Genomic DNA, 55,800 nt, shown 5'->3' on the forward strand with positions numbered 1-55,800 from the left:
ATGACCGCGCCGAGACCGTCGATGGTCAGGATCTTGCCGATGCCCTGGATGCGGCCGTCGGAGTCGGTCATGCCCGCCTCCTCGCCGACGCCCAGGATGGTGCCCATCGCGTCGAAGAAGCCCGAGAGGACGAGCGTGAACAGCACCACGGTCGCGGTGAGGAACCCGGCGGAGGCGAACCCGCCGAACAGGTCCACGCCGAACAGCAGCCCGAAGTCGGGTGTCGCGATGATCTGGGAGGGCATCTCGGGCGTCACGACGCCCCACTTCAGCCCGGGGACCACCGCGTTGATCACGACGGCCAGGACGGTCGCCGCGACGATGCCGATGAGCAGCGCCCCCGGCACCTTCCTGACGAACAGCGCGAAGGTGAGCAGCAGGCCGGCGCAGAAGACCACGATCGGCCAGCCCGCCAGGTGCCCGCCGACGCCGAGGGTCACGGGGGTGCCCGCCCCCTTGCCGACGAACCCGGCGTCCACCAGGCCGATCAGCGCGATGAACATGCCGATCCCGACCCCGATGGCGTGTTTGATGGGGGCCGGGATGGCGTCCATGATGAGCTGCCTGATCCCGGTCAGCGCGAAGATCACGATGACCACGCCCTCCAGCACGACCAGGCCCATGGCCTGCGCCCAGGTCATGTAGGGGGCGGCCTGGAAGGCCACGACGGGCGCGACCCCGAGGCCCGAGGCGAGGGCGAAGGGCGCGTTGCCCACCAGGCCCATGAGGATCGTGGTCAGCGCCGCCGACAGCGTCACGGCGGTGGTGAGCTGCGGGATGCTCATCTGGGCGCCCGTCACGTCCTTGGCGCCGCTCAGGATGATCGGGATGAGCAGGATGATGTAGGCGACCGCAACGAACGTCGTGATGCCGCCGCGCACCTCCCTGCCCACCGTGCTTCCCCTGCCCGCCAGGTCGAAGAAGTCTCCGGCGGTGGGTCTGGGCTTCAGCTGGGTCATGGTCGGGCCCTCCTCAGGGCGTGGTCGACCTACGGCGGGGCATGACGACCCGTCGCGGGGGGTGTGTACGTGTCCCTTACTCGCCGGTGATGTGCTCCGGCCGTACCGGCACCCTGGTCAGTGCCAGGCCCGTGGCGTCGCGGATGGCCGCGACGATCGCGGGCGTGGAGGAGAGCGTGGGTGGCTCTCCCGCCCCGCGCAGCCCGTACGGCGCGCGCGGGTCGGCGTTCTCGAGGATCTCCAGCCGCATCGGCGGCATGTCCTGGATGGTGGGGATGAGGTAGTCGGTGAACGACGGGTTGCGCACCACGCCGTCACGCACCACGATCTCCTCCATCACGGCCAGGCCGAGCCCCTGCGCGCTGCCGCCGTGGATCTGGCCCTCCAGCGAGAGCCTGTTGATGATCCGCCCGACGTCCTGCACCGCCGCGAGCTCGACGACCTTCACCAGGCCGAGCTCGACGTCGACGTCCACGACCGCGCGGTGGACGCACAGCGCGAGCTGGGTGTGCGAGTCACCCTGCCCGGTCACCTTGTCCATGCCGGTGGTCGGCTCGTGGTGGTATTCGCGCGTCTCCTCGATGACGTCGTCGCCGAGGACCTCCTCGATCGAGGCGATCACCCCCGCCGAGGCGGAGACGATCTTCCCGCCGACGAGCGACAGGTCGTCGTGGTCGAGGCGCTCGAACAGCTGCTCCCTGACGGCCTCGCAGGCCGCCTTGACCGCGCCGCCCGTCATGTAGGTCTGACGGGAGGCCGAGCTCGACCCCGCGTCTCCCACCTGGTTGTCGGCGGGGTGGATGACCACGCGCTCGATGCCCAGCTCGGTGCGAGCGATCTGGGCCTCGACGGTGACCAGTCCCTGGCCGACCTCGGCCGCCGCGGTGTGGACCAGCGCGGTGGCCTCTCCCCCGATGACCTCCAGGCGGACCCTGGCGGTGGAGTAGTCGTCGTACCCCTCGGAGAAGCAGATGTTCTTGAGGCCGACGCCGTAGCCGACGCCGCGCCGTACGCCCTCGCCGTGGGTGGTCTGCGACGCGCCACCGGGCAGGTTCCTGATGTCGGAGGCGTCCAGCGGGGCGGGCAGGGGCAGCGTGCGGGCCTGCTCCAGCATCTCGGCCATCGGCAGCGGCGCCCACAGCACCTGTCCCGTGGCGAGCTTGGTGCCCTGGGAGGCGGCGTTGATCTGGCGGACCGTCACGGGGTCGAGCCCGCATGCGGCGGCCACCTTGTCCATCATCGACTCGTAGGCGAAGCACGCCTGCACCGCGCCGAAACCGCGCATCGCCCCGCACGGCGGGTTGTTGGTGTAGACGCCGTAGGCGTCGATGCTGATGTTCGGGATCGCGTAGGGGCCGACGCCGAGCGAGGCGGCGTTGCCGACCACGTTGAGCGTCGCCGAGGTGTAGGCCCCGCCGTCGAGCAGGATCTCGACGTCGGCGTAGAGGATCTCGCCGGTCTTCAGCGCGCCGTACTCGTAGCGCATCTCGGCCGGATGCCGGTGCACGTGCCCGAAGAACGACTCGTGCCGGTCGTAGACCATCTTCACCGGCCGGCCGGTGCGCATGGCCAGCATCGCCGCGTGGATCTGCATCGACAGGTCCTCGCGCCCGCCGAAGGCGCCGCCGACGCCCGAGAGCGTCATCCTGATCTTCTCCTCGGGCAGGCCGAGGCATGGACCGATCTGCTTGAGGTCGTTGTGCATCCACTGGGTGGCCACGTAGAGGTCCACGCCGCCGTCCTCGGCGGGTACGGCCAGCCCCGACTCGGGCCCGAGGAAGGCCTGGTCCTGGATGCCGACCTCGAAGGTGCCGCTGACCACGACCTCGGCCAGCCGCTTGGCCTCCTCCACGTCGCCCATGCGGACGGGCTGGTGCCTGGCCGGGTTCGGCCGCTCCTGCACCTGCGGGTAGGACCGGTCGAAGGCGGCGCGGCGGGCGTCGGTCAGCGGCTCCAGCACCTCCCACTCGATCGCGATCTTCTTCAGCGCCCTGCGGGCCGTCTCGGGGTGGTCGGCGGCGACCAGCGCGATCGGCTCGCCCTGGTGGCGAACCTCGCCGATGGCCAGCACCGGCTGGTCCCACGTGTGGTCGAGCCCGTAGTGCTTGCGCCCTGGCACGTCCTCGTGGGTGAGGACGGCGTGCACGCCCGGCTGGGCGAGCGCCTCCCCGATGTCGATGGCGAGGATGCGCGCCCTGGGATGCGGGCTGCGCAGCGTGGCGCCCCACAGCATCCCGTCGATCCAGAGGTCGGAGGCGTAGGCGAACTCTCCTGTCACCTTCAGGGTGCCGTCGGGGCGCAACGGGCTCTCGCCGACACCTCCCGCCCCGCGCACCGTGATGAGCTCGGGTGTTCCCCTCATGAATGAACCTCCTTCGCGGCGCTGAATCCCAGCTCCTCCGCCGTGCGCAGCAGGCGGTCGCGGGCGTCGGCGCCCGCCCTGCCCACGGCGTCCTGCGAGACCGTGCGCAGTTCGTCGTCCTCGACGACCGTCTCGCCGCCGACCAGGAGCCTGGCCAGCGGCGGCTGGCTGGTCCCGAACACCAGCTGGCACACGGGATCGGCGACGGCCGAGCCGAAGGCCCCGTCCACCCGCCACAGCGCGAGATCGGCGAGCTTGCCCACCTCGATCGAGCCGAGCTCGTCCTGCCTGCCCAGGTTGCGCGCCCCGCCGAGCGTGGCGATCTCCAGCGCCTGCCTGGCGGTGAGGGCGGTGGGGCCGTAGCGGGCGCGCTGGAACAGCAGCGCCTGCCGCATCTCCCCCGCCATCGTGGTGAGCTCGGAGGAGGCGTTGCCGTCGACGCCGAGGCCGACGTTCGCGCCGCGCGCCAGCATCTCCGACACCCTGGCGATGCCCGCGCCCAGCCGCCCGTTGGAGGACGGGCAGTGCGCCGAGCCGGTGCCCGTGGCCGCGAACTTGTCGATGTCGCCGTCGCTCAGGTGGACGGCGTGCGCGAACCACACGTCGGGCCCGAGCCAGCCGAGCTTCTCCATGTAGTCGACGGGCCGCATGCCGAACTGCTCCACGCAGTGCTCGTCCTCGTCCAGCGTCTCGGCCAGGTGCGTGTGCAGGCGCACGCCGGCGGCCCTGGCCTGCGAGGCGGACTCGGTCATCAGCTCGGCGCTGACGGAGAACGGCGAGCAGGGCGCCACCGCGACGCGCAGCTTCGAGGAGAAGGAAGGATCGTGGTAGGTGTCGATCGCCTCCTGCGTGGCGGTGAGGATGTCGTCGAGCTTCTCGACCACGACGTCCGGCGGCAGGCCGCCCTGCGACTTGCCCCTGTCCATCGAGCCGCGCGCGGGGTGGAACCTGAGGCCGATCTCGCGGGCCGCCTCCACCTCGGCGGCGAACAGGTCGCCGCGGCCCGTCGGGAAGACGTAGTGGTGGTCGGAGGAGGTCGTGCAGCCCGACAGCGCCAGCCAGCCGAGGCCGGCCGAGGCCGCGCCGTGCACCACCTCGGCGTCCATCGCGGCCCACACCTGGTAGAGCGCCACCAGCCACTCGAACAGCGTCGCGTCCTGGGCGAGGCCCTGGGAGGCCCACTGGTAGAGGTGGTGGTGAGTGTTGACCAGGCCGGGCGTGGCCAGGCAGCCGGTGCCGTCGATCCGGTCGCCGTCGCCCTCGGGCGCGGGCCCGGCGCCCAGCGAGACGATCCGGTCCCCCTCGATCCGGATGTGTCCGGACTCGATCTCGGGGCCCACGACCGGCGCGATGTGAACGTTCTCGATGATCACTTCACGGCCGCCTTGCGGGCGGCTGCCAGCCGTACGGCGTCGAGGATCTTCTCGTAGCCGGTGCACCGGCACAGGTTGCCCGCCAGCGCCTCACGGATCTCCACGTCGGAGGGGTGGTCGTTGCGCTGGATGAGGTCGTGCGCCTGCACGATCAGCCCCGGCGTGCAGAACCCGCACTGGACGGCGCCCGCCTCGACGAACGCCTCCTGCACGGGGTCGAGCCGCTCGCCGTCGGCCAGTCCCTCGACCGTGCGGACCTCGCGTCCCTCGACCTGACCGGCCGCCACCAGACATGAGCAGACCGGCGTGCCGTCCAGGTAGACCGTGCAGGAGCCGCACTCGCCCTGCTCGCAGGCGTTCTTGGAGCCGGGCAGGCCCACGCGCTCGCGCAGCACGTAGAGCAGGCTCTCGCCCTCCCATACGTCGTCGACGGCCTCGGTCCTGCCGTTGACGGTGAAGTTGACCCGCATCACGCGGCCCTCGCCTTCCTGTAGTCGTTCCAGGCCCAGGTCAGGGTCCTGCGGGCCATGACCGCGAGCGCGTGCCTGCGGTAGTCGGCCGTGCCGCGCACGTCGTCGATCGGCGAGGCCGCCGCCGCGCACAGCTCCCCGAACCGCTTCAGCACGGCGGGGTCGAGCCTGGCGTCCCAGTCGAGCTCGGCGGCCAGGAACTCCTCGGCCTCCAGCGCCCTGCGCGGCGTCGGGGCGGCCGAACCGATCCCGGTGCCGACCCTGCGCTCGCCCGGGTGCAGCGCGACCGCGAACGAGCACACCGCGATCACCATCGCGTTGCGCGTGCCGACCTTGGAGAAGTACTGCGGTCCCTCGGCCGGCTTCATCCTGAAGGCCCTGATCAGTTCGTCGGGCTCCAGCGCGCTGCGCTTCACGCCCAGGTAGAACTCGGTCGCCGGGATCAGCCGCACACCCCTGTCGCGGGACTCCACCTCGATCACCGCGTCGCCGGCCAGCAGCGGCGGGTGGCTGTCGCCCGCGGGCGAGGCCGCGCCGAGGTTGCCGCCCACCGAGCCGCGGTTGCGGATCTGCGGGGAGCCGACCGTCCTGGACGCCTGCGCGAGGCCGGGCAGCGCGCCGCCCAGCTCCTCGATGATCCGCACGTACGGCACGCCCGCGCCGACCCGCTGCACCCCGTCGACCAGCTCGACGTCATGCAGCTCCCGCACCTGGTTGAGGTCGAGCAGCGCGACGGGCCTGCGCACGTCGAAGTTGATCTCGACCATCACGTCGGTGCCGCCCTGGATGGGCACCGCCTCCGGCTGGTCCGCCTTGGCGGCCAGCGCCTCCTCCCACGTGGTGGGCCGAAGAAAGTCCATCGTCACTTGACCGTCACTCCCATGCGAACGCCGCGTCGGGCGCGTCCTCGCGCAGCACACTGCCTTCGATCAGGCCGTAGGGCCGGTCGGCCGCGTAGAAGACCTCGTTGTCGTTGTCCAGGCCGAACGGCTCCAGGTCCACCAGGAAGTGGTGCTTGTTCGGCATCCGCATGCGAACCTCGCACACCTCCGGCCTGCTCTCCAGCACCCGGGTGCCCATCGCGTAGAGCGTCTGCTGCAGCGACAGGCTGTAGGTCTCGGCGAAGCCGTCGAGCAGGCTCCGCCGTACCTCGGCGTAGGACTTGCCGAAGTCCGCCTCCGGCGAGGCGTGCCGCCACTGGGCGGTCACGGCCGTGGCGAGGATGCGGTCGGTGGTGGGCCGCAGCGTCGTGTACTCGTCGACGATGTAGCCGTGGAACTCCGAGTCGGTCGAGTTGAGCACGACCAGGTCCTTCAGGCCGGAGACCACGCTGGTCCGCCCGTCGCGGTCGTAGTGGACCACGCAGGTGCGCACCTCCGCGCCGTTCCGCACGAAGGAGTGCCCGCCGCTGATGCGCTCCCAGCCGTACTCCTCGATCTCCACTCTCGCGTGGTGGATCGTGGGCTGGGAGTCCACGAAGTGCCTGGCCAGCAGGAGCGCGAAGTCCTCGATCTGGTCGACGCCGTGCTTCCTGGCGAAGGCGTAGGCGGTGTTCTTCTGCGTGTCGGTCGGCAGCACGGCGGCGTTGCTCCCGGTGAGGTGGACCGCCTCCATCTCGCCCGACAGGGAGCTGCTGACGTTGATGTCCTTGAGATGGTGGACCCCGCCATCCCGCACGACGCGGACGAGTCTCGTCTCCGCCTTGCCGTAGCGGTTGGGTCCGAGGATGACTGACATCTAGCTCCCTCTGTAGGTGGAGTAGGCGAACGGGCTGAGCAACAGGGGAACGTGGTAGTGCTCGGCCGGGTCGGCGACGGTGAACGTGATGACGACCTCGGGGTAGAAGGTGTCGGCGAGGTAGGCGCCGGTGTCGAAGACCACCCGGTGCACGCCCGCGCCCGGGTTCCAGCCCTTGATCCTGCCGTCGTCGTCGGTACGGCCCTGCGCCACGACCTGTCCCTCGTGCTCCAGCCGTACCGCCACTCCCGCGGCGGGCCTGCCGGTGACCGCGTCGAGCACGTGCGTCGAGAAGCTCATATCCTCGCCAGCCTCAGCTTGGTGATCTTGGCCAGTTCGTCGCGCACCACCGCGCGCTCGGTGTCCTCGTCGTTGTCGAGGCGCTCCTTCAGGCGGGCGAGCATCTCCTCGCCGGACAGCCCGGTGGCGCAGATCAGGTAGACGTGACCGAAGCGCCGCTCGTAGGCGCGGTTGCCCTCGGCCAGCTCCGTGCGCACGCGGTCGTCACCGTCCGCGACGCCCGACTGCTCCTGCCTGCTCCATTCCGACTCGCGTGCGCTGCCCGCCGGCCGCTCCCCGATCCTCGGGTGGGCGGCGAGCGCCTCCTCGACGTCGGGCCAGGCCAGGGCGCGCACCGCGGCCTCGGCCGCCGAGGTCAGCTCGGCGAGCCCCGCGTACGGCCGGCCCGCCACCACCTCGCGGGCGAAGGCGCGGGAGGCGCAGCAGGTCAGCAGCTCCTTCTCCGCCTCTTCGGCGCTGAGGGCGTTGAGGTTCACCATGTCATGAGTACACACAGCGCTGATGTCCCCGGTCCAGCAGCAAGAACTCCGAAGTGGGAGGGGGGTTGGCCGGTTCTTTTCGTGTCATGCTCCAATGCGCGTCCTGTTCACACTTCGGTTACCCTCCGAGTGCATGCGACTCAACGCGTTGGCGAGCATGCCCGAACTGGGGCTGTCGGTCGTCACCGGGCACGACGAGCTCGACCGGCCGATCCGGTGGGTCGTCACCACCGACCTGCTCGATCCCGGCCGCTACCTCACCGGCGGCGAGCTCGTCCTGACCGGGCTGATCTGGCGGCGCTCCCCCGACGACAGCGAGACCTTCGTCAGGGCGCTGGCCAGGGCCGGGGTGTCGGGGCTCGGCGCGTGCGAGGCGCGCAGCGGCGACCTGCCACCCGACCTGGTCGAGGCCTGCCGCAGGCACCGGGTGCCGCTCTTCCACGTGCCGCAGGCGCTGTCGTTCGCCGAGGTCACGGAGCACATCGTGCGGCACCTGTCGACGGCGCGCGCCTCCGACGTGGCCGCCGTCCTCGACCGGCACCGCCAGCTCGTCGCGGGCGCGGGGCTCGATCCCGTCCTGGAGATGATCGGGCGCGACCTCGGCATGCGCTGCTGGGTCCTCACCCCGTCGGGCCGCCTGGTGTCGGGCTCCAGCCCGCTGGACCCCGACACGGCCACCGTCCTGGCCAACACCTTCCTGACGGCCAGGCGGCTGCCCTGCACGCGTGGCGGCTACTCGGTCTTCCCCGTGGACGAGCAGACCACCTCGAGGGTGGCCGACTGGTTCGTCGCCTTCGAGGGGCGCTACTCCGACTGGCCGGAGGAGCGGCGCGCGCTGGCCGGCGAGCTCGCGGCCGTGGCCGCCGTGGAGCGGGTACGGCTCGACGACAGGCTCAGCCCCGAGGGGCGGATCGGCCAGGAGCTCGTCCGCCTGGTGCTCACCGAGGGCAAGGCGAGCGACATCCTGCCCAGGCTGGAGGTCACGGGACTGGCGGGGGCGCCGGGCTACGTGGCGCTCGCCGCCACCGCTCAGGGCGCGCTGCGCCCCGCCGAACTGCGCAGCGTCGTCAAGGAGCTCCTGCAGGGCCCGGCCAACCCGGTCGTAGGGGTCGTCGACGAGGAGGCGATCGCCCTTGTCCCCGCCGACGACACCGATCTGACCGCCCGCGTCCGCGCCGCCGTCCAGCACCTGTCGCCCGCGCTCACCGACATCCGCCTGACCGTCGGCGTCAGCGGCGCGGCCCCCGTCGAGGGCCTGCGCGGCGCGGTCGAGGAGGCCAGGTTCGCCCGCCGCCTGGCCGAGGGCAGGCCGGGTCAGGGCGCGGTGGTCGGCCACGAGGAGCTGGCCACCCACGTGCTGCTGCTGGCCTCGGTGCCCGACGACGTGCGACACGTCTTCAGGGTGCGGCTGCTCGACCCGCTGCGCTCCTACGATCAGGTGCACAAGGCCGACCTGGTCCGCACGCTGGAGGCCTTCCTGCAGTGCTCGGGGTCGTGGACCAGGTGCTCGGAGCTGCTCCACGTCCACGTCAACACCCTGCGCTACCGCATCCAGCGCATCCAGGACCTCACCGGAAGGGATCTGTCGCGGCTGGAGGACAGGGTCGACTTCTTCCTCGCCCTGCGCCTCGGCTGAGCGGCCTGTGATATATGTAAAGAAACCTTACAAATGGGGAGCGTCCGTTGCCGAACCGCCGCCTTGCCGCGCTCATGACGGCCTCCGCGCTCGCCGCGTCGTGCGCTCCCTCCGCCCCTGAGCTCGCCGGCCCCGCGGGGCCCGCCCTGGTGCCGGTGCCCGCCTCGCTGCGGGTGACCGAGGGCGCCTTCACCCTGGCCGCCGACGCCAGGATCGGCGTGCGCTCGGCGGAGGGCGCGCCGGTGGCCGAGCAACTGGCCAGGCTGCTGCGCCGGTCCACCGGCTACGCGCTGCCCGTCGTGCGCGAGCCCGCCGAGATCACCCTCGAGGTCTCGGGCGGGCAGGAGCTCGGCCGCGAGGGTTACACCCTCGACGTCACCCCCGCCGGCGTACGGCTGGCGGCGGCCACCGCCGAGGGCGTCTTCCGCGGCGTGCAGACCCTTCGCCAGCTCCTGCCCGCCGCGATCGAGAGCTCCACGCCGCAGCCGGGCCCCTGGACGATCGGCGGGGTGCGCATCGAGGACCGGCCGCGCTTCCCCTACCGCGGGGTGATGCTCGACGTGGCGCGCCACTTCTTCACCGTCGAGCAGGTCAAGCGCTACATCGACCTGGCCGTCGCCTACAAGGTGAACGTGCTGCACCTGCACCTGACCGACGACCAGGGCTGGCGCATCGAGATCAGGAGCTGGCCCGAGCTGGCGGGCGACGACTCCTACAGCCAGGACGACTACCGCGAGATCGTCCGCTACGCCGCGGAGCGGTTCGTCACCGTGGTGCCCGAGATCGACACGCCCGGCCACACCAACGCCGCCCTCGCCGCCTACGCCGAGCTGAACTGCGACGGGGTGGCGCGCGAGCCGTACGAGGGGACGGAGGTGGGCTTCAGCTCGCTGTGCGTGGACAAGGAGATCACCTACCGCTTCCTCGACGACGTCGTGCGGGAGGTGGCGGCGCTGACGCCGGGGCCGTACCTCAACCTGGGCGGCGACGAGGCGCACAGCACCAGCCCCGAGGACTACGAGAAGTTCGTCGCCCGCGCCCAGGAGATCGTCGACGTCCACGGCAAGCAGCTCATGGGCTGGGCGGAGATCACGTCGGGCGCGGTCGCGCAGCACTGGCAGCCGCGCGAGCCCGACCGCGCCCGCGCCGCCGTGGCCAGGGGTGCGAAGCTCGTCATGTCGCCCGCCGACCGGGCCTACCTCGACATGAAGTACACCGATTCGACCGAGTACGGCCTAGACTGGGCGGGCCTGGTCGAGGTCAGCGACAGCTACGACTGGGACCCGGCCACCGTCGTCGAGGGCATCCACGAGCAGGACATCCTCGGCGTCGAGGCCCCGCTGTGGACCGAGACGCTGGCCACTCCCGACGCGCTGGAGTTCATGGCCTACCCACGCCTGCCCGGCATCGCCGAGATCGGCTGGTCGCCGGCCACCGTGCGCTCGTGGGAGGACTACCGGGCCAGGCTGGCCGCCCACGGCCCTCGCTGGAGCGCCCGCTCGGTGACCTTCTACCGCTCGCCCGAGATCCCCTGGAGCTGAGGCCGCCTGATCCGGCCTGTCATGCGCAGGCCGTCACGGAGGTTGAGTCCGACCAGGACCAGGTTGACCGCGCCTCCGGCGAACTCCACCGCCTGGATCGCGTAGAACGCCGTACCGAAAGCCCCCTCGGCGGACAACCGCCACAGCGTCACCGCGCACGGCACCAGCACGAGCAGGCCGATGCCTGCGACGACCGCCATCCGCCGGCGTTTGACCTCGATCAGCCGCGCCCTGAGCCCTCTGGCGTCCTTGCCCGCCAGTGACGTTCCGGTGCCACCCGTGGCGATCATGCTGAACACCAGGGCGCACGCGCCAAGAGCGATCGCCGCCTTCACCCCCGCGACGGCCTTCTCGTCGCCCACCGCCTCGACCACGAGCGAGGCCACCATGAACGCGCTGATCAGGACCAGCGCCACCACCCCGAACACCGCGTGCGCCCGTCGTTTCACAACGCCTCCATGTTCCGATCCATCTGCTCCAGAACCCGCTTCAGCCGCTCGATGTCGTCCTCGGCCACCCCGGCGAGCGCCCGGTCCAGCACGGCCATCGCCAGCGGCACCAACTCGTCCCTCAGGCGCAGCCCCTCCTCCGTGGCGTGGATCCGGTAGGTGCGCCTGTCGCCCTCGTCCTGCCGCCGCTCGATCAGCCCGTCGCGCTCGAGCACCTCGACCATGCGGGTGACGTTCGGCTTGTCCTTGAAGGTGAGCTCGGCCAGCCGTACCTGCGACAGCCCCTCCTGCTCCCACACCCGGTTCAGCAGCGCCCACTGCTCGGCCGTCACCGTCTGCCCGTTGGCGCGGAACTCCCTGGTGAGCGCCCGCTTCAGGTGGACGGCGGTGCGGTTGATCAGGAATCCGACCGAATCGTCCAGCGCGAAATCCATGACCCGCCCTCATGTAGTGGTTGTAACAACAGTGGCTATAACAACTATCTGACCATAACCCGGCGCGAGCCGCCGGTCAACCCGCCTACACTGGCGGCATCATGACCTCAACATCTCTCATCGGCGGACACGTCTCCGTCACCGGCGGCCTGGCGACGGGCGGCCTGAAGTACATGGCCGAGATCGGCGCCGAGATGGTGCAGGTCTTCGTCACCAACCCGCGTGGCTGGGCGCTGACGGCGGGCAAGCCCGAGGAGGACACCAAGCTCGCCGAGTCGGGCGTCGTGTCCTTCATCCACACGCCCTACCTGGTGAACTTCGGCTCGCCCAACCCCGAGACGCTCGCCGGCTCCACCGCCATCACCCGCCACACGCTGCTGCGCGGGGTGGCCACGGGCAGCAAGGGCGTGGTCGTGCACACCGGCTCGGCGGTCAGCCAGTCCCGCGACGAGGCGTTCCGCCAGCTGCGCGAGCACCTGCTCCCGCTGCTGGAGGAGATCCCCGACGACGGCCCCGACCTGCTGCTCGAGCCGATGGCGGGCCAGGGCGCGATGCTGTGCGCCACCGTCCAGGATCTCGAGCCCTACCTGGCCGCGCTCGACTGGCACCCCAAGGCCGGCGTCTGCCTCGACACCTGCCACGCCTTCGCCGCGGGCCACGACCTGGCGGCGGAGGGCGGAGTGCGCGAGACCTTCGACGCCCTGCACGCGATCGCCCCCGGACGGCTGAAGCTCGTGCACGCCAACGACTCCAAGGACGTGTGCGGGTCGAAGAAGGACCGGCACGAGAACATCGGCGCGGGGCACATCGGGGCGCAGCCATTCGCGGAGATGATGCGCCATCCGGCGGTGGCCGGCGTGCCGATCTGCATCGAGACACCCGGCAAGGTGGAGAAGAACAGGGAAGACATCGAGCTGCTGAAGAAGCTGCGCGACAGCTGATCCCCCGTCCACGCGGGTAGTAGCGCCCTCAGGCTCCAGGTCTTCCCGTGACGAAGGACGCAAAGGGGCGCCGCCCGCGCGATCCGGCCGCCCCCGTATGGCCGGATCGCGGTCCAGCTCGCGGCCACAGCGAGCGCCCCTTCACGTCGTCGGCGTGCGGGCCCTACCCCCCGGTAAAGGGCCCGACCACCGTTTCGGCGACCAGCAGGTCACCGGAGGATCCGCGCATCAGGCCTGTGTGAGCCTCGCGGCTCGTCCCCCCCGATGCGGCGGAGTGGCTCTCCGATGCGGAAACACTACGGTTGCGATCTTGTGCGTGAAACCCCGTTCACGGACAGCTCGCTGAACGGTCTGTAGTCATCGCTATACGGAGCGTGTCAGGACGACGAGCGGCCATCTCCGAGCGACGAGCGGTCTTCTGAGGGGCCCGCAAGATCCTCGGGGAGGTGCATCACGGCCATCATCCGATCCACCCCCAAGGGCACCCGACCCGGCGTGACCAGCGAAATCAACATCATAACCGCGAAGGAGAGCGGTACGGCGAAGGGGGCGGGATACCGCGACACAACCCCCAGGTACACGCCCACCAGATCCCCCGCCACGAGGACGACCGTCAGGCCGCCGCCCACGGCGAACCCGGCCGCGACACCCGGCGCGGTGAGCCGCCGCCACCAGATGCCGAGCAGCAGCAGCGGGCAGAAGGTGGCCGCCGAGAGGCTGAAGCCGAGGATCACCAGCAGCACGGAGCTGCCGGGTGTGGTGAGCGAGGTGAGGGTCAGCGCCGCCCCCATGATCATCGCCACGGCGACCCTGAACGCGCCCACGCTCGGCCGGGTCACGCAGGCCGACACGGCGCCGCCGACGGCCGCGAGCACCCCGCAGGAGGTGGCGAGGAAGGCCGCGAAGGCCCCCGCCGCCAGCAGTCCAGTCAGCACGTCGCCCGCGAGGCCCGGCAGCATCTTCCCCGGCAGCATCAGCACGATCTCGTCCTCGTGCGCGCCGGGCACGTGGACCCGTCCGAGAATCCCGTACAGGGGCAGCAGCAGGAAGAACAGGCCGAGGAGCACCTGGGTGGCCACGATCGAGCGGCGCGCGCTGCGCCCGTCGGGGTTGGTGTAGACACGAACGATGATGTGCGGCAGCCCCATGGTGCCCAGCGCGCAGGCCAGCAGCACGGTCAGCACACCCGGCAGGGAGGTATCGCCCGCTCCGGCGATACTCTCCGCCGCCGCGGGCACGGCGAACCCCGCCACCTCCGGCGGCCCCGTGACGCCACCGCACCGCCACGCGCACCACAGGACGACCCCGACGCCGGTGAAGACGATGAGCTTGAGCCAGTACTGCACCGCCTGCACGCTGGTCACGCTGCCCATGCCGCCGGCGAGCGCGACCACGACGGACACGAGCGCCACCATCAGCCAGCCCGCCCCGTGCGGTAGCCCGGTGAGCAGGTGGATCACGAGCCCCGCCGCGTGCAGCTGCGCGACGAGGTAGAGCAGGCCGATCACCAGCACGTGACAGGTGGCGAAGCGCCGGAGGGCGGTCGAGCCGAGACGCCACTGCGCGAAGTCGGGCAGCGTGTAGGTGCCCGAGCGGCGCAGCGGCGCCACCACCAGCGCGAGGATCACGACGTATCCGGCGGCTGCCCCCGCCGGGTACCACAGCATCGACGCGCCGTGCGTGGCGATCAGCCCCGCCAGGCCCAGGCAGACGGCGGCCGAGGTGAACTCCGAGCTGATCGCCGCCCCGTTCCACCACGGCCGCACCACCCGCGCGGCCACGTAGAACTCGGCCACCGTGGCGTACCGGCGCGGCCTGACCGTGCCGACCAGCACGGCGAGGATGATCACGAAGGCGATGCCCGCGGCCGACGCGCCGACGGCGGCGTTCACGGCTCGCGTTCCGCGCGTTCCGCCCGTCTCAGCTGGAGTACGGCCAGCACCACCCACACAGGCTGCAGCGCCAGCGTCACCCACAGCCAGTCGTCCTGCGCGGTCGCCAGCGGCAGCCCCACGAGCAGGGCCACCACCACCGCGACCGTGGACAGCGCGATCCTGGCCTGCCTGCCCATGAGCCTGCGCGTCTCGGCGACGCCGTCGGCGTCGCCGAGCCCTAACGGCCCATCGGTCCTGTGCACGGCGACGGGCCTCCTGGTCACGACCACCCGCCTGCCGTTCACATGAGTGCCTTTCACGTGAGTGCCTTGAACTGCCGCACCAGCTGTTCCCTGACCTGCCTGGTGTGGCGGCGGCTGACCGGCAGCGTCTCGGTGCCGACCGTGAGCAGCACCCTGCCGCCCTCGAAGCGCAGCTCGCTGACGTGCCGCGCGGACACCAGCGTGCTGCGGTGCACGCGGATGAAGCCCGCGCTCGACCATCGCCGCTCCAGCGCGGCCAGGGACATGCGGACCAGGTAGCTGCCGTCGATCGTGTGCAGGCGGACGTAGTCGCCCTTGGCCTCGGCGAACAAGACCGCCTGCTGCGGCACGAACCTGGTGACCCCGCCCAGCTCCACGGGGATGACGTCGTCCACGCCGTGCTCGGCCACCGGCGTGGCCGCGGCGCTGAGCCTGCGCACCGACTCGGCCAGCCGTTCGGCGCGCACCGGTTTGAGCAGGTAGTCGACCGCCTCCAGATCGAAGGCCTGCACCGCGCAGTCGTCGTGCGCGGTCACGAAGACCAGCCGCGGCGGGCTGGGGAATCCGCCGATCAGCCTGGCCAGATCGAGCCCGTCGAGGCCCGGCATGCGAATGTCGAGGAAGACGCCGTCGAGGCGCTCACCCGCGCCGATCATCTGGACCATGTCCTGCAGAGCCGAGACGCCGTCGGAGGCGGTGGCCACGTGCTCGACCCTGGTGTCCTGACGGAGCAGGTAGGCCAGCTCCTCCAGGGCGGGCACCTCGTCGTCGACAGCCAGAACGCGTAGCATGCCACCACGCTGCCCTATGGAGGCCCTGGTCACAAGCGACACGCCAGCGGAAGGTAAATAATTGACTACAAAGAGCTATGACGCGACTTGGGAACCCTGAGACGCACCTTCGTGCCGGCGCCCACCGCGGTCTCCACCACCAGGCCGTAAGCCTCGCCGTAGATCTGGCGCATCCGCACGTCAACGTTGGCCAGCCCGATGCCGTTGCCCTGGTTGCGCGGGTCGTCGTCGAGCACCTGGCGGGCCCGCTCGGGCTCCATGCCCATGCCGTCGTCCTCGACCGTGATGTGCGCCTCGGGCCCCGCGTCGCGGACCACCACCCTGACCTCGCCCTTGCCGTCGGTGCCGCGTATGCCGTGCTTGATGGCGTTCTCCACCAGCGGCTGCAGACACAGGAACGGCACGGGCACCGGCAGCACCTCGGGCGCGACCTGCACGCTGAAGCGCAGCCTGTCGCCGAAGCGGGCCCGTTCGAGCAGCAGGTAGCGGTCCACGCAGGTCAGCTCGTCGGCCAGGGTGGTGAAGTCGCGGGCCTTGCGCAGCGCGTAGCGGGAGAAGTCGGCGAAGTCGAGGATCAGCTCGCGCGCCCTGTCGGGGTCTGTTCGCACGAACGAGGCGATCGTGGTGAGCGCGTTGTAGACGAAGTGCGGCGAGATCTGCGCGCGCAGCGCCCGCATCTCGGCCTCCATCGCGCGCCTCCTTGAGGAGTCGAGCTCGGCCAGCTCCAGCTGCCCCGACACCCATCTGGCCACCTCGGTGACCGTGCGCACCAGCGCCGCGCTCAACTCCTCGTCGTAGGCGGCCAGCGCGCCGATCACGGTGCCCTCGACGGTCAGCGGCACCACCACGGCGCCGTGCGGCTCCCCCGCGAACACGTGCGGACGGCCCGAGGCCAGCGCGGCGCGCGCGTGCGTCAGCACCTCGTCGGGGCAGGCGCCGTCCCAGGCCAGCACCGCGTCGCTGGAGGTGATCGCCAGCGCCGACGTGCCGAGCAGGGCCCGCAGATGCCGTACGGCCCGGCGCGCCGAGTCCCTCGTCAGCCCCGTGCGCAGCGAAGGCGCCGCCATCGCCGCGATGTGCAGGGTCGTGAAGGTGGCCTCGTCCTTCCAGCCACCTTCGGGTAGCACGGGACGCCGTCTGGCCAGAACGCACCCCGCGGCGAACGCCAAAGCGGCCAGCACCACGCAGGCGGTGGTCGACATGCGCGCAACGGTAGCCAATGACGCCCCGTGTCCGGGCGAGAACGCTAAGGTGGCCCCTCGCCTGGCTCCTCCTGGTAGGAGTAGCGCTGTTCCTTCCACGGATCGGCCACGTTGTGGTAGCCGCGCTCCTCCCAGAAGCCCCGCCTGTCCTCCACCAGGTACTCCACCGCGCGCACCCATTTCACGCTCTTCCACGCGTACAGGTGCGGGACCACGATGCGCAGCGGGTAACCGCGCTCGGGCGAGAGGGGCTTCTCGTCCAGGTCCGTGGCGAACAAAGTACCGGTGGCCTCGAAGTCGGACATCCTGAGGTTGGCGCTGTAGCCGTACTCGGCCCAGATCATCACGTGGCCGACCCCGCCCGCGGGCGGGGCGACGGCCATGAGATCCGCCGCGCTCACCCCCGCCCACTCGTTCCCCATCAGGGAGAACTTGGTCACACAGTGGAAGTCGGCGATGACCGACGTCCGCGGCAGGCCGCCGAAGTCCGCCCAGGTGAAGCGGTGCTCCTCGCCCGAGGCCGTCGCGCCGAAGACTCGGAAGTCCCAGGTGTCCGGCTTGAACTGCGGCACCCTGCCGTAGTGGATGACGGGTCGGCCGCGTGGAACGTACTGGCCTGGGGGCAGGCGCGACTCCTCCACGATCACTCCCTCGCCGACGGTGTTCGTGACCATACTCCCATCACCTCGCCCGAAGCACCGACCCGGTGCCCGGTTGCCGCACCTCGGGCATGCGCTATTATTGGCGCACTATGCACATCACCTTCCTGTTTTGGTATGGCGACGGACCCGATCGGACCGTTCGCCATCTGGTGATGCGCTAGCACACAGGCGAACGAAGGCCCCGGGTCCGCATGGATCCGGGGCCTTCGTCATTTTCAAGGGAGAGAACATGGTCATCGTCATGGGCCCCGAGGCGACGCAGGGCGACATCGAGGCCGTCGTCGGCCTCGTGCAGGCGGCAGGCGTGGAGGCGTTCGTCAGCCGTGGCGTGCAGCGCACGATCGTCGGACTGGTGGGCGACGTCGCCCAGCTCAGCGCCGTCAACCTGCGCGGGATGAGCGGGGTGCGCGAAGTCATGCGGGTGTCCACCCCTTACAAGCTTGTGAGCAGGGAGAACCACCCCGACCGTTCGACGGTGCACGTCGGAGGGGTGCCCATCGGTCCCGACACTGTGACGCTGATCGCGGGACCGTGCGCGGTGGAGACCCCGCAGCAGACGCTGGAGGCCGCCCAGATGGCCAAGGCGGCCGGCGCCACGTTGCTGCGCGGCGGCGCCTACAAGCCGCGCACCTCGCCGTACGCGTTCCAGGGGCTGGGCGAGGCGGGCCTGCGCATCCTGGCCGACGTGCGCGCGGAGACCGGACTGCCGATCGTGACCGAGGTCGTGGACGCCCACGACGTGGACCTGGTCGCCTCCTACGCCGACATGCTGCAGGTCGGCACCCGCAACGCGCAGAACTTCGCGCTGCTGCAGGCGGTCGGCGCGGCGGGCAAGCCGGTCATGCTCAAGCGCGGCATGAACGCCACCATCGAGGAGTGGCTGATGGCGGCCGAGTACATCGCCCAGCGCGGCAACCTCGACATCGTCCTGTGCGAGCGCGGCATCCGCACCTTCGAGACCGCCACGCGCAACACGCTCGACGTGTCGGCCGTCCCCGTCGCCCAGCGCCTGTCGCACCTGCCGGTCATCATCGACCCGTCCCACTCGGGCGGGCGGCGCGACCTGGTGCTGCCGCTGACCCGCGCCGCCATCGCGGTCGGCGCCGACGGCGTGATCATCGACGTCCACCCGCACCCTGAGCAGGCGCTCTGCGACGGGCCCCAGGCGCTGGTGAACGGTGACCTGCGCGAACTGGCCAAGATCATGCGAACCTTCCCCCAGCTGATGGGCAAGGGCGTGGTCGGCGACGCGCTGACCGTCTGATCCCGTGGGGTTCGGGCTGGTACGGCGGGCGCGTCACGAACCGCCTGCCGTACTCACGGGTAACTAAGTATTTCTCCGCATGTGTCGGACTTCATGGCGATCCATCATCGAGCCATGAACAAACCGATCCAGCCCACCCAGACAGCCGCTTTCTACATCCAGTCGATCCTGTCCTTCGGCCTGTCCCTGTCCGCCGTGGCCATCGGCGTGGCCTACCTGCCGGTCTCCGGCTGGATCAGGGCCTTCCTCACCGTCGGCATCCTGTACGTGATCACCTCGGCGTTCACGCTGGCCAAGGTGGTGCGCGACCGCCAGGAACTCAGCGCGGTCACCACCCGCGTCGACCAAGCCCGTCTCGACAAACTCCTCGCCGAACACGACCCCTTCAAGGTCGACGCGTGACCTTATCCGGGGATATCGGGGACGGCAGGTGCTCGAGACATCCGGCAGCAGGTTCTCGGGATGTCCGAGACGGCAGGCGGCGGGGCCGCACCACCGTGGGCACGTGGCTGGGCTCTGTCCAGGGATACGCATCACCGAGTGCCCATGGCCGGCCACCCAACGGAAGGCCACAACCGCTGAACACCCGCCCGCCCGCCGACGCCCTCGGAAGAGAACCCGCATCCTCCGTCGCGGCCCCCAGAGAACCTGCACCACCCCTGGCGTCGGTGTGTTGCTCTGGGGATGACGCGCGCGACTCGGCGGCTCGCACGCCGGGATCACCCGCGCCACCGCCTGGCCGCACGCGGCATCCCAAGAGCAGCGCACGCAGTGCGCACGCCTGGATCACGCCGCCCATAGATGCGGGGGCCTACAGGGTGTACTCCTGGATCGAGTCGGCCAGTTGGACCGCCAGTTCCTCGGCGTCGAGGCGCTTCTCGATCAGCTTGAGGTCCTCGATCTTGGCCCGGGTCTCCGCCCGCTTGGGCGCCAGCAGCGTGCAGCAGTCCTCGTCGGGCAGTTCGGAGATCTCCAGCGTGCCGATGCGCCGCGCCTCGGCCATGATCTCCGTCTTGTCCCAGCCGATCAACGGACGCAGGATCGGCAGGTCGACGGCGTTGTCCTGGGCGGTGATGTTCTGCAGCGTCTGCGACGACACCTGGCCCAGCGCGTCGCCGGTGATGAGCGCGCCCGCCCTGATGCGGTGGGCGACCTCCTCGGCCGTCTTCAGCATCAGCCGCCGCTGGGCGATCACAGCGAGCCGATCCTGGCCCGAGGTCCTGATCGACTGCTGGGCCTTGCCGAACGGCACCACCCACAGCCGCGACCTGCCCTGGAAGCGGTCGAGCTTGCGCACCAGCGCGTAGGCCTTGTAGATCGACTCCGATGTCGTGAACGGGATGCCGGAGAAGTGCAGGAAGTCGACGTGGAGACCGCGGCGCATCATGCGGTAGGCGGCCACGGGCGAGTCGATGCCGCCCGACATCAGCACCAGCGCCCTGCCGCTGCTGCCCACAGGTAGTCCGCCCTGGCCCCGCAGGCCGTCGGTGAAGACGAACACCTCGTCGCGGTCCACCTCGACGAAGACGGTGAGCTCGGGATGCTTCAGGTTGACGGACAGGCCGTAGACGTCGTTGATGTGCCCGCCCACCAGGCGGTCGAGCTCGTTGGAGCGCAGCGGGAACCGCTTGTCACGACGGCGGGAGCGCACCGCGAACGTGGCGCCGCGCTTCACCTCGTCACGGTCCTTGATCAGCTCGATGGCGGCCTTGACCACGGTGTCCGGGTCCTTGGCCACCCGCCATGCGCGGTGGATCCACACCAGACCGGGCACGTCGGTGACCCGCTCGGCGACCTGGTCGGCCACCTCGACGCTGGTGCCCTGAGGGAAGAAGATCGCGATGACGCCGTGGCGCTGCCGTACGTCGGTCTTGAGATCGAAGTCCTTCAGCGCGGCGCGGATGTTGCCGACAAGCCTGCGCTCGAACAGCTCGCGGTTCTTGCCTTTCAGCACGATCTCGCCCAGCTTGAGCAGAACGCACGGCTCGCCCAGGGCGGACATCGTCATGGCGGGAACCTCCGGAGGAGTGCGGGAACGCGGCGCTGTCTGCAACGCCGCGACCCACCGAGTTTAGTCCGGTCCCGCCCCGGAAAACCCCGCCCGCCGTGTGAACGGCTCCACAGCGGAAGAGCACCCAACCCCCAAGACCCAGATGACCCCCAAGACCCAGACAACCCTGAGCCCCAGGCAACCCTCAAGACGCAGGCAACCCCAGGGCGGTCGACTCCCAGCAGCCGGGATGCCAAGGAACCGGGGCGCCCCAGGAGCGGCGCCCCACAAGGAGCCGAAGCGCCTGGGTGCCCCAGGAGCCGGGCGACCCCAAGAAACCGAACCGCCAGGAAGCCCCAGGGAGCCGAGCGACCGGGCGACCCCAAGAAACCGAAGCGCCAGGATGCCCCAGGGAGCAAGCGACCCCCCCAAGAATGAGGGGCCGAGGTAGCACCTCGATCCGGCGTGACCGTAGACGCAGGTCGTGTGGGAGAGGTTCAGGTGGTGTGGGGTGGGTCGTCGTCGAGGCCCTGTTCGATGGCGTAGCGGACGAGTTCGACCCGGTTGTGCAGTTGCAGCTTGTTCAGCGTGTTCTGCACATGGTTCTGCACTGTCCGATGGCTGAGCACGAGCCGGTCGGCGATCTGCCGGTACGACAGCCCCTTCGCCACCAGCCGCAGCACCTCGGTCTCCCTGTCGGTCAGTCGCGGCCCGTCGGGCTGCGCCGCAGGTCGGGCCGCCAGCCTGCGGTACTCCCCCAGCACCAGCCCCGCCAGCCCCGGCGTGAAGACCGCGTCGCCCGCGGCGGTGCGCGCCACCGCGTCCAGGAACTCCTCCCTGCTGGCCGACTTCACCAGGTAGCCCGACGCCCCCGCCTTCACCGCCTCCAGGACGTCCTCCTGCTCGGCGCTGGCCGACAGCACGAGGATCTTCGCCCCCTGCAGTCCCCTGGCCACCTCGGCCCCCGACAGGTCGGGCAGCTGCAGGTCGAGGACGACCACATCCGGCCTGACCGCCTCGGCCACCCGCAGGGCCTGACGTCCCTCGCCGACGGCGGCGACCACCTCGTAACCCGCCTCGGCGAGATCCCTCGCCACCCCGTCGCGCCACATCGGGTGGTCGTCGACCACCATCACCCGCACCATGCCGCAACTCTAAGCACAGTCATCCGCAAGTACGGCAGTGCAGACTCGTCCCGTGTCCGACCTCCTCGACGCCTTCCAGCCCTCCCCCCGCGGCGCGACGCCCGGCAGGGTCGGCAAGGTCATCCTCATCCTGCTCTGGTTCGGACTGTGCGCCGGGATGGTCGCCGCCGCCGTGACCGACCTTCGCCTCGCCACCGGCGCGATCGGCACCCCCGGCACGCTCACCGTCGTGTCCTGCGCCGACCTCGGCAGCGGACGCTACGACTGCAGGGGCTTCTTCACACCCGACTCGGGCGATCCCGCGCTTCCGGTGGCCGCCTCGCCCGACTCGAGGGCGGGTCAGACCTTCCGCGCCCAGCTCGTTCCCGGGGGTGGGCGCGCGGTCGAGACGGGCAGGGACGGGCTTCTGGTGGCGCTGCTCCTCCCCGCGACGGGGCTGACCGGCATCGCGTTCCTGCCGTACGTGATCGTCTACTGGCTGGGATGGCGGCGCCGGTGGATCGCGGTGGCGGTGGGCTGCGTCATCACGCCGGCAGGTCTCATCCTGATGGCCCTGGGCTTCGCGGCCCTCTGACAACCCTCCGAAAACCCGGACCAACCCCACTGCCAGGACGCAGGGGATTGCGTGGAGCCGGCGGCTTGTGGGGGCTGGGGTCTTTGGAGATCCGCGGCGATGCCAGCCACGGACGTGGTCACCGCTCAGGCGGCACGGCATGATGAGGTCGTGCTTGTCGAGGTTTCGGAGCGGGAGGCCGAGGTGCTCGCGGCCGTCGGCGCTCACCTGTCGAACGTGCAGATCGCCCGCAGGCTGCACATTTCGGTGCGGACGGTTGAGAGCCACGTCTCCTCGTTGTTGCGTAAGTACGGCGTCCGGGGCCGCCGTGAGCTGGCGGCCCTCGCCGGCCGGCCGGCCGAGGCGGCCGCGCCGGAGAGGCTGGCCGGCCTGCCGGTGGCGCGGACGTCGTTCGTCGGGCGGGGCGCGGAGCGCGAGGCCGTGCTGGCGGCGTTCGGCGGGTCCAGGCTGGTGACCCTGCTCGGGCCCGGCGGGGTGGGCAAGACCAGGCTGGCCGCGACGGTGGCGCCGGACCTCCCGTACGGCGGGGCCTTCGTCGACCTGGTGCCGGTACGTGACGGGTTCGTGGCCCAGGCGGTGGCCGCCGCGCTCGGCGTGGAGGAGCGTCCCCAGCGGTCGTTGACGGAGGCGCTGGCCGAGCGGCTGGGCCGGGGGCGCTCCCTGCTGGTGCTGGACAACTGCGAGCATCTGCTCGACGAGGTGGCCAGGCTTGCCGACCGGCTGCTGTCCACGTGCCCCGGCTGCCGGATCCTGGTCACCAGCCGGGAGCGGCTCGGCCTGCCCGGCGAGCGGATCCTGCAGGTGGAGCCGCTGCCGCCGGTCTCCGACGCGCGCGCGTTGTTCACCGACCGGGCCGGGGCCGCCGATCCGGGGTTCGCCGCCGGGCCGGAGGTGATCGAGGAGATCTGCGCCAAGCTGGACGGCATGCCGCTGGCGATCGAACTGGCCGCGGCACGCGCCGCGGCCCTGGGCCCGGATGGGTTGCTGACGGCTCTGGAGGACCGGCTGCGGCTGCTGGCGGGCGGGCGCGGCGTGGACGACCGGCATCGTTCGCTGCGCGCGGTGGTCGGCTGGAGCCACGATCTGCTCGATGAGGAGGAGCGGGGGCTGCTGCACCGCCTGGCGATCTTCGTTGGCGGCTTCGACCTGGCCGCCGTGCTGGCCGTCAATGCCGCGGTTTCCGCGGGCGCCACGGCGGACCTGCTGGGGAGGCTGGTGGACAAGAGCCTGGTCGTCAGGGCCGGGCGCGGGCGGTGGCGGTTGCTGCAGACCGTACGTGACTTCGCCGCCGAGCAGTTGCTCGGCTCCGGAGAGCTGCCGGAGATCCGCGAACGCCACCTGCGGTGGGCGGTCGGCGCCGCCGCCGCACTCGAGCCGGGGGACTTCGACTTGGTCGCCGACGACCTGCGCGCCGCGCTGGCCGGCGCCCCCGAGCCGGGTGAGGCGCAGCATCGGCTGGCCCGGTCGCTGGCCGGGTTGTGCTACGCGCGGCGATTCCTCACCGAGTCCCAGCGGACCTACGAAGAGGCCGCGAAGCGCGCGCCCACTCCGATCGAGGCGTGGCACGATCTGCACAGCGCCGCCGCGTGCACATATCTGGTGGGTTCCGGCGGCGAACGCGTCATGGGGCTGCTGACCTCCGCGGCGGAGCGGGCGCGGGCCGCCGGGGACGGCGACCGGGCGGCGATCTCGCTGGCCACCGCCGTGGTGACCTCGGCCAGGAACCCGGGCCGGCACGGCGTGGAGATGCCCTACGACCGCCTGCGCCTACTGCTGGAGCAGGCCAGGGCGGCGGGGGACCCGCGGGATCCGGTGGTCGCCGCCTGGCTCGCCGCCGCCGCGACCTGGACCGCGTCGGCGGAGCCGTACAGTGCGGACCTGCCTCTGGCGGAGCGGGCGGTGACGGCCGCGCGGGACAGCGGCGACCCTGTGCTGGTCAGCTCCGCCCTGGACACGTTGATCTGCGCGCTGCTGGGGGCGGGACGGCTGCGTGACGCCCAGCGGGTCAGCCGGGAACGGCTCTCTCTGCTGAAGTCGATGTCCCGCGCCGACCCCTTGTCCGCGCCGGAGATCGTCGACACCTTCCACATGGCGGCGCGATGCGCCATCGTGACCGGTGATCTGACCGAGGCGCTGGAGCTGGCCAGGCTGGCGGAGGAAGACGACCTGGTCGGCGCGGATCAGTACTTCGACTCGACCAACAACCTCGTGCTCGCGCTGGCTCTGCAGGGCGAGTTCGACCAGGCGCTGGCGTACGCCCGCGCCGCCTGGGACGACTGGCAGCGGGCCGGGACGCCGATCACCGGGATGATGCTGCCCCTGGCGGTGGCCCCGGCGCTCATCCACGGGCTGCGCGGCGACGAGCCGAACCATCGGCTGTGGAGTGACCGCGTCCACCGGACGGGCCGCCGGTCGACGCTGACGAGCTTCGCCGAGGCCCGCGTCGCGCTCCACGCGGGCCGGCTGGAGAACGCGGAGCCGATGATCGGCGAGCTGTTCTCCGGCGAGACCGACCCCTTCTTCCGCGCGTACGCGCAGGCGGTCGGCGCGGAACTCGCCGTCATGGCGCGGCTCCCCGACGCCGAGGCGCGCATGGGCGTGGCGTCGGGGAGCGGGGAGAACGCGTGGGCGGCCGCCTGCCTGGCCAGAGCCAGGGGCAGGTTGTCCGGCGACCGCCGCGAGGTGGAGGCGGCGCTCACGGGGTGGGAGCGGATCGGCGCCCGGTTCGAGCGGGCCTGCACGCTGCTGCTCCTGCCGGACCGGGCGGAGGAGGGCCGGGCGGAACTGACCGCCCTGGGCTGCGATCAGCCGAGGAAGAACGCCGACAGCGCGGAGGCGAACGCCGCCGGATCGACCTGACCGTGTGCCTGCCCCGCCAGCGACCGGAACCGGGCGTCGGGCAGCGCCTCGGCCACTGCCTTGGCCGCGTCCCGCATCCGGGGGCTGCTGTCGGCGCCGGCCAGCACCAGCGTGGGGAACGTGGACGCAGGCGAGCCGATCGGCCGGCACCGGGCCGCGGCCGACCACGGCGGCTTCGTAGGCGAGGGTGTGCGCGACCGCCTCCATCGCGGCCCAGAACGGCCGGCTTCTCATGGAGTCCACGGCCTCGGCGGGGAGGTCGGCTCCCTTGGTCATGAACAGCGCGACCGCGTCGCCTGCTCATGAGGTTGCCTTTCTGTGCCGGATGGTGAGGGCGAGGAGCATCAGGGCGCCGGTGAGGGCGAAACCCGCCGGGTAGCCGGTGTGCGCGGCCACGAAGCCGAACCCCACGGCTCCCGCGCCGAGCCCGAGGTCGTAGGCGATGTTCCACAGCGCGCTGACCGCGCCGTAGGAGGAGGCGGGGACCCGGTCCAGCATCACCGCCATGCTCGCGTTCTGCGTGACGCCGAATCCCGCGCCGAACAGGACCATGCCCGCCAGTACCGTCGCCGGGCCCGCGGCCAGCACCATGCCCGCGGCCGCCAGCACCATGCCCGCGGCCGCTAGCAGCAGCCCCGGCCACAGCAGGCGGGCGGACCCGTGCCGGTCGCCGTACCGGCCCGCCCACCAGCGGGACACGGTCGTGGAGGCGCTCTGGGCGAACAGGGCGGTGGCGGCGCCGGCGACGGCCAGCGGGAGGAACGTGGCGACCACACCGGCCGCCATGGTCGTGGCGGCGAACAACACCGACGGCCCGACCAGACCGGAGGACGTACGCAGGGAGACCAGCATGCCGTCCGGCGGTACCGGCTGCCGGCCCGGCAGGCCCCTCACCGCGCCGAGGCCGATCAGCGCGGCCACACCACCGGCGACGAAGACGACCGGGAAACCGACCGCCTCGGCCAGCCAGATCCCCAGCGGCAGGGCCGCCATGGACGGGATCCCGCACACGACGCCGTAGACGCCCAGTCCCTCACCGCGTCGCTCCGCCGGCACCGCCTGGGCCACCAGCGCGCTGCCCAGCACCGCGACGATCGCGAATCCGAGCCCGCGGACCACGCAGACCACCAGGATGGCCGTGAAGTCCGCCGAGACGCTCAACACCAGGGCGGGGGCCCCGAGCAGCACCAGTCCGGCGGCGAACACCAGGCGGCAGCCGTACCTGGCCAGAAGCCAGGGGGTGGCCAGCTCGGCCAGGACGGTGGCGAGCATCATCACACCCGTCGTGAGCCCGGCGCCGATCCCGTCCGCGCCGGCCGACGTGGCGTACAGAGGGACCACGGAGAACAGTAGGTAGAAGCTGACGGACGAACCGCACCCGGCCAGGACGGCCAGGACGAAGGCCCGGGTGAGGAGCCGCGGTTTCTGGGCGGTGGTGCTTGTCATGCCGCCAAGCGTGCTCGGCGCGGGTACGGAGTCACATCCGTGGTCACCACGGAACCACCACGGACAGAGCGCGTCCGGGGGTCGGCCCTCGCGGGGCTAGGTCCGCGTGAAGGCGGACGTCTGCGGGGGCTGAGGTCTGGATGGGTGGGGACGTCTACGCGGGCGTCCGGTGGAGCGGAGTCGGTCAGGGGAATCGGTGGGAGGGGTCAGCGCGCAGGGACGGTGATTTCGACCTCGGTGCCCTCCCCCGGAGACGAGCTGATCGAGACGCGACCGCCCAGGTCCGCCACCCGGCCCTCGATCGACTGTGCCACTCCTAGGCGGCCCTCGGCGCGGGCCCGCTCCAGCCGTCCCTCCTCGATCCCCTCCCCCTCGTCCCGCACGCTGACCATCACCTCGTCCTCCCCCTCCTCCGCGAACACCCACGCCCTCGCCTCAGGCCCGCAGTGGGCCCGCACGTTGTCCAGTGCCGCCCGTACCGCCGCCGCCACCTCCTCGGCCACCGCGACCGGCAGCACGATCGGCGTGGCCGGGGTGGAGACCGTGACCTGGGCCGAGCCGTGCCTCATCAGCAGCGCCCGCAGATCCGCCGAGCCCGTGGGCGCGGGGTGGACGGCGATCAGCTCGCGCAGGGCCGCCTCCTGCTCGCCCGCCAGCCTGCCCAGCTCGGCCGCCTCCCCGCCGATCTCCTGTCCTCGCCGCTGCACCAGCGCCAGTACCTGCAGCACCGAGTCGTGGATGCCGCGCGCCAGCCGTTCCCTCTCGCGCTGCGCGGCCTCCATCTCGACGGCCCGCTGCATGCGTTCCTCCGCCTGCTTGGCCAGGCGCGCCACGTGGCCGACAACGATCCCCGCCATGAACAGCAGGACCGCGCCGTTGATCAGGATGCGCGAGTCGGGCCCGTGCATCCGTACCCAGAGGTCGGCTCCCGCGACGATGCCCGCCGCGACGCCGCCCAGGCGGCGCCCGCCGTACACCGCCCAGGCCAGGACGGGGCCCGCGATCCAGATCGCGGGCACCGGCATGCTGCCCACCTGGCCCTGGAACTCGCCCTGCACGTACGGCGTGGCGAGCAGGCACGCGAGGGTCACGAGCATGTCGATCACCAGCAGCGGCCATCCGCGCAGCGCTCTGACGGAGTAGGCGAAGATCGAGGCGGCGGTCCAGAGCGCCATGACGCCGATGACGACCCATCCCGTCACCGGCTCGGCGAACCCCTCGTGCTGGACCATCAGCACGGCCGCGTAGATCAGGGAAGCCACCCTGAACACCGCGATCGCCCGCCAGAAGGGACCCTCGATCGTCATGAGCTTTTCTCGCGTTTCCGACTGCCTAGTTGACAGATAGTGATCCTATCCATGCAAATGGGACAATTCGCTGCCACAATCCGGTAGATCCCTATGGCAAGGAATCTCACAACATGTCCGCTGTTAATCATTTCACCCAGGGCCCGCTCACGCCGATCCTCGCGTACGTGATGTCGTGCATCGGGTCAATGCTCGGACTGCGGCTCACGGCCCAGGCCAATGCCTCGACAGGCTCTTCGCGTGCCCGCTGGCTCATCGCCGCCGCCATCTCCATCGGCGGCACCGGCATCTGGGTCATGCACTTCATCGCCATGATGGGCTTCGACGTCGCGGGCACGCAGATCAGATATGACGTCCCGCTGACGGTCGCCTCGGCGCTCGTGGCCATCGTGGTGGTCGGCGCGGGCCTGTTCGTCGTCTCCTTCGGCCGCGGCAGGGCGCTCCCGCTGCTCGGCGGCGGTCTGCTGACCGGACTCGGCGTGGCGGGCATGCACTACATGGGCATGTTCGCCATGAACATGTCCGCGCACGTCTCCTATGACCCGCTGATCGTGGCCGCCTCCGTCGCCATCGCTGTGGTGGCGGCGACGGTGGCGTTGTGGTTCACGGTGCAGGTCAAGCGGGCTCTCGCCATCACGGGCGCGGCCCTGATCATGGGCGTGGCCGTCTGCGGCATGCACTACACCGGCATGTTCGCGATGATGGTGACGGTCCACACCGAGCCCGGGCACGTGGGCGGCGCCGACGCGCTGTCGTTCCTGGTGCCGCTGATGACCGTGGTGAGCCTCATCACGCTCACCATGCTGCTGATGGTCATCCTGTCGCCGTCGGAGCAGGAGCTGCAGGAGGACGCCGAGCTGATGGCCCGGCTGGAGATGCGCCGCCAGGCCGCCGCCAGCGCGCAGACCCTGCGCTCGCCCGACCCCTACTCCCGCAGGTGACCCCTGGGGTACGGCTTGCGCCCATCTAGTGGGCCGCATCAGACAGGGCGCAAGCCGTACCTGGAGGGGATGGAGCGGAGCACCGCTCTGCCCTCAAGGTACGGCCCGCCGCTTGCAATCCGCTTAACCGAAGAAGACCTCGGCCTCCTCGTAGCGCGAGACCGGCACGGTCTTCAGCTCGGAGGTGGCCTCGTCGAGCCCGACGCGGACGATGTCGGTGCCGCGCAGCGCCACCATCGTCCCGAAGTCTCCCGCGTGGACGGCGTCGATCGCCTGCAGCCCGAACCTGGTGGCCAGGACCCTGTCGAACGCGGTCGGCGTGCCGCCGCGCTGGATGTGGCCGAGCACGGTGGTGCGGGCCTCCTTGCCGGTGCGCTTCTCGATCTCCTTGGCCAGGACCTCGCCGATGCCGCCGAGCCGTACGTGGCCGAAGGAGTCGAGCTCGCCGGCCTGCAGGGCCATCTGCCCCTCGACCGGGTGCGCACCCTCGGCGACCACGATGATCGGCGAGTAGCGGGTGCGGAAGCGCGACTCGACGTACTCGCAGACCCTGTCGATGTCGAACGGCTTCTCGGGGATGAGGATGACGTTCGCTCCGCCGGCCATACCCGCGTGCAGCGCGATCCAGCCCGCGTGACGCCCCATGACCTCACAGATGAGCGCGCGGTGATGGGACTCGGCCGTGGTGTGCAGCCTGTCGATCGCCTCGGTGGCGATGTTGACGGCCGTGTCGAAGCCGAAGGTGTAGTCGGTGCCCGACAGGTCGTTGTCGATGGTCTTGGGCACGCCGACCACCCTGACCCCGCGGTCGAACAGCTGGCGGGCGACACCGAGGGTGTCCTCGCCGCCGATCGCGATCAGCGCGTCGACCCCGCCCGCGGCGAGATTGTCTTTGATCCGGTCGACTCCACCTTCAATCTTGATGGGGTTGGTGCGGGACGAGCCGAGGATCGTGCCGCCACGGGGCAGGATGCCCCGGACGGCCTGGATGTCCAGCGGCATCGTGTCGCCCTCGAGGGGGCCACGCCAGCCATCCTTGAATCCGACGAACTCATGCCCGTAAACGCTGACACCCTTGCGGACAACGGCCCTGATCACAGCATTGAGACCGGGGCAGTCTCCGCCCCCGGTGAGCACTCCAATACGCATGGCGGGTTCCTCCCGATGGGGTTCACGGCCAAACTAATGGGGCGGTGCGATCGGCGTATCGCCGACGCAACGCATTGTGCCCCTTGGCACGGACAATGGTCTAGACCAAAAGGTGAGGCGCCGTGAGCGTTTTGGCGATAGACGCAGGCACAACAGGGGTGACCGCGCTGATCGTCACCGAGGAGGGACGGATCGAATCGCGCGGATACGAGGAGTTCTCCCAGCACTTCCCGCAGCCCGGGTGGGTGGAGCACGCGCCCGAGGAGATCTGGCAGGCGACGCTCGCGGCCTGCCGTACCGCGCTGGACGGGGCGTCGGCGCCGCCCACCTGTGTCGGCCTCACCAACCAGCGGGAGACGGCGGTCCTGTGGGACCGCCGCACGCTGGCCGCGCCGCGCCGCGCGGTCGTCTGGCAGGACAGGCGCACCTCGGGCATCTGCGCACGCCTGCGGGAGCAGGGCCACGAGCCCCGCGTCTCCGAGCTGACGGGGCTGCGCCTCGACCCCTACTTCACCGCGACCAAGCTGACCTGGCTGCGCGAGAACGACCCCAGGGCGTGGACGGACGACATCGTGGTCGGCACCGTCGACTCCTACCTGGTCGCCAGGCTGACGGCGGGCGCCAGGCACGTGACCGACCCCTCCAACGCCTCCCGCACCCTGCTGTACGGCCTGGCCTCCGGCGGCTGGGAGTCCGAGCTGTGCGAGTTGTTCGGCGTTCCCGAGCGGGCCCTGCCGGAGATCGTGCCGAACTACGGCGAGATCGGCAGGACCGCCCCCGAGGCCTTCCTCGGGCTCGACCTGCCGATCACCGGGATGGCCGGCGACCAGCAGGCGGCGCTGTTCGGCCAGACCTGCTTCTCCGCGGGCGACGTCAAGTGCACCTACGGCACCGGCTCCTTCCTGCTGGTCAACACAGGAGGCGAGATCATCCGCTCGCGGGCGGGGCTGCTGACCACGGTCGCGTGGGAGACCCCCTCGGGCGAGCGCACCTACGCGCTGGAGGGCGCGATCTTCGTGACGGGGGCCGCGGTGCAGTGGCTGCGCGACGGTCTCGGCCTCATCAACACCGCGCCCGAGTCGGAGGCGGTGGCCCGCACGGTCCCCGACAGCGGCGGCGTGGTGTTCGTCCCGGCGCTGACCGGGCTCGGCGCGCCGCACTGGGACCCCGAGGCGCGCGGCACGATCACCGGCATCACCCGCGGCACCACCCGCGCCCATCTCGTGCGCGCGACGCTGGAGGCGATCGCGTTCGAGGTGCGCGACGTCGTGGAGACGATGCCGCCGGTGGCCGCGCTGAAGGCCGACGGCGGCGCCAGCTCCAACGACCTGCTGATGCAGTTCCAGGCCGACCAGCTCGGCATCGCGGTGGAGCGGCCGGTGATCCAGGAGACGACCGCGCTGGGCGCCGCCTTCCTGGCCGGGCTCGGCTCGGGCGTGTGGTCCTCCCCCGAGGAGCTGCGCAAGACCTGGCAGCTCGACCGCCGCTTCGAACCGGGGGTGCGCGACGACGCCGCCTACGAGCGATGGCAGGGGGCCGTACGGCGTTCGCGCGCGTGAGCCCAATCGTCAACTCATGGTTGACGGCATGGTGCCGTCAACCTATGGTTGACGCATGGAGACGAACGTCAAACTCGACGACCTCATCAACGCCGTCAAGACCAGCGGCACCGACCCTCTGATCCAGCTCTCCAACGCGGTCGTGCTCGGCGAGCACCTCGGCGAGGTCGCCGACCACCTCATCGGCCACTTCGTGGATCAGGCCCGCCGCGCGGGGGCGTCGTGGACCGACATCGGCAGGAGCATGGGCGTGACCAAGCAGGCCGCCCAGAAGCGGTTCGTGCCCAAGGACGGGCCGAGCCTGGCCGAGGACCTGCGCAGCTACGGGCGCTTCACCGACCGCGCCCGCCACGCGGTCGTGGCGGCACAGGACGAGGCCCGCGCGGCGGCCAGGGACCACATCGAGCCCGAGCACCTCGCCCTCGGACTGCTGCACGAGCCGGAGAGCCTGGCAATCAAGATCATGGAGTTCCTCGGCGTCTCCCTCGACGCCATGCGGGAGGCGCTGACGATCCCCCCGGCGGGCCCCCAGGCGGAGGTTCCCGACCGCATTCCCTTCTCCGCCCAGGCGAAGAAGGCGCTGGAGCTCACGCTGCGCGAGGCGCTGCGCCTCGGCCACAACTACGTGGGCACCGAGCACATCCTGCTCGGGATCCTCGCACTGGAGGAGGGCCCCGCGGTGGACGGGTTCGCGCGACTCGGCGTCACCAGGCAGGCGGTGGAGGACGAGCTCAGGCGGCTGCTCGCGGGACTCATGGGCAACGCCTGAGGCCCTGCCCTGGCGGCCTACCGGGGCAGCACGCACGCGGGCGCGGCGACCCCGAACGTCCGGCTCGCCGGCTTGGGCAGCCCCTTCACGAGCGGGAGGAGCGCGACGGTGTTGCTCGTCTGGTTGGCCACGTACATCGTCTCGCCGTCGATGGCGAAGTGCCGGGGCCAGCTGCCGCCGCTGGGCACCTCCGCGACCTTCTTCAGGTCGTCGGCGCGCAGCACGGAGACGGTGTCGGGCCCCCTGTTCCCGACGTAGACGTAAGGCCCGGCCACGTCGATGTGCGAGGGGTAGTTGGTGCCCGGCTCCTCGCTGGCCGGGGCGGCCGCCACCTCGGTCCACACGCCGTCGTAGGTGCGGACCATGGCGTCGAGCTCGCCGGCCACGTGGCAGCGTCCTCGCTCGAAGACCAGGTGGCGCGGGCCCATCCCGGCGGGCAACCGCACGGGCTCCAGCGCCGCGCCGCCCGGGGTGTAGCGGCGGATCTCGTCGGTGCCCAGGTCGGCCACGTACAGCACGTCCTCGTGGAAGACCGCCTGGTGGGCGTGCGAGCACTCCTGCCGTTCGGCCACGGGGCCCGAGCCCGTGTGCGTCAGCACCACGGGTTCGCCCGCGAAGGCGCCCGACCCGTCGAGCCGGTGCAGGCTGACGGTGCCGTCGCCGTAGTTGGCCACGGCCAGCACCTCGCCACCCGGATGCACGGCCAGGTGGCACGGCTGGCCGCCCTCGCTGGAGCGCTCGGCCAGTGGCGTGAGCGCGCCGCCCTCGGCCACGGTGTAGGCGCTGACCAGGCCGTTGTCGGCCTCACCCACGGCATAGAGCACCGGGAGCGAGGGATGCGGCGCGAGGAAGGAGGCCTTCTGCGCCGCGACACTCGCGATCACAGCCAGCTCGGGATCAACGGTCACGAGGTCGGGGCCATACCCGCCGACGAAGAGGTGCTTCACAGCAGACATCCTTTCATGCTTGACTGTGTCAATGAACTCGTTGACGGAAGCAAGGATTGAAGAGATCAGGGCCTTCAATCGCTTCTACACCAAGGTGATCGGGGTCCTGCAGTCCGGCATGCTCGACTCTCCCTACTCGCTGACCGAGGTGAGGGTGCTGTTCGAGCTCGCGCACGCCGAGGGCCTCGCCATGGAGGCGGGCGAGCTGCGCAGACTGCTCGACCTCGACGCCGGGTACCTGAGCAGGATCCTGACCAGGTTCGACAACGACGGCCTGATCGTCAGGGAGCGCTCGGACACCGACGCGCGCAAGCAGGTCGTCCGGCTCACCGAGGCGGGCTCGGTCACCTTCGCCCGGCTCGACCAGCGGCAGGTCGAGGAGATCGGCGCACTGCTCGAAGGGCTGAGCGAGGAGCGGCAAGGGCGGCTGGTCGCCGGAATGGCGGCGATCCGCTCGGCGCTCGACCGCTCGGCCACCGCCCGCGGCCCCTACGTCATCAGAGCCCCGCGCGCGGGCGACCTCGGCTGGGTCGTCTGGCGGCACGGCTCGCTCTACAGCCAGGAGTACGGCTGGGGCCTCGACTTCGAGAAGCTCGTGGCGGGCATCGTCAGCGCATACGACCCGGCGCGCGACGCGGGGTGGATCGCCGACATCGACGGGACGCCGGTGGGCTCGGTGTTCTGCATGCGCAAGGACGAGACCACGGCCCAGCTGCGGATGCTCATGGTGGAGCCGGCGGCGAGGGGGCTCGGCCTCGGCGGCAGGCTGGTGGAGGAGTGCCTGCACCACGCCAGGGAGTCGGGGTACAAGCGGATCATGCTGTGGACCCGCGACTGCCTGGTGAGCGCGCGCCGGATCTACCAGGCGGCGGGCTTCACGCTCGAGTCGGAGGAGAAGTCGGTCGAGAACGGCGTCGACGTGGTCGAGCAGGTCTGGTCGCGCGACCTATGAGGAGCCCTTCCAGCCCGCCACCCGCTGCTCCCTTCCTGGTCTCCGGATTGCTGTAGATCAGGATCAGGAGCTTCATCTGCCGATGACCACGGGAGGACACGATGACGCTGGAGGACTTTCTCGCCCGCGCGGCCGGCGGCAGGCCGCCCGCCGCCGACGGCATGGTGACGATCCTGCCGCAGCCCAGCCCCCGCGACCTGGGCGTCATCGCCTTCACCGGGCACAGCGTGGTCTTCGCCGACCTCGACCCGCAGTGGATCCGCGACCGGCTGCCCGAGGGCGACCTCTCCGCGCCGCTGAACCCGCCGTTCCTGCGGGCGCTGGAGGTGGAGACGGGCCGCGCGGTGGACAACATCGACGTGCTCGCCCTGGGCCTGCCCGACCACGGGCCGCTCCCGTCCGGGCTGGACGAGGTCACCGGCCATGACCATCCCAGAGTGGCGCGCGCGATGCGGCACCGCTCCGCCGTACGGGTGTGGACCTGCGAGGAGGGCGTGCTGACGATCGGCAGGGGCGTGGCGGGGCGCTGGGAGGTGGCGGTGGAGGTCGCGCCCGAGCACCGGGGACGCGGCGCGGGCAGGCGGCTGGCGCTGGCGGCGCGCCGACTGTGCGACGCCCCGCTGTGGGCACAGATCGCGCCGGGCAACGCGGCCAGCCTGCGCGCGTTCCTGGCGGCGGGCTTCGCGCCCATGGGCGCGGAGGCGCTGCTCGTCGCCGCGGAAAGTCGGTAAACTGCTCGCATGTCCGACCGTCCGGTACGCCGCCAGGCACGCGGTCTCAAGCGCATGGCGGAGATCCTCGACGCCGCCGAACTGGTCATCGCCGAGGTCGGCTACCCCGACCTCACGACCAACCAGGTGGCGGCGCGGGCGGGCATGTCCCCCGGCTCTCTCTACCAGTTCTTCCGCAACAAGGACGAGATCCTCGACGGCCTGGTCGCCCGCTACACCGACGACCGCCGCGAGTTCTGGGCCGAGCGCCTGGCCGCCGTCACCCCCGACGTCCCGCTCGAGACGCTGGTGAACACCTTCGTCGACGAGAGCGTGGCCTTCAAGGGCAGCTCGCCCGCCTACTGGGCCCTGCTGTACGGCTCCGCCACGGGCGACAGGCTGATGGCGGCCTCACGACGGCTGCACGGCGCGATCGCCGAGCAGGTCGCGGAGATGCTGGTGCGCCGCTCCCCCGGCCTCGACAAGGACAGGGCGCTGCTCATGGGCACGATGGCGGTCTCCATGGTGAAGGCCGTCATCCCGCAGAACTCACCCGAGTTGATCGAGGAGCTCAAGGCCATGCTGATGGGCTACCTGTCGGCGGCCTGGGCGAAGGGGCCGGTCACCTCGAAGGTGTGACCGTCGCCCGCCTCGGGGGTGCCGCTCCTGCCGTACAGGGTGGAGAAGTAGAGCCGCCGCCCGTCGGGTGAGAACGCGGGGCCGGTCAGCTCGGCGCTCTCGTACCCCGACAGCCGCAGGAAGGGAGAGATCTCTCCCGACGGGCTGACCAGGTTGATCTCCATGTCTCCCGCGACGAACAGCTCTCCCGCCGCGGCGGCCGCGGCCAGCGTGGACGGCGTCTCGAGGCGGCCCGTCTCCGCGTCGTAGGCCCACAGTCGGCCGTCGCCCCTGGTGGTGAAATAGCAGACGCCGCCGAGGTAGTGGCAGTCGGCGCCGCGGTCGAAGTGCGCGGCGTCCTCGACCTGGTGGCGGGTGGCGCTGGTCAGCGCGGCCGGTGACGGGACGGGCCGCCACGCGCCCGAGGTGGTCAGCACCTCCAGCGCGCCCTCGGTCAGGTCGCCCCAGTCGAGCGGCCTGAACCGGTAGAAGCAGCCGTCCGGCTCGTCCTCGGTGAGGTAGACGACCTGCCTGTCAGGGTCGAAGGCGGCGGCCTCGTGGGTGAACCTGCCCATGGCCAGGCGGGGACGGGCGGCGCGGGAGCCGTACGGGTCGCACTCGAAGACGCGGCCGCGCGTGATCTCCTCGCACGACAGCCAGGTGTGCCAGGGGGTGGCGCCGCCCGCGCGGTTGAGATTGGTGCCCGACAGGATGCGGTACGCGTCGCGGACCTGGCCCTCGGCGTCGAACCGCAGCGCCGAGACGCCGCCGAGCAGCGGGATCCCCGAGTTGGACACGTAGATCCACCCGTCGCCGTCGGGGAAACACGCGCCGCCACTGGGGACGGCGTGCCAGGTCAGTCCGGCGACCTTGCGTCCCGAGCGGGCGACCACCCTCCCGGAGAAGGCTTCGGGCAGGGCCAGCCCCTCCGCGTCAGGCTCCCCGAGCGGGCCGTAGGGACCCGCCGCTGTGCGCGGCTTCGGCGAGCCGAGCCACACGGAGCCGGCGAACGCGGCGCCCGTGCGGACGAGAGTTCTGCGCAACATGAGGGCCTCCTGTAGACCTGGCCCAGTCGATCGCAACGACGTGAATGAAAAGGGAACCCGCCTTCAAACACTACGCAAACCCTGCGCCGACACGGGCTCGGAGTCCCAGCATTCTCGACATGCGGCCCGTATGTCTCGAGACTCGGCGCCCGGTCGGCGGCTCCGAGCGGCCGGACCCCCAGCACACAAGCGAACGGATCGGCCGGCGAACGGGCCGAATCCCCCGGTGCGCAAGCGCCCGTGCAAGCGGACCCCGTGAAAGCCCGGTCCCGTGCGAGCCTCCTGCAAGCGGGCCTCCCGTGCCTCGTGGAAGCGGGCCCCGGGAGAGCCGGCCTCCGTGGTGTGAAGCGGCTCCACGAAAACCGACCCACGGTGAAAGCGGGCCGCCGTGAGAGCGGAGGCTCGCAAGAGAGACCCCCTGTGGACCTCAGTGCAGAGGCAGCTGAGCGCGGAGGTGGCGGGCTCGGGGACTGCGAAGAAGGCGCCATGCCGGCCCCTCGCCTCCCGGCCCGCCATCACCTCCTTGGTGGAGGACCCGCTTGGATCAACGCTGGGCCTGGAACATCCAGTGCTGCTTCTCGACATCCTGCGTCACCGCGATCAGCAGATCCTGGGTAACGGGGTCGGGCTCGTCCGTCGCGGCGACCCGCTCGCGCATCCGCCTGATGACCCCTTCGAGGATGTCCGTGAATGTGGCGACGACCTTCCCGTCCTCGATCCAGCCGTGCTCGGGCTGCTGGAGCTTCGTCCCCGCCGCCACGGTGGCCGAACGCCCGTCCGGGTTGATCCCCAGCGCCACGGCCCGCTCGGCGACGGTGTCGGCGTGCTCCCTCGCCACGGCGACCAGCTCGTCGAGCTGGAGGTGCAGCGGCCTGAAGTGGGCGCCGACCACGTTCCAGTGCGCCTGCTTGGCGATCAGGGAAAGGTCGATGAGATCGACGAGCGCTCCCTGCAGAGCCTCCGCGACGACCTTTCGCGCGTCGCCCGAGAGCGGTCCTGTGATCGTAGCCATGAGGTGTGCTTCCTCTCGTCGTTCGACAATTGGTCTCACCTGAAAGAACCCCTTGGACGGGCCGATTCTTCCCTCCCTTGACACTGCAATAATGACACTGTCATCATTACAGCATGAGCGAGACCTGGACGATCGGCGAGCTGGCCGAGCGCGCGGCAGGCCTGCTCCGCGCCTCGGGGCAGCAGGTCAACGGGCGGGTTCGCGAGGTGCCGAGTGAGCGTCTGATCAGGTGGTACGCCACGATCGGCCTCCTCGACCCGCCACTGACCAGACGCGGCAGGGTGGCGCTCTACGGGCGCCGGCATCTGCTGCAACTGCTGGCGATCAAGCGGATGCAGGCGGAGGGTTCCTCCATCGCGGAGATCCAGATCGCCCTTGCCGGCGCCACCGACACCATGCTCGCCAACGCGGCCCACGTGCACACCACCCATCCGCCTACCGCCACGCCAGGCGCAACAGACCCGTCCATCCCACACCCGGCCGCCGCCGACACTGCAGACATCTCAACGCCACACCCCGCCGCCGCCGACACTCCAGAGACCTCGACGCCACACCCAGTTACCCTCAGCGCCCCTGACGCCTTGGCCTCGGAAGTCGTCACCGCCCACTCCTCCGACAACTCGGTCCTACAGTTCGCAGTCCTCGGCAGCGCGCTCCCACCTACGGCGGCCCCCCCGACTCGCGCCCCAGAGACAACCGCCCACGGCTGCTCTCCCGAGGCTGGCGCGACCGCCGGGGCCATGAGGGCCGAGGGTCTGCAAGGAGTCGGAACCACGGTGCCCGGGCGTGAAGCTGGGGATGTCGAGGCTGGCGGCAGTGCCGGGCCTGATGTCGTGTGGCCGGGTGAGGGGGCCAGGCCGAGGTTCTGGGCCAGGCGCGCCGAGTCGCCGTCGTGGCCGCTGCACGGGGTACGGCTGGCCCAGGGCGTCACGTTGCTCATCGACGGCGCCGGCCGTACCCCCACGGAAGACGATCTCGAGGCAGTCCTCGCCGCCGCCGGACCGCTGCTCGCGGTGCTCGAAGAGCGCCGCCTCCACGAAGGGAGCGCGACATGAAGATCATTTCGCTGGACCCCGCCCAATGCCGGCCGGAGCCCGACGCGGGCATGGGGGCGCTGCGGACCGAGCGCGGCAACCTCCCGCTGGAGAGCGTCGACGTCGCCGCGCGCATCTCGGGGCTGATCGCAGGGGTGGAGGTGACGCAGGGCTTCCGCAACCCGTTCGATGTCGCGCTCGAGGCGACCTATGTCTTCCCGCTGCCCGACAGGGCGGCGGTGACCGCGTTCACCATGGAGGCCGACGGCCGGGTGATCGAGGGTGTGCTGAAGGAGCGCGGCCAGGCCAGGGCCGACTACGACAGGGCGCTGAGCGAGGGCAGGAGGGCGGCGCTGGCCGAGGAGGACAGGCCCGACGTCTTCACGATCACCGTCGGCAACATCCTGCCGGGCGAGCGCGTCACCGTGCGGCTCACGCTGAGCCAGCCCCTGCCGTACGAGGACGGCGCGGCGACCTTCCGCTTCCCACTGGTCGTCGCGCCGCGCTACATCCCCGGCGCGCCCCTCGACGGCGCCCCCGCCGGCGGGGGCGTCGCCCCCGACACCGGCGCGGTGCCTGACGCCTCCCGCATCACCCCGCCGGTGCTCCTGCCCGGCTTCCCGCATCCGGTACGGCTGTCGCTCCGCGCCGACGTCGACCCCGCAGGGCTCGAACTGCGAGAGATGGCCTCCAGCCTGCACGTCGTCGAGCGTGAGGGCACGACGGTCGAGCTGCGTCCCGGCGAGCGCCTCGACCGCGACTTCATCCTGCGGCTGTCCTTCGAGGCGTCGACGGCGCTGCTGCTCGACGGCGAGGGCACCTTCCAGCTGACCGTGGTACCGCCCGCCCTCGAGGAGGCCCGCGTGCCGCGCGATGTCGTGCTGCTGCTCGACCGCTCGGGCAGCATGACGGGCTGGAAGATGGTCGCCGCGCGTAGAGCCGCCGCCCGCATCGTCGACACCCTGACCTCCGGTGACAGGTTCGCGGTGTTGACCTTCGACTCGGTGGTGGAGCAGGCCTTCGACGGGCTGCGTCCGGCCTCCGACCGCAACCGCTACCGCGCCGTCGAGCACCTCTCCCGCGTCGACGCCCGTGGCGGCACCGAACTGCTCGCCCCTCTCCACCAGGCCATCTCGCTGCTCACCGCCGTTCCGTCCGTCGAGGAACGACCCGAGGCGGCTGCGGCAGGGAGTGCGAGGGATCGGGTCGTGGTGCTGGTCACCGACGGCCAGGTCGGCAACGAGGACCAGATCCTCGAACAGGCCGGTGGCGCGCTGTCGGCCATGCGCGTCCACGTGGTCGGCATCGACAGGGCGGTCAACGCGGGCTTCCTCGGCAGGCTGGCCGGGCTCGGCGCGGGGCGGTGCGAGCTGGTGGAGTCGGAAGACCGTCTCGACGCCGCCATGGAACAGATCCACCGCCGCATCGGCGCGCCCCTGGTGACGGACCTGTCGCTGAAGGGCCTCGACCTGGAGCCCGACACCGTCACGCACCTGGGCTCGATCTTCCCGGGCGTCCCGCTGACGGTGTCCGGCCGCTACCGCAACGGCTTCACCGGCCAGAGCACCGCTCGGGGTGCCGGCCCTGTCACCGGCGGGATCATCGACCGCGACACGTCCCATGCCTCCGATCAGGGGGCCGCCCGCCACGAGGAGGCGATCACCATTCGCGGCCTCGCCGGGGGTAGCCCATGGGAGCAGACCGTCCCCGGCACCGTCGTCAGCAACCCCGCCCTCCGCGCGATCTGGGCCCGCGCCCACCTTCGTGACCTGGAGGATCGCTACGCGATGGGAGAGCACGACCTCGAGTCCAGGATCGTGGAGACCTCGACCACCTATGGCGTGCTGTGCCGCTTCACCGCATACGTCGCCGTCGACACCCGCCAGGTCACTGACGGCGCGCCCGAGCATCGGGTGATCCAGCCGGTCGAGCCGCCGAGTGGCTGGGAGCTGCCCGCCATGCCCGCCGCCCCCTCCGGGATGATGTTCACGACCATGGCGGCGGCCGCGCCGATGCCGGGAGGCTTCGCTGCCGAGGTCTCCGGCTTCGACGACTCCGGCTCCGGACGACCTGTCCGTGCGGCGGGTCCCGCGCCGCGCCTCCGGCCGGCGGGGATGCCCAAGCTGGGCTTCGGCAAGGCGGTGCCGCCCCAGGCGCCCGTCCGGCACCAGCTCGACCTGGTGCTGCCGCAGCTGGTCGCCGAGCTTGAGCGGCTGAAGACGGTCGCGACTGACCGTCTGGCGTATCTGGCCGATCTCGGTAGCCGGCTTGCGGCGCTCGCGTCCTACCTGGGCGGGCATGACGAGCTGTCCGCGTTGGCGGGCGAGCTGGAGGCGGCCGAGCGTCCCGGCGCCGACGCCGACGCGCTGTGGGCCCGCGCGGTCGAGGTCCTGACCCGGCTCACGGGCGGCTCCCCGGAAACGGGCGAGCGCCGCCCCTTCTGGAAACGCGGCTGATGAGAGCGGCGGGGCGACGCGTGGGTGAGCGCGCCGCCCCAAAAGACCTCCGGCGGCCTGCTCGGAGACGTTGCCAGCCGAAGAACGTCGGCGTCGTGAGAATGCGGCGAGCCAAAGGACTGGCTGATGGGCGGTGAGAAAGGCGGGCTGGAGTAACGGGATGGCGCTACGTGAGATCGGCACGCGGGAGGACCTGGGTCCTGGGCGGGTTCAGCGGGCCGGGCGGGGCCGGGCAGGAGGAGGACCCAATGAGCCCCAGTCCCTCAGTAAGCCGCCCGGAAGGCTCTACCGGAAGTCCGCCACGTGGTCTCGGGCCCACTCCGCATACGAGCGCGCCGGCCGGCCGAGTACGCGCTCCCCGTCCGGCCACGGCTTCAGCAGCGCCGACCAGTCCTGGTCGGCGTACCCGTCCGCACCGCTCGCCGCCGCGCCGCCATAATCAACAAACCCCAGCATCAGGTCCGCGCTCTCGGCCGCGAACCCGCCCTGCGCCTTCAAGATCGAACGTGCCTCCTCGCGCGTCACCTCCGTGTACCGCACCGGCTCCCCCAGCGCCGCGCCGATGGCCGCCACCTGCTCCCGTACGGTGACCGGCGCGGGCCCCGTCAAGGTGTAGGCGGCCCCGTCGTGGCCGTCCTCGAGCAGCGCTGCGACGGCGACCGCCGCGATGTCGGCCTCGTGGATGAGGTTCATCGGCTCGTCCGCGAAGGGATAACGCACCTCCCTCGCCTCCCGGACCATGGGCGCCCAGATCTGCAGCATGTTCGCCATGAAGCCGCACGGTCGCACGTGCGTCCACTCCAGGCCCGCCGCCTCGACGACCGCCTCCACCGGATTGACGTGCAGTCCCACGGTCACCGACGCGGCGGACAGGTCGACGATCCGCCGCACCCCCGCCGCCTTGGCCAGCGCCACGACCTCCTCGGCGGCTTCGTCGACGGGGAACAGGTACATCCGCTCGACCCCCTTCAGCGCGGAAGCCAGAGAAGCTGGCTCGGCCAGGTCGCCCCGCACCACCTCGACCTCAGCCGGCAGCGAGGCCGTGCCCGGGTTCCTGGTGAGCGCGCGCACGCCCTCTCCACGCTCGACGAGCTGCCGCACGACGTTCCTGCCCACGAAACCGGTGGCCCCGGTCACCAAGATGCTCATGGTTCCCACGCTAGGCTCGATTCCGGCCACTTCCCGGCCGGAATACGATGGAGAAAGAAAGCGATGGCCAACACCAGCGCCAGGATGCTGCGGCTGCTCTCCCTGCTGCAGACGCACCGCCACTGGCCGGGCGGCGCGCTCGCGGCCCGCCTCGAAGTGAGCGAGCGCACCCTGCGTCGCGACATCGACCGCCTGCGCGAGCTCGGCTACCCGGTGGACGCGGCCCGCGGCGTCTCCGGCGGCTACCAGCTCAGATCCGGTACGGCGATGCCGCCCCTCCTGCTCGACGACGAGGAGGCCGTGGCCATCGCGGTCGGACTCGGCACCGCGGCGGGCATCGACGGCATCGAGGAGACGTCGGTGCACGCGCTCGCCAAGGTCGTCCAGGTCATGCCGCCACGGCTGCGGCGCAGGGTGGAGGCGCTCAGGTCGTACACGCTGCGCCCGGCGGTGGAGGGACCGACGGTGGACGCCGCCGTGCTGACCACCCTGGCCCAGGCCTGCCGCGACGACGAACGGCTCGCGTTCACCTACACCAGCGCCTCGGGCGAGGCGAGCGAGCGGCTGGCCGAGCCGTACCGGCTGGTGGCGCTGCGCCGCCGCTGGTATCTGGTCGCCTGGGACGTCGGCCGCGCCGACTGGCGCACCTTCCGCGTGGACCGCCTCACCGCCCCCGCCGCCACGGGCGTCCGCTTCCGTCCACGCGACCTGCCCGGCGGCGACGCGGCCGCCTTCGTGGTCTCCAGGCTCGGCTCCCCGCCTGTACGGCATGCCGTGGTGGTGCACGTCCACGCTCCCCTGGGCCAGGTCGAACAGGTGGTCGCGCAGATGGGTGGGCTGGTGGAAGCGCTCGACGAGGGAACCTGCCGCCTGGTGATGCACGTCGACGACTTCGACTGGCCGATTCTGATCCTGGCCGCGCTCGGCGCACCGTTCGACGTCATCGAGCCCGAGGCCTTCCGCGACCGCCTCCGCACCACGGCAACCCTCTTCCGCAACGCCACCACCTGAACCACCGAGGGAATCACCGGGGCGCCTTGGGACCTCGCGAGCTGGCGCGGCGGCAGGTTGCGGGATGGGTTAGCGGAGGTGAGGTTCCCGAGGGCCGGAGTTTGCGAGGCGGCGACTCTTTGGGGCAGAAGCCCGGGGGCCGAGGCCGGGGGGCCGAGGCCGGACCCCAGATCGGGGCCGAGACCCCGTGGGGCCGAGACCGGGGATCGAGGCCGGACCCGAAGGCCGGACCTGAAGCCGGGGGTTGAGACGGGAATCCGAGGCGAGGGGTTGGAAGGGAGGGGGTTTGCCGGGGAGGAGGATAAGGGGGCGCTTTGGGAAGGTTTGGCCAAGCCCGTGGGGTTCACGGCGGGCTCTCGATGCCAGCTCAGTCGCACCATCCCCACCAGTCACAAGCCAGACACCAAGCCGCAGAAGCCACCAAAGAGACCGAATAAAGTGGCAGGGTGACCACACTTGTCCTGGATGGCGGCCTAGCCACCCACCTCGAAGCCCTCGGCGCCGATCTGCGCGACGAGCTCTGGTCGGCCCGTCTGCTGCTCGAAGATCCCGACCTCATCCGTCAGGTCCACGCCGACTACTTCGCCGCCGGTGCGCAAGTGGCCACCACCGCCAGCTATCAGGCCTCCCTGCCCGCCTTCGTCCGCCGGGGCATGACCGAGCAGGAAGCCGCCCGCCTCATCGCCCTCTCCGTCGAACTGGCCGCCCAGGCCAGGGACGAGGCCGGTGGCGGCCTGGTCGCCGCCAGCGTCGGGCCCTACGGCGCCTACCTGGCCAACGGCGCGGAGTACACCGGCGACTACGACCTCGACGAGGACGGCCTGCTGGCCTGGCACCGTCCCCGCTGGGAGATCCTCGCCGCGGCCGGCGCCGACCTGCTGGCGTGTGAGACCATCCCCTCCTTCGCGGAGGCCAGGGCGATCAGCCGCCTGCTGAAGGAGACGCCCGACGTGAAGGCATGGGTCGCCTTCTCCTGCCGCGACACGAAGCACCTCAACGACGGCACGCCCATCAGGCAGGCCGTGTCCGTGCTCGCCGACAGCCCGCAGGTGATCGCGGTGGGCGTCAACTGCACCTCGCCCTCCTACATCCCCGGGCTGATCAACGAGCTGACCGGGTTCACCGTCGTCGTCTATCCCAACTCGGGAGAGACGTGGGACGCCGACGCGCAGCGCTGGCGCGGGGTGGCCGACCCCGAGGAGTACGGCGCGGCCGCCAAGCGCTGGCAGGACATGGGCGCCGCGCTCATCGGCGGCTGCTGCCGTACGACGCCCGCGCACATCAGGAGGGTGCGCGCGGCGATCGCGGCGTGAGCGGGACGGTCAGCCGACCGACTCGCGCCTGGCGCGCTCCATCTCGACCCTGGCGCTGGCGGCGTACTTGTCGACGTACTCCTGGCCGGACAGCTCCATCAGCGCGTACATGATCTCGTCGGTGACCGCCCTGAGGACGAGGCGGTCGTCTTCCATCCCGTAGTAGCGGGAGAAGTCGAGCGGCTTGCCGAACCGCACGCCAGGCCTGATGCCGAACTTGGGCAGCGGCCGTCCGGGGGGCATCATCTCGAAGGTGTTGACCATCGCCCAGGGGATGACCGGGGCCCGCGACTCCAGGGCCAGCCTGGCCACGCCGGTCTTGCCCTTGTAGAGGCGTCCGTCGGGCGAGCGGGTGCCCTCGGGGTAGATGCCGAGCACGTTGCCCTCGGCCAGGATGCGCTTGCCGGTGCGCAGCGCGGCCTCGCTGGCCTTGCCGCCCGAGCGGTCGATCGGGACGGTGCCCACCCCGCTGAAGAACAGCCTGGTGAACAAGCCCTTGAGCCCGCGCCCGGTGAAGTAGTCGGACTTGCCGAGGGAGATCACCTTGCGCGGCAGGTGGAGCGCGCCGAAGAAGTGGTCGGCGAAGGACAGATGGTTGCCCGCCAGGATGACCGGGCCATGACGCGGCACGTTGTCGAGGCCCTCGGCCCACGGCCTGAAGACCAAGTGCAGGAACGGCGACAAGATGGCCTTGACCACCCAATAGAACACCTGGCCACCCCTCCCTCGAATCGGTCGTCATCATCTTCGCATCTCAGCGGCGAAGCTCCTACACCACCACTCGCGCAACTCCCCCATATCATGCGACGATCGGGCAAATCGGGGATGATTTCCCAACAAGGAGCGGTTATGCCGGTCATGCCAGGCGCTGAGCCGTACCGTCACGAGGCCGGACAGGTCGGCGTGCTGCTCTGCCACGGCTTCACCGGCACGCCGCAGTCGCTGCGTCCGTGGGGGGAGTATCTCGCCGCGCACGGGCTCAGCGTGTCACTGCCCCGGCTGCCCGGGCACGGCACCACCTGGCAGGAGATGAGCAGGACCCGCTGGGAGGACTGGTACGCCGAGCTGGAGAAGGCCTTCGAGGACCTTCGCGGCCGGTGCGCCGAGGTGTTCGTGGCCGGGCTCTCGCTGGGCGGCTGCATGGCCTTACGGCTGGCCGAGGTGCACGGAGCGGGCGTCAAGGGCGTGATCGTGGTCAACCCCTCGATCGCCAACGACGTGCCGCTGCTGCGGCTGGCGCCGGTGCTGAAATGGTTCGTCTCGTCGGTCCCCGGAGTGGCCAACGACATCAAGAAGCCGGGAGCGGTCGAACTGGCCTACACGCGGACCCCTGTCAAGGCGGCGGCGACGCTGCCGTGGCTGTGGTCGAAGGTGCAGGCAGACCTCGACTCGCTCGTCTCGCCGGTCCTGGTGTTCCACAGCCCGGAGGATCACGTGGTCAAGCCGACAAGCGTGGCGATCCTGCGCGAGCGGGTCGCCGGAGTGACGGTCGAGGAGCTCCCCGATAGCTACCATGTTGCGACTCTCGACAACGATGCCGACAGGATCTTTGCCGGGAGCCTGGACTTCATCAGGACACACGCCTCGGTACCCTTGCAGAGGGACTGATCGCTCCCAGGGGGGAAGTGCGATCTTCGTGAAGGATGTGACGTGACGCCACAGAGTGACGAGGACGAGGTCTGGCGTCAGATCGTCGCGTCCTACAACCAGCCGGACTCGGCCGACCAGCCGTGGCCCGACAGCGAGAACCTCTCGTCCGACGACCCCGAGCCGGAGCCGACCCGCAGGGTGGTCAAGGCCTCCGAGTTCGAGGACGACGAGCCCGAGCCCGAGCAGGAGGAGGACGACGAGGGCCACTACGTGCCCGAGCCTCCTCCCCCGCTGCCCAAGGTCGATCTGGCCACCAAGCTGGCGTGGGTGGCGTTGTTCGGCGGCCCCGCCTACCTGCTCGTGGCGGCCATGAGCGGCTGGGACATGCAGGGCTGGGCGCTGTTCACCGCGGTGGCGGCCTTCATCGGCGGCTTCGTGGCGCTGGTGGTGCGCATGGGCGACGGCCCGCCCAACGACTCGGGCTGGGACGACGGCGCGGTCATTTAGCCGACGACCGCGCGAAGGCCTCGACGACGTCGGTGTAGCGGTCGTTCGCGTCCACGACGTGGCCGACCGCCCACACCCCGCCCGCGCCCGGCAGGTAGGTCACCGCCTGCAGCCGCACGCTGCCCCTGGCGTCGTCGGGCCCGCCTCTGATGATCTCCCAGCGCTTCTTCTCGTAGCGCAGCAGGTAGGCCTCCGACTCGTGGTCGGGGTCGTAGCCCGAGACCCAGAAGCGGCCCTTGCCGTCGCCCGTCACGCCGTAGAGCCTGGCGCGCGACCTGGGCAGCTCGGCGCGGTGCCACCGCTTGCCGTTCCAGGTCAGCACCAGCGGCTCGACCACGCCGGGGCGGCCGTAGACGCCGCCCACGGCCATCGCCCGCTTGCCGTCGACATGGATGTCGCGCAGGTAGCCGCCCGGGATGGGCGGCAGCGCCATCGCCGTCCACTTGCCGTCGACCTGGCGCATGACCAGCGGCGCCTTGCCGGTGTCGCCGACCGCGAAGGGGCCCGCGACGGCGTAGAGCGCGCCCTTCTCCTCGGTCTGCTGGAAGGTCCACTTGCCGTTCTGCCCGGTGAGGATCAGGCCCTTGCCGTCGCGGCTGCCGGCCGCGACGACCTTGTCCGTGCGCGCCTCGAGGCCGCCGAACCAGTCGCCCGCCCGCATGCCCGGCACCCTGACCCTGTCGAGCCCGCTCGCGTCGCCCCTGCCCAGGTACGGCAGGCCGTCGTGGCCGTCGCCGAGCGCCCACACCTGTGACGCGGAGACGGCCGACACGCTGCGCAGCGGCCCGGCCCCTGAGACGTCGCGGATCGGCACCTCGGTCCAGGCGGTGCCGTTCCAGCGGCCGACGGCGCCGCGGTTCTCCCACACGTCCCAGATCTGCTGCTGGCCCACGGCCCAGACCTCGTCGGCCGAGACGGCGTCGACGTCGGTCAGCGAGCTGTCGGCGCTGAGGCGCACGCTGGTGGAGCGCTGCCACGCCTCGATCGGCGGACGGGCTGGCTCGGCGTGCGCGACGTCCACGACGGGCAGGCCGGAGACGATGGTTGCCACGCACAGGGACAGCGCACGCCGCCGAAGGCGACGGGTCATGACCAAATGGTACGGCCCGCCGGCGCATCCCCGTGGCCTACCCCCGAACTAGCCCGGCCACCACCGGCAGGTGGTCGGTGGCCGCCACAAGGTCGGCGGGATCGGCCTCGACACCGCCGCACCAGGCCACCCGCAGCCCCTGAGCGGCGAAGATCGCGTCGATGCGCTTGCCGGGGCTCCTGGCGGTGAAGGTCATCCCATTACCTTTGGGCGCCCTCGGATAACAGTCGCTCAGGCGGCCCGCGAGGTAGCGCCAGGTGGTCCTGTCGTCCTGCTCGTTGATGTCGCCCGCGAGCACGATCGCCGCGCCGAACCTGGCCGCGACCTGCTCGATCATGGTGACGGCCTCGGTGGCGTGGTGCAGCCGGGCCGCCTCGTCGAGATCGAGGTGGATCGATCCGACGGCGAAGCGCGCCCCTTCGACCTCGACGACGGCGATGGCGACGGCCCTGATCTCCAAACCTAGGAAGATCTTCAGCAATCTGCTCTCGGTGTGCAGCAGCCGTACGCCGGGAGCGATGAGAACGGCCACGCCGCCGAGCCTGAGGCCGGCGGCGACCCGCAGCCCCGCCGACTCGGCCAGCCGCATCCTGCTGCGCCGCCAGCCGACGAAGCGCGGCGCCTCCTGCACGCACACGACATCGGCCCGCATGGCCCTGATCACCCTGGTGAGCGCGGCGACGTCGTCCTTCATGCCGCGGATGTTGTAGGTGCCGACCGTGAGGGTCACCCCGCGAATTTAACGTCTTCTGGCCAGATCCGCAGCGCCCACGAGCCCGGCGGACGCGCCGAGCTCGGCCAGCCTGATCTCGGCGACGGGCCGGTGTCCCCTGCCGGTCAGCACGCGCCCGAACGTCTCGCGGGTCCTGTCGATGAACAGGTCGGCCGCCCTGGACACGCCGCCGCCCACGATGAAGCGGCCGGGGTCGAGGATGGCGGCCAGGTCGGCCAGGCCCTGCGCCAGCCAGTCGGCCATGGCGGCGAAGGCGGCCAGCGCGGCCTCGTCGCCCTGTCTGGCGGCCTCGGTGACCTCCTCGCCCTCGATGGTGCCGCCAGCCAGGCCGAGCAGGGTGGCGGCACGCTCGGGCTGGTTGGCGACGATCTCCCTGGTCTCGCGGACCAGCGCGTTGCCGCTGGCGTACTGCTCCCAGCAGCCGAGGTTGCCGCAGCCGCACAGCCGGCCCTCCGGCACGACCTGCATGTGGCCGAGCTCGGCGCCCATGCCCCAGCGGCCGCGATAGAGGTGGCCGTCGATGACGATGCCGCCGCCGATGCCGGTGCCGACGGTGACGCAGACGAGGTGGCTCTCGCCCCTGCCCGCGCCGAAGCGGGCCTCGGCCCACGCCATGGCATTGGCGTCGTTCTCCACCACGACGGGCAGGCCGATCAGCTCGGTGATCTTCTTCTGCAGCGGCTCCTCGCGCCAGGCGAGGTTGGGCGCGAAACGGACGATGGAGCGGGTCTCGTCGACGAAGCCGGCGGCGCCGACGCCGACGGCCTCGATCTCCTTGCCCCGCGCCAGTTCCTTGACGACATCCGCGACCGTCTCGGCGACCAGGTCGGGCCGGTCGGCGGGGGTGGGCCGCAGGGCGTTCTCGAGAATGGCGCCGTTCTCGTCCACCACACCGGCGGCGACCTTGGTCCCGCCGATGTCCACACCGATCGTCAGCATGTCCGTCCCAACCTTTCCTTCCGGGCCCCTCAGCCCAGGTCGATGTGCTCCACGTCCTCGCGCCGCTCCTCGCGGGGGGCTCGGGGGGAGCTCGGACGGCTCAGCGCGTCCAGTGCCTGGCGGAAGGCGGCGAACAGCTCGCCGCCCGCGGCCATCAGGTGCCCGGTCACGTCGGCGCCCGACTCCTTCTGCGCGGCGATCGCCCTGCAGACGGGACAGGCGCGGCAGATGTACTCGCCCTCGGGGTGCTCGGCGACGGCCTCGCCCCACACGTCTCTCTCCTGACGGCCACCGCCGCCGGTGAACGAGTTGAACACCGTCCTGCCGACCTGCCGGGTCGCCCTGCCCTGCAGCGTGTCGAACAGCTTGCGCGCCTCCTCGGCGACGGTGCCGATCGGGTCTCTTTCGTTGCTCTCAGTCATCTCGCCCTCCTGCCACGAACCGTACCCGCAGGCGGCCGTCGCGGAGCACGGCACCACTGATCTTCCTGCGCGCCAGGGCCGCGGGCAAGGCCAGGATCCTGCGGTACGGCCCGGCCGTCACGATCAGCTCGTCGCCCTTGCGGGCCAGATCGACGTCGTCCTTGTCGGCCCCGGGGAGGGCCAGGGAGAGCTCGTGCCCGTCGAAGACCAGCGGCGCCTCGACCGAGGGGCCGGCGAACGGGTCGCTCTCGCCGTAGATCCGCGCGCCCACCTCGGCGAGCGCGTCGACGCCGACGGGCTCGCCGGGAAGGTACGGCACGACGTGGACGGGCAGCGGCGTGAACGACTCCTGGGCCTCGGCCAGCAGCCTGCCCTGCGACTCGACCCACTGGGCCCGCCAGTCGTCGGCGCCCTCGGAGGGGAAGACGCGGTTGGCGATCACCGCGTCGACGCGGTAGCCGTACAGGTTGAGCGAGGTGAGGGTGCGCCTGGCCTCGGCGAGCACCACCGACTCCGGCGTCAGCACGAGGCGGACGGAGGCGGAGTCGCCGGTGAGCAGCTCGCGCACCTCCATGAGGCCGCGGTGGAAGCGCTCGCCCGCGCTCATGACCTCCTCGCCGGGGGTGCTGACGTGGGCGACGCTCCGCACGAACGGGGAGACGATCTTCATCAGCCTGCGGCCGACCGGCAGCAGGCGGGAGACGTGCCAGTCGAGCGCCTCGGGCAGCGCCAGCAGGCGCAGCGTCTCGGCGGTGGGCGCGCAGTCGACGACGATCACGTCCCAGCACCCCGAGCGCGCCTGCTCGCGCAGCTCCAGCAGCGCGATGACCTCCTCGGCGCCGGGCAGGACGGTGATCTCCTCGGAGGTGATCTCGTCGAGGCCGAGCTCGGCGAACAGGCCCCTGGCGTAGTCCTGGAGCTCTCCCCAGTGGCGTTCGAGGGACCGCTGGGTGTCGACCTGGTGCAGGTGGAGCCCGGGCTCGATCTCCACAGGACGGTCGTCGACGCTGACGCCGAGCGCGTCGGCGAGGGAGTGCGCGGTGTCGGTGGAGACGACCAGCGTCTTCAGGCCCTTCCGCGCGGCGAGCGTCGCCGTCGCGGCGGCCACCGTGGTCTTGCCGACGCCGCCCTTGCCGGTGAAGAGCAGGATCCTCATCGGCCTTCGACGCGCTTCTTGAGGCCCTTGAGCGCCGTGTCGACGATCACCTTCTCGGCCTTGCGCTTGATCATGCCGATCATCGGGACCTTCAGATCGACCGCCAGCTCATAGGTCACCTCGGTGCCACTGCCCCGCTCACCGAGGGTGTAACTCCCCTTCAGCTCGCGGACCATCGTGCCCGGTTCGACGACCTGCCAGCTCACGCTCTCGTCGTCGTTCCAGTCGTAGCCGAGGGTGTAGGTGTCGCTGATGACGCCCGCGTCGAGCACGAAGCGCACGGTCTGCGGGCGGCCGTCGGGAGCGCTGGTGAGGACCTCCGCGGACTTCACCTGACCAGCCCATTCGGGATAGGAGCCGAAGTCGGCGATCACCGTCATCACGTGGGAGCGGTCGGCGTCGACGGTGATGCTCGAGGTGGTGCGATCAGCCATGCGTCAACGGTACCGGTCGGGCTACCACCGAAGGACGTAAGGAACGCCCTTTCCGCGGAAATGGCCGACGTTCACGCACTCGGTCCTGCCGATCCTCGTGCGGGCGTAGAGCGGCTGGTGGACGTGGCCGAACAGCGCGTAGCGCGGCTGGGTCCTCCTGATGGCGGCCAGCGTCGCCTCACTGCCGCGCTCGTAGCGCCTGGCCACCACGTCGTAGAGCAGCTCGGGCACGGCCGGCGGGATGTGGCAGCACAGCACGTCCACCTCGCCGACCGCCTCCACCTTGGCCGCGAACTCCTCGTCGCTGATCTCGTAGGGCGTGCGGTACGGCGTGCGCAGCCCGCCGCCGACGAACCCGAACCGCCACCCGCCCAGCTCCACCGTCTGCCCGTCGAGCACGTGGAGGCCGGGCCTGAGGTAGTCGCCCCACAGCCTCGGCAGGTCGACGTTGCCGTAGGTCAGGTAGGCGGGCGTCGGCATGGCGGCGAACAGGCTCTCGTACTGCCGCCTGACAATGCGCTCGATGTGCTGGCGCGGGTCGCCTTCGAGGCTCGCCCAGAGCTTCGCCGACATGGTCCTGGCCTCGTCGAACCGCTTGGCCGTGCGCAGCGCGATGAAGGCCGCCGCCCGCTCGGCGCCGAACAGCTCGGGGAAGATCCCCTGCGCGTGGTCGTCGTAGTCGATGAAGAGGATCAGGTCGCCCAGGCAGATCAGCGCGTCCGCGCCGTCGCCCGCGCGCGCCAGCGCCTCGACGCTTCCGTGGACATCGCTCACGACATGCACCCGCATGCCCGCAGCCTAGAAGATCGGATGAGCGGAGTAGCGCCCGGCGACTGCTAGCGTGATGAAAGCCCTTGATAACGCCTCTGTGACGAAGCTACCCACGCGTAACTTAACCCTGTAGCGTCCTCGGTCGTCCCAGAAGCGTGCACCCGGAGGAGTGATCCGTGCGCGAGTACAGCGTTCCCGTCCTGGTGGATGTCCCGCATACCGCCAGCTGCACCGACACGGTGTTCCGGCGGGGCGAGCAGGAACCAGGGGCGATCGTGATGCGCAGGAAGGACGGCGACAGCTGGCCCGCCGTCACCGCCCGCGAGTTCCGCGACGAGGTCGCGGCGCTGGCCAAGGGCCTCATCGCCGCGGGCATCGAGCCCGGCGACAGGGTCGCGCTCATGTCGCGCACGCGCTACGAGTGGACCGTCATCGACTACGCCATCTGGGCGGCGGGCGCGGTCAGCGTGCCGGTCTACGAGACCTCCGCCGCCGAGCAGGTCGCCTGGATCCTCAGTGACAGCGGCGCCAAGGCCGCCTTCGTCGAGCTCGACACGCACGAGGAGACGGTGCGGGAGGCGCACCCCTCGCTCGAGCACCTGTGGCGGGTCGAGGAGATCGCCGCGCTCACCGGGCCCGACGTCTCCGACGAGACACTCGAGGCCCGCCGTACCGGCAGGTCGGGTGACGACCTGGCGACGATCATCTACACCTCCGGCACCACCGGCAGGCCGAAGGGCTGCCGGCTCACCCACGACAACCTGCTGTTCACCTCCATCAACGTCGCCAGAGGGCCGCTGGAGCAGCTGTTCGACGTGCCGGGCAGGGCGGCGCTGCTGTTCCTGCCGCTGGCGCACGTCTTCGCCAGGGTGATCCAGATCGTGCTCGTCGAGACCGGCACGATCATGGCGCACACGCCCAACATGAAGAACGTCGCGCCCGACCTGGCCGCCTTCCAGCCGACGTTCCTGCTCGGCGTGCCGCGCGTGTTCGAGAAGGTCTACAACGGCGCCGAGCAGAAGGCCGCCTCGGGCGGCAAGGGCAAGATCTTCGCCCGTGCCGCCGACGTCGCCATCGCCTACAGCAGGGCCCAGGCCTCCGGCGGCGCCTCGCTCGGGCTGCGCCTGCGGCACGCCCTGTTCGACAGGCTGGTGTACGGCAAGCTGCGCCAGGCGACCGGCGGGCGGCTGTCGGCGGCGGTCTCCGGCGGCGGCGCCCTCGGCGAGCGCCTCGGCCACTTCTTCACCGGCGTCGGCATCGAGGTCTTCGAGGGCTACGGCCTGACCGAGACCACCGCCCCCGTCTCGGTCAACCTGCCGGGCGCCAACAAGATCGGCACCGTCGGCAAGCCCATCCCCGGCGCGAGCGTCCGCATCGCCGACGACGGCGAGATCCTCACCAAGGGCCGCCACGTCTTCCACGGTTACTGGAACAACGACGAGGCCACGGCCGCCGCGATCGACGCCGACGGCTGGTACCACACCGGCGACGTCGGCGAGCTCGACTCCGACGGCTACCTGCGCATCACCGGGCGCAAGAAGGAGATCCTGGTGACGGCGGCGGGCAAGAACATCGCCCCGGCCCCCATGGAGGACGCGATCCGGGCCCACCCGCTGATCTCCCAGGCCATGATCGTCGGTGACGGGCGGCCCTTCGCCGCCGCGCTGATCACGCTCGACCCCGAGGCCCTCGCCCAGCGCGGCCTGTCGCCGAAGGAGGCGAAGGCCGACGCCGGGGTGCTGGCCGAGGTCCAGTCGGCGGTCGACACGGCGAACGGCACCGTGTCGAGAGCCGAGCAGATCAAGAAGTTCGTGATCCTGGACGAAGACCTCACCGAGGAGAGCGGCCACCTGACGCCGACGCTCAAGGTCAAGCGGAACCTGGTGATGCGCGACTTCGCGGCCGACATCGACGCCCTCTACGAGAAGTGACGCACGCCGCTCAGCCCTCGTTCAGCGAGGCGGCGACGGGAGCGTCCCAGTCGATGTGGTGGCGCTGCTCGGGGCCGATGGTGCGCTCCGGCGCGAGGAAGGTCCGCATCGCCAGCGGCATCATGAGCCGCATCATGGAGATCGCCGCGGGCCCCATGGTCTTGGTGGTGTTGGTCTTGGCGGCGCGGGCCGCCACCTTCTCCACCCGCGGACGGCGCAGCCGCACGTAGGCCTCGAAGGCGCGGGTCAGGTCGGGCACGTCGCGCAGGCAGCGGGCGAGCTCGACCGCGCTCTCCGCGGCCAGCGAGGCGCCCTGGCCCGAGCTGGGCGACGGCGCGTGCGCGGAGTCGCCGACCAGCACCATCCTGCCGCGGTGCCAGTGCGGCACGCTCGGCATGATCTCGACCGAGCCGAGGACCACGAGCTGCTCGGCCGCGGTGTGTCGCAGCAGGTCGCCGCCGGGCAGGTCGCCGGCGTAGATCTCGCGCAGGCGGCGCAGCCATTCCTCGGCGGAGCTCGCGCGGGCCTGCGCCGCGCTCATCGGCTCCCGGTGCGGGAGGTTGGCGAACCAGGCGGTGCGGCCGTCGGGCTGCACCCAGTAGCCGAAGAAGCCGCGCGCGCCGAAGACGAAGCAGGCGGCGTCGGTCCCGGCGCCGGGCACCGCGACGTCGGCCAGCCCGCCGAAGTTCAGCAGCGGGACGTGGCGCGGGGCCGGAGCGCCGGGGTCGATCACGGTGCGAACCGTGGAGCGGATGCCGTCGGCGCCGACGAGCAGGTCGGCGGTGGCACTGCCGCCATCGGCGAAGCGCGCGGTGACGCCGCCGGGGCCTTCTTCGACGCCGACCAGGCGCCTGCCGTGCTCGATGGGGACGCCGCTCGCCACGGCCTGGTCGTGCACCGCGCGGTACAGCTCCGAGCGCCACATCGCCTGGCTGGGCGGCAGGTCGGGCAGGCCGGGCAGCTCGCCGATCCGCCGGCCCCTTCCGTCGGTGATCACGGTGCGCGTCACCGGCTGGCCGACGGCCCTGACCGCCGCCTCGGCGCCGACGGCCCGCAGCGCGTCGAGCCCGTTCGGGGCGATCGTGAGCGTCCCGCCGATGCCCTCGGCGCTGCTCGCGTAGGCCTCGTAGACCGTCGCCTCGATGCCCGCGCGCCTCAGCGCCATCGCGGTGACCGGGCCCGCGATGCCGCCGCCGATCACGAGTGCTGTTCTAACCGTCGTCATGCTGACTCCCGAAGATCGTGTGCCATGTCTTGACGTAGTCCGCTTGCTGGAGCGACTCGACGAGCGAGGAGACGAAGCGCAGCTCGGCCTCCAGCAGCGCGAGCCGGTACTCGTCGTCGACGAGGAAGACCCACGCGACCCCGCCCTCCGCCGCGGCGCGCACGGCCTCGCGGATCTGCCCGGCCTCCTCGGCCAGCGCGGCCGAGCGCCGCCCGAGCAGCTCGACCGCCTCGGCGGGGTCGAGGACGCTCAGCAGCGACAGCGCGGCCCCGAAGTGC

55 protein-coding genes (2 of these 55 running past the window's edge) are annotated in these 55,800 nt (G+C 71.2%); 20 read left to right on the top strand and 35 right to left on the bottom strand.

Annotation, left to right across the window (positions count from 1 at the left end):
* From H4W81_RS21310 to uraD, 8 genes are all read right to left on the bottom strand, one after another.
* A protein-coding gene (locus H4W81_RS21310) for an NCS2 family permease (RefSeq protein WP_192776425.1) crosses the window boundary here: on the bottom strand, positions 1–959 show its 5' portion. The gene continues 439 nt to the left of window position 1, outside the view; the window shows 959 of its 1,398 coding nt (coding positions 1–959); its start codon is at positions 957–959; its stop codon lies off the left edge, out of view.
* Positions 960–1,035: 76 nt separating this feature from the next.
* Positions 1,036–3,321, bottom strand: a complete 2,286-nt coding sequence (locus tag H4W81_RS21315; RefSeq protein WP_192776426.1) for a xanthine dehydrogenase family protein molybdopterin-binding subunit — start codon at positions 3,319–3,321, stop codon at positions 1,036–1,038.
* Entirely contained in the window at positions 3,318–4,688 is a 1,371-nt protein-coding gene (locus H4W81_RS21320; protein WP_318782510.1) for an 8-oxoguanine deaminase, read from the bottom strand. Before H4W81_RS21320 ends, H4W81_RS21315 begins: the two co-directional genes overlap by 4 nt.
* 2 nt (positions 4,689–4,690) lie before the next feature.
* Positions 4,691–5,164, bottom strand: coding sequence for a (2Fe-2S)-binding protein (locus tag H4W81_RS21325; RefSeq protein ID WP_192780957.1), 474 nt, complete (start codon positions 5,162–5,164; stop codon positions 4,691–4,693).
* Entirely contained in the window at positions 5,164–6,024 is an 861-nt protein-coding gene (locus H4W81_RS21330; protein ID WP_192776427.1) for an FAD binding domain-containing protein, read from the bottom strand. The genes H4W81_RS21325 and H4W81_RS21330 overlap by 1 nt, the downstream gene beginning before the upstream one ends.
* Before the next feature lie 13 nt (positions 6,025–6,037).
* Positions 6,038–6,901, bottom strand: coding sequence for a factor-independent urate hydroxylase (gene pucL, locus H4W81_RS21335; protein ID WP_192776428.1), 864 nt, complete (start codon positions 6,899–6,901; stop codon positions 6,038–6,040).
* Complete coding sequence (gene uraH, locus H4W81_RS21340; RefSeq protein WP_192776429.1) at positions 6,902–7,201, bottom strand: hydroxyisourate hydrolase; 300 nt, start codon at positions 7,199–7,201, stop codon at positions 6,902–6,904.
* Positions 7,198–7,680 (bottom strand): 2-oxo-4-hydroxy-4-carboxy-5-ureidoimidazoline decarboxylase, encoded by a 483-nt coding sequence (uraD, locus tag H4W81_RS21345; protein WP_192776430.1) that lies wholly within the window; start codon positions 7,678–7,680, stop codon positions 7,198–7,200. Before uraD ends, uraH begins: the two co-directional genes overlap by 4 nt.
* Positions 7,681–7,813: 133 nt before the next feature.
* Here uraD and H4W81_RS21350 point away from each other — a divergent pair, with 133 nt between their 5' ends.
* Positions 7,814–9,316: a PucR family transcriptional regulator gene (locus H4W81_RS21350; RefSeq protein WP_192776431.1), complete on the top strand. Its 1,503-nt coding sequence runs from the start codon at positions 7,814–7,816 to the stop codon at positions 9,314–9,316.
* Positions 9,317–9,363: 47 nt separating this feature from the next.
* Entirely contained in the window at positions 9,364–10,857 is a 1,494-nt protein-coding gene (locus tag H4W81_RS21355; RefSeq protein ID WP_225958725.1) for a beta-N-acetylhexosaminidase, read from the top strand.
* Here the strand turns inward: H4W81_RS21355 and H4W81_RS21360 are convergent.
* Both H4W81_RS21360 and H4W81_RS21365 read right to left on the bottom strand, forming a co-directional pair.
* On the bottom strand, positions 10,827–11,306 hold the full coding sequence (locus H4W81_RS21360; RefSeq protein WP_192776432.1) for a hypothetical protein: 480 nt from the start codon (positions 11,304–11,306) through the stop codon (positions 10,827–10,829). The two genes, H4W81_RS21355 and H4W81_RS21360, sit on opposite strands and share 31 nt — an antisense overlap.
* Positions 11,303–11,740: a MarR family winged helix-turn-helix transcriptional regulator gene (locus H4W81_RS21365; protein WP_192776433.1), complete on the bottom strand. Its 438-nt coding sequence runs from the start codon at positions 11,738–11,740 to the stop codon at positions 11,303–11,305. Before H4W81_RS21365 ends, H4W81_RS21360 begins: the two co-directional genes overlap by 4 nt.
* Before the next feature lie 101 nt (positions 11,741–11,841).
* Between H4W81_RS21365 and H4W81_RS21370 the strand changes: the two genes are divergently transcribed.
* Complete coding sequence (locus H4W81_RS21370) at positions 11,842–12,681, top strand: deoxyribonuclease IV (RefSeq protein WP_192776434.1); 840 nt, start codon at positions 11,842–11,844, stop codon at positions 12,679–12,681.
* Positions 12,682–13,058: 377 nt separating this feature from the next.
* Here H4W81_RS21370 and H4W81_RS21375 read toward each other — a convergent pair whose 3' ends face one another.
* The 5 genes from H4W81_RS21375 to H4W81_RS21395 form a co-directional block, all read right to left on the bottom strand.
* Positions 13,059–14,573, bottom strand: a complete 1,515-nt coding sequence (locus H4W81_RS21375; RefSeq protein ID WP_192776435.1) for a sodium:solute symporter family transporter — start codon at positions 14,571–14,573, stop codon at positions 13,059–13,061.
* Complete coding sequence (locus H4W81_RS21380; protein ID WP_192776436.1) at positions 14,570–14,875, bottom strand: hypothetical protein; 306 nt, start codon at positions 14,873–14,875, stop codon at positions 14,570–14,572. The genes H4W81_RS21375 and H4W81_RS21380 overlap by 4 nt, the downstream gene beginning before the upstream one ends.
* The gene (locus H4W81_RS21385; RefSeq protein ID WP_192776437.1) at positions 14,872–15,609 is read right to left on the bottom strand and encodes a LytR/AlgR family response regulator transcription factor; all 738 of its coding nucleotides are present in this window, start codon (positions 15,607–15,609) and stop codon (positions 14,872–14,874) included. The genes H4W81_RS21380 and H4W81_RS21385 overlap by 4 nt, the downstream gene beginning before the upstream one ends.
* A 65-nt stretch (positions 15,610–15,674) precedes the next feature.
* Positions 15,675–16,811 (bottom strand): sensor histidine kinase, encoded by a 1,137-nt coding sequence (locus H4W81_RS21390; protein ID WP_192776438.1) that lies wholly within the window; start codon positions 16,809–16,811, stop codon positions 15,675–15,677.
* A gap of 44 nt (positions 16,812–16,855) precedes the next feature.
* Positions 16,856–17,485: a molybdopterin-dependent oxidoreductase gene (locus H4W81_RS21395; protein WP_192776439.1), complete on the bottom strand. Its 630-nt coding sequence runs from the start codon at positions 17,483–17,485 to the stop codon at positions 16,856–16,858.
* Positions 17,486–17,702: 217 nt separating this feature from the next.
* Between H4W81_RS21395 and aroF the strand changes: the two genes are divergently transcribed.
* Positions 17,703–18,737 (top strand): 3-deoxy-7-phosphoheptulonate synthase, encoded by a 1,035-nt coding sequence (gene aroF, locus H4W81_RS21400; protein WP_192776440.1) that lies wholly within the window; start codon positions 17,703–17,705, stop codon positions 18,735–18,737.
* 114 nt (positions 18,738–18,851) lie between these two features.
* Entirely contained in the window at positions 18,852–19,139 is a 288-nt protein-coding gene (locus H4W81_RS21405) for a YiaA/YiaB family inner membrane protein (protein ID WP_192776441.1), read from the top strand.
* 409 nt (positions 19,140–19,548) lie between these two features.
* Here H4W81_RS21405 and thiI read toward each other — a convergent pair whose 3' ends face one another.
* A complete protein-coding gene (gene thiI / locus H4W81_RS21410; RefSeq protein WP_192776442.1) occupies positions 19,549–20,745 on the bottom strand; it encodes a tRNA uracil 4-sulfurtransferase ThiI in 1,197 nt (398 codons plus the stop codon).
* 479 nt (positions 20,746–21,224) lie between these two features.
* Entirely contained in the window at positions 21,225–21,872 is a 648-nt protein-coding gene (locus H4W81_RS21415) for a response regulator (protein ID WP_192776443.1), read from the bottom strand.
* A gap of 52 nt (positions 21,873–21,924) precedes the next feature.
* On the opposite strand from H4W81_RS21415, the gene H4W81_RS21420 reads away from it, so the two are divergent.
* Together H4W81_RS21420 and H4W81_RS21425 are read left to right on the top strand one after the other, a co-directional pair.
* Positions 21,925–22,446 carry a hypothetical protein gene (locus H4W81_RS21420; RefSeq protein ID WP_192776444.1) on the top strand — a complete coding sequence of 174 codons (522 nt, stop codon included), beginning with the start codon at positions 21,925–21,927 and terminating at the stop codon, positions 22,444–22,446.
* A gap of 150 nt (positions 22,447–22,596) precedes the next feature.
* The gene (locus H4W81_RS21425; protein WP_192776445.1) at positions 22,597–25,305 is read left to right on the top strand and encodes an ATP-binding protein; all 2,709 of its coding nucleotides are present in this window, start codon (positions 22,597–22,599) and stop codon (positions 25,303–25,305) included.
* On the opposite strand, the gene H4W81_RS21430 is transcribed toward H4W81_RS21425, so the two are convergent.
* The 3 genes from H4W81_RS21430 to macS all read right to left on the bottom strand — a co-directional run bounded on the left by H4W81_RS21430 (position 25,251) and on the right by macS (position 28,058).
* Positions 25,251–25,412: a hypothetical protein gene (locus H4W81_RS21430; RefSeq protein WP_192776446.1), complete on the bottom strand. Its 162-nt coding sequence runs from the start codon at positions 25,410–25,412 to the stop codon at positions 25,251–25,253. The genes H4W81_RS21425 and H4W81_RS21430 overlap by 55 nt on opposite strands.
* A gap of 193 nt (positions 25,413–25,605) precedes the next feature.
* A complete protein-coding gene (locus H4W81_RS48720) occupies positions 25,606–26,751 on the bottom strand; it encodes an MFS transporter (RefSeq protein ID WP_192776447.1) in 1,146 nt (381 codons plus the stop codon).
* Positions 26,752–26,957: 206 nt separating this feature from the next.
* Positions 26,958–28,058, bottom strand: coding sequence for a MacS family sensor histidine kinase (macS, locus tag H4W81_RS21440; RefSeq protein WP_192776448.1), 1,101 nt, complete (start codon positions 28,056–28,058; stop codon positions 26,958–26,960).
* A 113-nt stretch (positions 28,059–28,171) separates the two neighbouring features.
* On the opposite strand from macS, the gene H4W81_RS21445 reads away from it, so the two are divergent.
* Positions 28,172–28,999, top strand: coding sequence for an MHYT domain-containing protein (locus H4W81_RS21445; RefSeq protein WP_192776449.1), 828 nt, complete (start codon positions 28,172–28,174; stop codon positions 28,997–28,999).
* A 123-nt stretch (positions 29,000–29,122) separates the two neighbouring features.
* Here H4W81_RS21445 and H4W81_RS21450 read toward each other — a convergent pair whose 3' ends face one another.
* Positions 29,123–30,148 (bottom strand): 6-phosphofructokinase, encoded by a 1,026-nt coding sequence (locus tag H4W81_RS21450; protein ID WP_192776450.1) that lies wholly within the window; start codon positions 30,146–30,148, stop codon positions 29,123–29,125.
* 122 nt (positions 30,149–30,270) lie between these two features.
* On the opposite strand from H4W81_RS21450, the gene H4W81_RS21455 reads away from it, so the two are divergent.
* Both H4W81_RS21455 and H4W81_RS21460 read left to right on the top strand, forming a co-directional pair.
* Positions 30,271–31,707 carry an FGGY family carbohydrate kinase gene (locus H4W81_RS21455; RefSeq protein ID WP_192776451.1) on the top strand — a complete coding sequence of 479 codons (1,437 nt, stop codon included), beginning with the start codon at positions 30,271–30,273 and terminating at the stop codon, positions 31,705–31,707.
* A gap of 55 nt (positions 31,708–31,762) precedes the next feature.
* Positions 31,763–32,476 (top strand): ATP-dependent Clp protease ATP-binding subunit, encoded by a 714-nt coding sequence (locus H4W81_RS21460; RefSeq protein ID WP_192776452.1) that lies wholly within the window; start codon positions 31,763–31,765, stop codon positions 32,474–32,476.
* Positions 32,477–32,493: 17 nt separating this feature from the next.
* On the opposite strand, the gene H4W81_RS21465 is transcribed toward H4W81_RS21460, so the two are convergent.
* Positions 32,494–33,423 carry a lactonase family protein gene (locus H4W81_RS21465; protein ID WP_192776453.1) on the bottom strand — a complete coding sequence of 310 codons (930 nt, stop codon included), beginning with the start codon at positions 33,421–33,423 and terminating at the stop codon, positions 32,494–32,496.
* A gap of 31 nt (positions 33,424–33,454) precedes the next feature.
* Between H4W81_RS21465 and H4W81_RS21470 the strand changes: the two genes are divergently transcribed.
* The 3 genes from H4W81_RS21470 (at position 33,455) to H4W81_RS21480 (ending at position 35,724) form a co-directional block, all read left to right on the top strand.
* Entirely contained in the window at positions 33,455–34,375 is a 921-nt protein-coding gene (locus H4W81_RS21470) for a bifunctional helix-turn-helix transcriptional regulator/GNAT family N-acetyltransferase (protein ID WP_192776454.1), read from the top strand.
* A gap of 101 nt (positions 34,376–34,476) precedes the next feature.
* Entirely contained in the window at positions 34,477–35,106 is a 630-nt protein-coding gene (locus H4W81_RS21475) for a GNAT family N-acetyltransferase (RefSeq protein WP_192776455.1), read from the top strand.
* Between the two features lie 9 nt (positions 35,107–35,115).
* Positions 35,116–35,724 (top strand): TetR/AcrR family transcriptional regulator, encoded by a 609-nt coding sequence (locus H4W81_RS21480; protein ID WP_192776456.1) that lies wholly within the window; start codon positions 35,116–35,118, stop codon positions 35,722–35,724.
* Here H4W81_RS21480 and H4W81_RS21485 read toward each other — a convergent pair.
* Both H4W81_RS21485 and H4W81_RS21490 read right to left on the bottom strand, forming a co-directional pair.
* On the bottom strand, positions 35,676–36,749 hold the full coding sequence (locus H4W81_RS21485; RefSeq protein WP_192776457.1) for an alkaline phosphatase PhoX: 1,074 nt from the start codon (positions 36,747–36,749) through the stop codon (positions 35,676–35,678). The two genes, H4W81_RS21480 and H4W81_RS21485, sit on opposite strands and share 49 nt — an antisense overlap.
* A gap of 544 nt (positions 36,750–37,293) precedes the next feature.
* The gene (locus tag H4W81_RS21490; RefSeq protein ID WP_192776458.1) at positions 37,294–37,761 is read right to left on the bottom strand and encodes a Dps family protein; all 468 of its coding nucleotides are present in this window, start codon (positions 37,759–37,761) and stop codon (positions 37,294–37,296) included.
* Positions 37,762–37,874: 113 nt separating this feature from the next.
* On the opposite strand from H4W81_RS21490, the gene H4W81_RS47430 reads away from it, so the two are divergent.
* Positions 37,875–38,816 carry a helix-turn-helix domain-containing protein gene (locus H4W81_RS47430; protein WP_225958729.1) on the top strand — a complete coding sequence of 314 codons (942 nt, stop codon included), beginning with the start codon at positions 37,875–37,877 and terminating at the stop codon, positions 38,814–38,816.
* Positions 38,813–41,251 (top strand): VIT domain-containing protein, encoded by a 2,439-nt coding sequence (locus tag H4W81_RS21500; protein WP_192776459.1) that lies wholly within the window; start codon positions 38,813–38,815, stop codon positions 41,249–41,251. Before H4W81_RS47430 ends, H4W81_RS21500 begins: the two co-directional genes overlap by 4 nt.
* A 285-nt stretch (positions 41,252–41,536) precedes the next feature.
* On the opposite strand, the gene H4W81_RS21505 is transcribed toward H4W81_RS21500, so the two are convergent.
* A complete protein-coding gene (locus H4W81_RS21505; protein ID WP_192776460.1) occupies positions 41,537–42,400 on the bottom strand; it encodes an SDR family oxidoreductase in 864 nt (287 codons plus the stop codon).
* A gap of 63 nt (positions 42,401–42,463) precedes the next feature.
* Here H4W81_RS21505 and H4W81_RS21510 point away from each other — a divergent pair, with 63 nt between their 5' ends.
* Both H4W81_RS21510 and mmuM read left to right on the top strand, forming a co-directional pair.
* Positions 42,464–43,411 carry a helix-turn-helix transcriptional regulator gene (locus H4W81_RS21510; protein ID WP_225958730.1) on the top strand — a complete coding sequence of 316 codons (948 nt, stop codon included), beginning with the start codon at positions 42,464–42,466 and terminating at the stop codon, positions 43,409–43,411.
* A 446-nt stretch (positions 43,412–43,857) separates the two neighbouring features.
* Complete coding sequence (mmuM, locus tag H4W81_RS21515; protein ID WP_192776461.1) at positions 43,858–44,724, top strand: homocysteine S-methyltransferase; 867 nt, start codon at positions 43,858–43,860, stop codon at positions 44,722–44,724.
* Between the two features lie 9 nt (positions 44,725–44,733).
* Here the strand turns inward: mmuM and H4W81_RS21520 are convergent, their stop codons facing one another.
* Positions 44,734–45,435 (bottom strand): lysophospholipid acyltransferase family protein, encoded by a 702-nt coding sequence (locus tag H4W81_RS21520; protein ID WP_192776462.1) that lies wholly within the window; start codon positions 45,433–45,435, stop codon positions 44,734–44,736.
* Positions 45,436–45,573: 138 nt separating this feature from the next.
* Here H4W81_RS21520 and H4W81_RS21525 point away from each other — a divergent pair, with 138 nt between their 5' ends.
* Together H4W81_RS21525 and H4W81_RS21530 are read left to right on the top strand one after the other, a co-directional pair.
* Positions 45,574–46,332 carry an alpha/beta hydrolase gene (locus H4W81_RS21525; protein ID WP_192776463.1) on the top strand — a complete coding sequence of 253 codons (759 nt, stop codon included), beginning with the start codon at positions 45,574–45,576 and terminating at the stop codon, positions 46,330–46,332.
* A gap of 42 nt (positions 46,333–46,374) precedes the next feature.
* Entirely contained in the window at positions 46,375–46,821 is a 447-nt protein-coding gene (locus H4W81_RS21530; protein WP_192776464.1) for a hypothetical protein, read from the top strand.
* On the opposite strand, the gene H4W81_RS21535 is transcribed toward H4W81_RS21530, so the two are convergent.
* From H4W81_RS21535 to H4W81_RS21565, 7 genes are read right to left on the bottom strand one after another with little or no spacing between them, the layout of a single operon-like run.
* Positions 46,814–47,911: a hypothetical protein gene (locus H4W81_RS21535; protein WP_192776465.1), complete on the bottom strand. Its 1,098-nt coding sequence runs from the start codon at positions 47,909–47,911 to the stop codon at positions 46,814–46,816. The genes H4W81_RS21530 and H4W81_RS21535 overlap by 8 nt on opposite strands.
* 37 nt (positions 47,912–47,948) lie before the next feature.
* Entirely contained in the window at positions 47,949–48,641 is a 693-nt protein-coding gene (locus H4W81_RS21540) for an endonuclease/exonuclease/phosphatase family protein (RefSeq protein WP_192776466.1), read from the bottom strand.
* 9 nt (positions 48,642–48,650) lie between these two features.
* Positions 48,651–49,583 carry an ROK family glucokinase gene (locus H4W81_RS21545; protein WP_192776467.1) on the bottom strand — a complete coding sequence of 311 codons (933 nt, stop codon included), beginning with the start codon at positions 49,581–49,583 and terminating at the stop codon, positions 48,651–48,653.
* A gap of 29 nt (positions 49,584–49,612) precedes the next feature.
* Entirely contained in the window at positions 49,613–50,005 is a 393-nt protein-coding gene (locus H4W81_RS21550; RefSeq protein WP_192776468.1) for a DUF5304 family protein, read from the bottom strand.
* A complete protein-coding gene (locus tag H4W81_RS21555; RefSeq protein ID WP_192776469.1) occupies positions 49,998–51,161 on the bottom strand; it encodes an ArsA family ATPase in 1,164 nt (387 codons plus the stop codon). The genes H4W81_RS21550 and H4W81_RS21555 overlap by 8 nt, the downstream gene beginning before the upstream one ends.
* Entirely contained in the window at positions 51,158–51,595 is a 438-nt protein-coding gene (locus H4W81_RS21560) for an SRPBCC family protein (RefSeq protein ID WP_192776470.1), read from the bottom strand. The genes H4W81_RS21555 and H4W81_RS21560 overlap by 4 nt, the downstream gene beginning before the upstream one ends.
* Before the next feature lie 21 nt (positions 51,596–51,616).
* Positions 51,617–52,384, bottom strand: a complete 768-nt coding sequence (locus H4W81_RS21565) for a metallophosphoesterase family protein (RefSeq protein ID WP_192776471.1) — start codon at positions 52,382–52,384, stop codon at positions 51,617–51,619.
* 158 nt (positions 52,385–52,542) lie between these two features.
* Between H4W81_RS21565 and H4W81_RS21570 the strand changes: the two genes are divergently transcribed.
* A complete protein-coding gene (locus H4W81_RS21570; protein ID WP_192776472.1) occupies positions 52,543–54,297 on the top strand; it encodes an AMP-dependent synthetase/ligase in 1,755 nt (584 codons plus the stop codon).
* A gap of 10 nt (positions 54,298–54,307) precedes the next feature.
* Here H4W81_RS21570 and H4W81_RS21575 read toward each other — a convergent pair whose 3' ends face one another.
* Positions 54,308–55,522: an FAD-dependent oxidoreductase gene (locus tag H4W81_RS21575; protein ID WP_192776473.1), complete on the bottom strand. Its 1,215-nt coding sequence runs from the start codon at positions 55,520–55,522 to the stop codon at positions 54,308–54,310.
* Positions 55,509–55,800, bottom strand: partial view of a PadR family transcriptional regulator gene (locus H4W81_RS21580; RefSeq protein ID WP_318781866.1) — the final stretch only. 305 nt of this gene lie beyond the right edge of the window; the window shows 292 of its 597 coding nt (coding positions 306–597); the start codon falls outside the window, past its right edge; it ends in the stop codon at positions 55,509–55,511. Before H4W81_RS21580 ends, H4W81_RS21575 begins: the two co-directional genes overlap by 14 nt.

This window comes from Nonomuraea africana, assembly GCF_014873535.1.
Taxonomy (GTDB): Bacteria; Actinomycetota; Actinomycetes; order Streptosporangiales; family Streptosporangiaceae; genus Nonomuraea; species Nonomuraea africana.

What these genes read in the sequence shown, in the direction of transcription:
- H4W81_RS21315 (WP_192776426.1), bottom strand. Translation starts at nt 3,321, where the DNA reads ATGAGGGGAACACCCGAGCTCATCACGGTGCGCGGGGCGGGAGGTGTC.
- H4W81_RS21325 (WP_192780957.1), bottom strand. Translation starts at nt 5,164, where the DNA reads ATGCGGGTCAACTTCACCGTCAACGGCAGGACCGAGGCCGTCGACGAC.
- H4W81_RS21330 (WP_192776427.1), bottom strand. Translation starts at nt 6,024, where the DNA reads ATGGACTTTCTTCGGCCCACCACGTGGGAGGAGGCGCTGGCCGCCAAG.
- pucL (WP_192776428.1), bottom strand. Translation starts at nt 6,901, where the DNA reads ATGTCAGTCATCCTCGGACCCAACCGCTACGGCAAGGCGGAGACGAGA.
- uraH (WP_192776429.1), bottom strand. Translation starts at nt 7,201, where the DNA reads ATGAGCTTCTCGACGCACGTGCTCGACGCGGTCACCGGCAGGCCCGCC.
- uraD (WP_192776430.1), bottom strand. Translation starts at nt 7,680, where the DNA reads ATGGTGAACCTCAACGCCCTCAGCGCCGAAGAGGCGGAGAAGGAGCTG.
- H4W81_RS21350 (WP_192776431.1), top strand. Translation starts at nt 7,814, where the DNA reads ATGCGACTCAACGCGTTGGCGAGCATGCCCGAACTGGGGCTGTCGGTC.
- H4W81_RS21365 (WP_192776433.1), bottom strand. Translation starts at nt 11,740, where the DNA reads ATGGATTTCGCGCTGGACGATTCGGTCGGATTCCTGATCAACCGCACC.
- H4W81_RS21370 (WP_192776434.1), top strand. Translation starts at nt 11,842, where the DNA reads ATGACCTCAACATCTCTCATCGGCGGACACGTCTCCGTCACCGGCGGC.
- H4W81_RS21385 (WP_192776437.1), bottom strand. Translation starts at nt 15,609, where the DNA reads ATGCTACGCGTTCTGGCTGTCGACGACGAGGTGCCCGCCCTGGAGGAG.
- H4W81_RS21390 (WP_192776438.1), bottom strand. Translation starts at nt 16,811, where the DNA reads ATGTCGACCACCGCCTGCGTGGTGCTGGCCGCTTTGGCGTTCGCCGCG.
- H4W81_RS21395 (WP_192776439.1), bottom strand. Translation starts at nt 17,485, where the DNA reads ATGGTCACGAACACCGTCGGCGAGGGAGTGATCGTGGAGGAGTCGCGC.
- aroF (WP_192776440.1), top strand. Translation starts at nt 17,703, where the DNA reads ATGGTCATCGTCATGGGCCCCGAGGCGACGCAGGGCGACATCGAGGCC.
- H4W81_RS21405 (WP_192776441.1), top strand. Translation starts at nt 18,852, where the DNA reads ATGAACAAACCGATCCAGCCCACCCAGACAGCCGCTTTCTACATCCAG.
- thiI (WP_192776442.1), bottom strand. Translation starts at nt 20,745, where the DNA reads ATGACGATGTCCGCCCTGGGCGAGCCGTGCGTTCTGCTCAAGCTGGGC.
- H4W81_RS21415 (WP_192776443.1), bottom strand. Translation starts at nt 21,872, where the DNA reads ATGGTGCGGGTGATGGTGGTCGACGACCACCCGATGTGGCGCGACGGG.
- H4W81_RS48720 (WP_192776447.1), bottom strand. Translation starts at nt 26,751, where the DNA reads ATGACAAGCACCACCGCCCAGAAACCGCGGCTCCTCACCCGGGCCTTC.
- macS (WP_192776448.1), bottom strand. Translation starts at nt 28,058, where the DNA reads ATGACGATCGAGGGTCCCTTCTGGCGGGCGATCGCGGTGTTCAGGGTG.
- H4W81_RS21445 (WP_192776449.1), top strand. Translation starts at nt 28,172, where the DNA reads ATGTCCGCTGTTAATCATTTCACCCAGGGCCCGCTCACGCCGATCCTC.
- H4W81_RS21450 (WP_192776450.1), bottom strand. Translation starts at nt 30,148, where the DNA reads ATGCGTATTGGAGTGCTCACCGGGGGCGGAGACTGCCCCGGTCTCAAT.
- H4W81_RS21460 (WP_192776452.1), top strand. Translation starts at nt 31,763, where the DNA reads ATGGAGACGAACGTCAAACTCGACGACCTCATCAACGCCGTCAAGACC.
- H4W81_RS21470 (WP_192776454.1), top strand. Translation starts at nt 33,455, where the DNA reads ATGAACTCGTTGACGGAAGCAAGGATTGAAGAGATCAGGGCCTTCAAT.
- H4W81_RS21475 (WP_192776455.1), top strand. Translation starts at nt 34,477, where the DNA reads ATGACGCTGGAGGACTTTCTCGCCCGCGCGGCCGGCGGCAGGCCGCCC.
- H4W81_RS21480 (WP_192776456.1), top strand. Translation starts at nt 35,116, where the DNA reads ATGTCCGACCGTCCGGTACGCCGCCAGGCACGCGGTCTCAAGCGCATG.
- H4W81_RS21485 (WP_192776457.1), bottom strand. Translation starts at nt 36,749, where the DNA reads ATGTTGCGCAGAACTCTCGTCCGCACGGGCGCCGCGTTCGCCGGCTCC.
- H4W81_RS21490 (WP_192776458.1), bottom strand. Translation starts at nt 37,761, where the DNA reads ATGGCTACGATCACAGGACCGCTCTCGGGCGACGCGCGAAAGGTCGTC.
- H4W81_RS47430 (WP_225958729.1), top strand. Translation starts at nt 37,875, where the DNA reads ATGAGCGAGACCTGGACGATCGGCGAGCTGGCCGAGCGCGCGGCAGGC.
- H4W81_RS21500 (WP_192776459.1), top strand. Translation starts at nt 38,813, where the DNA reads ATGAAGATCATTTCGCTGGACCCCGCCCAATGCCGGCCGGAGCCCGAC.
- H4W81_RS21505 (WP_192776460.1), bottom strand. Translation starts at nt 42,400, where the DNA reads ATGAGCATCTTGGTGACCGGGGCCACCGGTTTCGTGGGCAGGAACGTC.
- H4W81_RS21510 (WP_225958730.1), top strand. Translation starts at nt 42,464, where the DNA reads ATGGCCAACACCAGCGCCAGGATGCTGCGGCTGCTCTCCCTGCTGCAG.
- H4W81_RS21525 (WP_192776463.1), top strand. Translation starts at nt 45,574, where the DNA reads ATGCCGGTCATGCCAGGCGCTGAGCCGTACCGTCACGAGGCCGGACAG.
- H4W81_RS21535 (WP_192776465.1), bottom strand. Translation starts at nt 47,911, where the DNA reads ATGACCCGTCGCCTTCGGCGGCGTGCGCTGTCCCTGTGCGTGGCAACC.
- H4W81_RS21545 (WP_192776467.1), bottom strand. Translation starts at nt 49,583, where the DNA reads ATGCTGACGATCGGTGTGGACATCGGCGGGACCAAGGTCGCCGCCGGT.
- H4W81_RS21550 (WP_192776468.1), bottom strand. Translation starts at nt 50,005, where the DNA reads ATGACTGAGAGCAACGAAAGAGACCCGATCGGCACCGTCGCCGAGGAG.
- H4W81_RS21555 (WP_192776469.1), bottom strand. Translation starts at nt 51,161, where the DNA reads ATGAGGATCCTGCTCTTCACCGGCAAGGGCGGCGTCGGCAAGACCACG.
- H4W81_RS21560 (WP_192776470.1), bottom strand. Translation starts at nt 51,595, where the DNA reads ATGGCTGATCGCACCACCTCGAGCATCACCGTCGACGCCGACCGCTCC.
- H4W81_RS21565 (WP_192776471.1), bottom strand. Translation starts at nt 52,384, where the DNA reads ATGCGGGTGCATGTCGTGAGCGATGTCCACGGAAGCGTCGAGGCGCTG.
- H4W81_RS21575 (WP_192776473.1), bottom strand. Translation starts at nt 55,522, where the DNA reads ATGACGACGGTTAGAACAGCACTCGTGATCGGCGGCGGCATCGCGGGC.